This window comes from Glutamicibacter sp. AOP12-B1-11, assembly GCF_052379245.1.
Classification (GTDB): domain Bacteria; phylum Actinomycetota; class Actinomycetes; order Actinomycetales; family Micrococcaceae; genus Glutamicibacter.
On record NZ_JBQSYL010000033.1, the window covers coordinates 1 to 43,195 of the forward strand.

Sequence of the window (43,195 nt, forward strand, 5' to 3'; positions counted from 1 at the left end):
CCCGGGCGTCCCCCGGCCCCCCGCCCGTTTAATTGCCGGCCTTGGCTCGGCGGCTACTTCTGCGCGAGCAGCCGCTCGACGCGCGGCTTGACCTCGGTGGCCAGCAACGTGATTGATTCCAGGAAGTGTTCCTGGGGCAGCCCGCCGATGTCGCTTTGCAGGAAGTGGCGCATGTGGCCCAGGTATCCGTGCAGGTGGACGATGCGTTCGGCGATCTCGTCGGGGGAGCCGACGTAGTAGGCGCCGGGGGCGGCCGCCTGGGCGTCGAAGGCTCGTTTGTCCGGTTTCGGCCAGCCGCGCAGGCGTCCCATTTCGATGTTCAGGTTGTACCAGCCCGGGTAGAAGCGTTCCACCGCTTCCTTCGTGGAGGGCGCGACAAGCCCCAGCGCCGCTACCGAAACCTTCAGGGTCTGCAGTGCGTGTCCGGCGGCCGCCCCGGATTTGCGGTAGAGCTCTGCCAGCGGCGCAAAACGGTGCGGGGCACCGCCGATGATCCCATAGGAGACCGGCAATCCGAGCCGGCCGGCACGCGCCGACGAGGCTGCGTTTCCTCCGGTGGCGAGCCAAATCGGCAGTTTGTTCTGCGCCGGGCGGGGCACTACCGCCAGATGCGCCAGGGCCGGGCGCGTGGTTCCGGACCAAGTGATGTTTTCGGAGGCGGAGTCGTTGATGCTCATGAGCAGATCCAGTTTCTGCTCATACAGCTCGTCATAGTCCTGGAGGTCAAAGCCGAAAAGGGGGAAGGTTTCGACCGAAGATCCACGGCCGGCGGTGATCTCCACCCGACCGCCGCCGGAGATGATATCTGCCGTGGCAAATTGCTGATAAATCCGCACCGGATCATCGGTGCTGATAATGCTTGCCGCGCTGCCCAACGTGATGTGCTTCGTGGCGGCGGCGGCCGCGCTGATCAACGCGCCGGGGGAGGAGGCCGGCATGGTGGTGGTGTGGTGTTCGCCGATTCCGAAGTAGTCAAGACCGCTGGCATCTGCATGCTTGATGGCTTCGAAGAGGTTGCTGATCGCTTGGGCGGTGGAACCTAGCGAACCGTCGGGGTTTCGCTGGGTGTCGCCGAAGCTATAGGCGCCGATATCCATGGTGGCAAGTTCCTTTGGGTGAGTCGGTTGTCGGGCTAGTTGGAGAGGCGAACCGCATGCAGCAGCCCGTTGAGCTCGGAGGCGTTAAACCTTCCGTTGAAGATCTCGCTTCCCGGTTCGAAGTGCCGCCCGGCGGCCAAGTCGCCGGCATCCACTGCGTCGAATCCGATATGTTCGATAAATCCGCGCAGCACCGTCTTGGCTGCGGAATTATCGCCGGCGATCGCCAGCGCCCTGCGTTCGCCGGTTGCGGCGGGAAGCGCGTCGGGTTCCATCTCGTGATAGCCGATGTGGTTGAAGGATTTCAGCACATGAGAGGCCGAGAGGAAGGCCGCAACGACTTCGCTGGAAGTCAGTGCGGTATTCACGAAGTCGGGGATCTCCCCGTCGGTGGCGGACCAGTAATTCATCGCGTCCACGACGATCTTGCCCGACAGCGCATGGGAGTCGAGGTCCTTGAACTTGTGCAATGGGATGGCCACGATGACCAGGTCGGCGGCGGCCGCTTCGGAGGCGTCGACTGCTTCGGCTCCCGGGGTGACGATCTCGATGATCAGCGAGTTTTCTTCGGCGGGTTTTGAGGTTGCGAGCTTAACTCGATACCCGGCCGCGAGGGCCAAACGGGCAATAGCGGTACCTACGCGGCCGGCTCCAAGAATGCCGATCGTTGCCTGTGGGGCTAAGCGGGCCCCTTCGAGTGTGTTCACCAAAGCCATCCTTCAAAGATTTATGCTGTTTTACAGACTATATTTGCGGCAGAACATCTTGGCAACCCCATTGCTTCGGATATGATGGTGATCATGAGCACCTCACGCAGCACACCCCTCGGCGCCCACCAGCCACTTCCCGGTTTCTTTCCAGGGGACCTCGGGTGGCACCTGGGGATGATTCTGCGCGGACATCAGCTCGCGATGGCGCAGAGCGTCGCGCCAGTGCCGGGGCAGGTGCGCGGATATCAGTTGCTTTCGACCGTGGTGCATCGCGATCCTGCGAACCAGCAGGCGCTCGGCTCCCATCTGGGGATCGACCGCACGGTGCTGACTTACCTGATCGACGAGCTGGTTGAAGCGAATCTGGTGGAGCGCGTTGCCGCGCCCAGCGACCGTCGCGCGCGCAAGATCATTGCCACCGCGCAAGGTGTCAAGCTGCTCGAAGAACTCGAGGTGAAGGTGGCTGCGGCCGAGCAGGAATTGCTCGCCGGCTTGAATGACGCGCAAAGCGCGCAGCTGGCCGGGCTAATCTCAACCCTGTCGGCAACGATTCATAACGCACAGCCCGGTGCGAACCCCTGTGAAGCCATGGATCAGCTGGGCTAGCTGGAACCGCGCGCTGGGTAGTGCGCGACCGATTCCTTGGGCGCCTCCGCAGTGCCGGCATCCTTTGGCCAAGGGGTGGCCCTCGGCAAGTTTGCTCGCGAGCTACGCCCGCCTATTTCCGTTGTCATTGGCTAGCGACAGTTCAATGAGTTTTGCGGTGCGGTAGGGGATGAGCTCCGCCATGGACAGTGCAGAATCCGCCCGATTGACCCCTTCGATACTCAGCAGCAACCCATGGACACGGAAGAGCTCCTCGGCATTCGCCGCGGCGGCGCGCACCAGGATATCTGCCGAGCCGGTCAGCCCGTGCGCTTCGAGTACCTCCGGAATCTCTTCCAGCTTTTTGGCGATATCCTCCAAATGGCGCTGGTCCACATGCAGTTCGATAAAGGAAAGCAGCCCGAATCCCAAGGCGGTTGGCGGGATGCGTCGATCCACGGTGGAGAGAACCTCGGTCTCCAGCCGGTTGAGCCGGGACTGCACGGTATTTCGGCCCAGGCCCAGCGCATTTGCCAGCGCTGAAGCGGTCCGGCGAGCGCTGCTGGACAGCGATAGGAGGATCCGTCGATCGGTGGCGTCTAAAGGCTGCATAATGCGCACATTAGCACTCGCGCAAGGGCCAAGATAGTGCGTTTTGCTTTAATTCTTTTCTTGCCATTGTGCAACATGTGCTATGTGAGTAGCATCACAGGTAGGTGGTAATGCTGAACTAGCCGTCCACCACTGACTACGCGAGAGTAAGGATGCCGATCGTGTCCACCAAGCACATCGACGTAGCCGCAGGTTGCCTACCTACGCACCAGCTGCTCAACGTCTCCGGAGAAAGAACTCCGGACGAAGAACTAGACCATCACCTCACCGGGCTTACCGAACAAGACCTGGCCGACTTCCTGCGCGACATGGTTGTTCTGCGTCGCCTGGACAATGAGGCCACCGCCTTGCAGCGCCAGGGCCAATTGGGCTTGTGGGCACCGTTGCTCGGCCAAGAAGCCGCACAGATCGGCTCGGTGCGCGCCACCCAAGACGACGACTTCATTTTCCCCTCCTACCGCGAGCACGGAGTTGCCTGGGCCAGGGGAGTCAAGGCCGAAGACCTGCTCAGCGTCTGGCGCGGCGCCACCGCCAGCGGGTGGGATCCGCACGAGGTAAATATTGCCTGCCAGCAAATTGTGATTGGCTCCCAAGCGCTGCACGCCGCCGGTTATGGCATGGGCATCAAATTTGACGGCGGAGAGCAAGTGGCCGTGGCCTACTTTGGCGACGGAGCCACCAGCCAGGGAGATGTGAACGAAGCGCTGATCTTCGCCGCAAGTTACCAAGCCCCGGTGCTGTTCTTCTGCCAAAACAACCAATGGGCCATCTCGGAGCCGGTAGCGCTGCAAAGCCGCACGCAGATCGCCGACCGCGCCAGCGGATTCGGCGTGAAGACCTGGCGGGTAGACGGCAACGACGTGCTCGCGGTCTATGCGGCGACCAAGGCCGCCTTGGCGCACGCCCGCCACGGGCTGGGCCCGACCTTTATCGAAGCCGTCACCTACCGCATGGGATCCCACACCACCGCAGATGATCCGACGCGCTATCGCAAGAACGCGCAGCTCGAAGAGTGGAAGGCCAAGGATCCGATCGATCGCTTGGTCAATCACCTGACGGTGCTCGGCGCGGACGTGCAGTCCTATCAGCAGCGTGCGCAGAACGCCGCGGACAAACTCGCCGCCGACCTGCGCGAAGCCATTACCAATATGCCGGATCCCGAACCCAGCGAGCTCTTCGAGAACGTGTACTCCGAGGTCCATGAGCCCAACCGCAGGGAAAAGGAAAACTACCTGCAGTACCTCGCAGACTTCCAGGACGGTGAAGCATGAGCACCTCAATGATGAAGGCGCTAAACCAGTCCTTGCGCGACGCGCTGACCGAAGACGAAAAGGTGGTGCTGCTCGGTGAGGACATCGGCACCCTGGGTGGAGTCTTCCGCATCACCGACGGGCTGAAGGCGGAATTCGGCGAGCATCGGGTGGTTGACACTCCGCTGGCCGAATCCGGAATTGTCGGCAGCGCCATTGGCCTGGCTTACCGCGGCTACCGCCCGGTGGTGGAGATCCAGTTCGACGGGTTCACCTACCCGGCCTTCGACCAGCTGGTCTCCCAGCTGGCGAAGCTGCACTTCCGCTCGCGCGGACGGGTGAAGATGCCGGTCACCGTGCGCATACCCTACGGCGGCGGCATCGGTTCACCCGAGCACCATTCGGAATCACCGGAGGCGTACTTCTCGCATACCGCTGGGCTTCGGGTCTTCGCCCCGTCCAGCGTAGAAGATGCCTACGTGATGCTGCGCCAGGCGATCGACTGCGATGACCCGGTGATCTTCTTTGAACCCAAGCGCCGCTATCACGAAAAGGCGGAAGTCGAGCTGCGCACCCCGGAAAAGACCGGCTCGCCCAAGGCCAAGGTGCTCAATGTTGGCGATGACGTCACGGTGGTCGGCTACGGCCCTACGGTCTACACCCTGAAGGATGCAGTGCTGGCGGCCGAGGATGAGGGCATCGGCTTGGAGGTCATCGACCTGCGCTGCCTGGATCCGCTGGATCTGGACACCGTCGCGGATTCGGTGAAGCACACGGGCAAGCTTGTGGTGGTCCATGAGGCTAGCCGCACCTCGGGAATCGGCGCGGAGATTTGCGCGCAGATCACCGAAACCTGTTTCGACTATCTGGAGCACGCGCCGATCAGGGTGACCGGTTTTGATATTCCCTATCCGCCTTCGAGGCTTGAATCCCATCACCTGCCGGATCTGGACAAGGTGATGCATGCCGTGGATACGGTCATGCGCCGCAACGAGACGCACACTGGAGGTGCCAAGTGATGGCTCCGAATACTTTCAAGCTTCCCGACCTCGGCGAAGGGCTTACCGAGTCGGAGGTCTTGAACTGGAAGATCCAGGTAGGCGAACATGTCACGCTGAACCAGATCATCGCCGAGGTGGAAACCGCGAAGGCAGTGGTCGAGCTGCCCTCGCCGTATGCCGGGATCGTGCAGAAGCTGCATGCCTCCGCCGGTGAAGTGGTACCGGTCGGCGGGCCGTTGGTGACCTTTGGAGACGAAGCCGCGGCGCCGGATGCCGATGCCCCGTCCGGCGATGACGGTGCCTCGGCGGGGCCCGGGCGCACGCCGACACTGGTCGGCTACGGTGCTCCGGCGGCCAGCGCAAACCGTCCGGCCCGGCGTGCTCGCGCAGGTGCAGCCTCCGCTTCGCCTGCCGCCGTTCCTGCGGCGCAGAATTCCGCCAGCCCAGCATCGGAGCAAAGCACCGAAGCGGTCCCTGCCGGCGCTCGCCGGACGGCCACCCGCAGCACCCCGCCGGTGCGCAAGCTCGCGCGGGACCACGGGATCGAGCTTTCCGCCGTGCGCGGCAGCGGTGCGGACGGCGCGGTATTGCGCGCAGATGTCGAAGCGCTGATCGAGGCACCGGCCAAAGCGGCGGAGCCGGCGGCGCCCGCGGTTGGCGCGGCCGCGGCCGATCGCCACGTGAAGATCAGCGCGGTGCGCCGCGCTACCGCGAAGGCGATGGTCGAGTCCGCATTCACCGCTCCGCATGCCACCGAATTCTTGACGGTGGACCTGACCGAATCGATGAAGCTCGTCGAGACGTTGCGCAAGCACCCATTGCTCAGGGACGTGAAGCTGAACATCACGACCCTCACCTCACTGATCGTCACACGGCTGCTGGGCACCTACCGCGCACTCAATTCCCGGTGGGATGCGGCGAATGACGAGATCATCGAGTTCGGCTCGGTGCATCTGGGCATGGCGGTTGCCAGCGAGCGTGGGCTGCTGGTTCCGGTGGTCAAGGATGCCCAGACCAAGTCCTTGCGCGATTTGGCCGAGGAGCTGACGCAGCTCATCGACCTGGGCAGAGCCGGAAAGCTAGCCCCAGCCCAGCTGAGCGGAGGCACCTTCTCAATTACCAATGTCGGTGTCTTCGGTGTCGATGCCGGTACCCCGATCCTCCCCCCGGGGCAGTCCGGAATTCTTGCTCTCGGACAGGTCAAGCGCCGTCCGTGGGAGTTTGAGGATCAGGTGGCCCTGCGCCATACCTCAACCTTGGCGCTGTCCTTCGACCACCGCGTGGTCGATGGAAAGGAAGCTAGCGAGTTCCTCGCCGGTGTGGGCGCGGTACTGGAAGACCCTGGAATGATGAACATTTTTATTTGATTTACCGGGGCTTTCATGAGTGAAAAATTGAGCCGATCGATGGATCAACTCAATTTCAAGCACTACTTTCATAGTTATTCATTGGTTGTTTCGCAATATTTGATGTAATCTCGTTCACTACGTGCTATGGCTCACAACTTGGAGCCCATGGCGTCTGTGAACTGCAGAAGCAGCAACGATCTGTTGAGGAGAAGAAGGATGCGATACTCGCACGCATCGAAGGCACTGGTTTTGTCCGCTGCCTTGGCATTGACCCTAACCGCCTGTGGCGGAGGGACTTCGGAAGAATCCGCCGGAGGCGGATCCGAGGGGGACGCCACCAAGGTCATCACCGCTAACACCACCGAGCCGCAAAACGGCCTGTTGCCAGCCAACACCAACGAAGTTGGCGGCGGCCGTGTCATGGACCTGATCTTTACCGGTTTGGTCAGCTACGACTCCAAGGGCAAGCCCGTCAACGAAATCGCTGAGTCGATCGAGACCGAGGATTCCCAGAACTACACCATCAAGCTCGCTCCGGGGCACACCTTCTCCGATGGTTCCCCAGTGACCGCTGCTTCGTTCGTGGATGCTTGGAACTTCGGTGCCGCAGCCAAGAACGCACAGCTGAACTCGTACTTCTTCGAGTCCATCAAGGGCTATGACGAAGTCAGCGCCGAGGGTGCCACGAGCGAGGAGATGGAAGGCCTGAAGGTTGTCGATGACAACACCTTCACCGTCGAGCTCAGCCAGCCGGAATCCGACTTCCCGCTGCGCCTTGGCTACACCGCCTTCATGCCGCTTCCCGAAGCAGCGTTTGAAGACCCGCAGGCCTACGGCCAGATGCCGGTCAGCAACGGACCATACAAGCTGACCGAATGGAACCACGACGTCAACCTGAAGCTTGAGGTCAACGAGTCCTACGAGGGCCCACGCAAGGCAGCGAACGGTGGTGTTGACTTCAAGGTCTACCAGTCGACCGAGTCCGCTTACCAGGATATTCTCGCGGGCAACCTGGACGTGCTGGACCAGATTCCGCCATCGGCGCTGGCCAATTACCAGGACGAGCTGGGCGACCGTTCGATCAACGCTCCCTACGCCGGCAACGCGACCATCACCATCTCGGGCTACCTGGATCACTTCAAGCAGGGCGAAGAGGGCAACCTGCGCCGTGCAGCGATCTCGCGCTCCATTGATCGCGAGCAGATCATCGAGAAGGTGTACTTCGGCGGCAAGGTCAAGGCCGAAGAATTCACCGCTCCGGTGCTCGATGGCTACACCGCCGAGATTCCAGGCTCCGAGGTTCTCGACTTCGATGCCGATGAGGCCACGAAGCTGTGGGACGAAGCCAACGCCATCGAAGCGTGGGATGACTCCGAGGAGTTCTCCATCGGCTACAACGTTGACGGTGCCGGTAACAAGGAGTTTGTTGAAGCCGTAGCCAACCAGGTGAAGAACACCTTGGGCATCAACGCAGTGGCCAAGCCATACACCTCCTTCAAGGCTTTGCGTGAAGACGTGGGCAAGAAGACGATGACCGGTGCCCACCGTTCGGGCTGGCAGGCCGACTATCCATCGATGTACAACTTCCTCGGTGCGCTGTACGGCACCGGTGCAGGTTCCAACGACGGAGACTACTCGAACAAGGAATTCGACGACAAGCTCAAGGACGGACTTGCCGCAACGGATCCGGCCGAAGGCGCCAAGATCTTCAACGAATCCCAGGAGATCCTCTTCAAGGATCTGCCAGCTATCCCATTGTGGTACCAGGCTGTGCAGGGTGGTTGGAGCGAGAATGTCGACAACGTGGAGTTCGGCTGGAACGGTGTTCCAATCTACAACGCCATCACCGGCAAATAGGTTCACTAGCTAAGCTGCCTGCTCAGGTGGGCTTCAGCTGAAAAACGTCTCAGGGAGACCCTGCACCATTTGGGTCTCCCTTTGGCGTGTCAGTCCTGCCTCTCCAAATGAACGTCTGGCGATCGCCGACGGAAAGAGGAAATAAAATGGCCCAGCGCCTTGCGACGTCTCGAGGTGAGACGCGCTCATGTTAAGTTTTACGTTTAAACGATTTCTGCAGCTGATTCCCGTATTCTTCGGTGCCACCTTGCTCGTTTACTTCCTGGTTTTCGCTACCCCAGGCGACCCGATTACCGCGCTCTCCGGCGGCAAGCCAATGACCCCGGCAGTGGAAGCCTCGCTGCGGGCCCAGTACAACCTTGACCAGCCATTCTGGATTCAGTACGGCTTATACTTGAAGAATCTAGTTACCTTGGACCTGGGCATGTCCTTCTCCGGACAGGAGGTGCGTGACCTGTTGGTTCGCGCATTCCCGGTGACCGCGCGACTGGCAGTCATGGCGCTGGCCATCGAAGCCGTCTTTGGCATTCTTTTCGGTGTCATCGCCGGTATGCGCAAGGGCAAGTGGTTTGATTCAACAGTACTCATCGCGTCGCTGATTGTGATCGCCGTTCCCACCTTCGTGCTCGGCTTCGTGCTGCAGTACGTGGTCGGCGTTGAGCTTGGCTGGGCCAAGCCAACGGTTTCCGGCGGTGCTACGTGGGGCGAATTGATTCTTCCCGCCATAGTGCTTGGCCTAGTGTCGTTGGCATATGTTTTGCGTCTGACCCGTACCTCGGTCATCGAGAATAAGCAGGCCGATTACGTCCGTACGGCAACCGCCAAGGGCTTGAGCCGTGGACGAGTGATTAACGTGCACATCCTGCGCAACTCGCTGATCCCGGTGGTTACCTTCCTGGGTGCCGACCTTGGCTCGCTCATGGGTGGCGCGATCGTCACCGAGGGCATTTTCAACGTCCCGGGCGTCGGTAGCCTGTTGTTCAGGGCTATCAACAAGGGTGAGATCCCGACTGTTGTTGCCGTCGTCGGTGTGCTCGTGATCGTTTTCGTGCTCGCCAACCTCATTGTTGACATGCTTTACGCCCTGCTTGACCCAAGGATCCGATATGCCTGAGAATCAGAATTCTAGTCCTGAGGCCGGATTGCCCATCAGCAAAAACCGTGCCGGTAAGATCTCCAAATACCATATTCCGCACTTCGTTGCACCGCTGGATGAAACCCCATTGCAGGGAGTCGACGCGGTCAAGGAAACCGGTAAGCCGCTGTCCATGTGGGGCGAGGCTTGGCGTTCGCTGCGTAAGCGTCCGCTGTTCATTGTTTCGGTTATTCTGATCGTATCGGTGCTCGTCGTAGCGGATTTCCCGATCTTGTTCAGCAGCACCGATCCGACCTATTGCGCGTTGGAGAACTCCAACGAAGGATCCCGTGCGGGGCATCCGATGGGCTTTAACTTCCAAGGCTGTGATGTGTACTCCCGAGTGATCCATGGCACGCGTGCTTCGCTGATGGTTGGTTTGTTCACTACCCTCTTCGTGGTGATTCTCGGCGGTGCCATTGGCGCGCTGGCCGGCTTCTACGGCGGTTGGCTGGATATCATCTTGGCTCGCCTGGGTGATATTTTCTTCGCACTGCCGCTGATTCTCGGTGCGATCATCGTGATGCAGCTTCCCGCCTTCCGGGAAAACCGCAGCGTGTGGACGGTTATCATCACGCTCTCCATCTTCGGCTGGCCGCAGGTCGCCCGCATCACCCGCGGTGCGGTCCTCGAAGTTCGAAATGCCGACTTCGTCAGGGCCTCCCGAGCCTTGGGGCTCTCAAGATTCAACTCATTGGTACGGCACGTCATCCCGAACGCCATGGCGCCGGTGATCGTCGTGGCAACCGTGAACCTCGGTATCTACATCGTTGCCGAGTCAACGCTGTCCTTCCTTGGGCTGGGGCTTCCGCCAGAAGTGATGAGCTGGGGCAACGATATTGCCGCGGCGAAAGACCAGCTGCGAAATAATCCGATGATGCTGATGTGGCCTGCATTGTTCTTGTCCCTCACGGTATTGAGCTTCATCATGCTCGGCGATGCAGTGCGTGATGCACTGGATCCAAAGACCCGAAAGGGGAACTAGCTATGGTGCAGAACGCAGATCCAAAGCCCCTGCTGGAAATCAAAGACCTGGCCATTACCTTCAGCACCCCTGATGGCCCGGTCAACGCGGTGCGCAACGCAAACCTGACGGTGATGCCGGGGGAGACCGTGGCCATCGTGGGCGAGTCCGGATCGGGCAAGTCCACGACCGCCTTGGCCGCCATCGGCTTGCTGCCGGGAAATGGCGAAGTCTCCGCCGGTCAGATTCTCTTTGACGGTGAAGATATCTCCAAGGCCAGCGAAAAGCGTTTCGTCGAGCTGCGTGGTAACCACATCGGCATGGTCCCGCAGGACCCGATGAGCAACCTGAATCCGGTCTGGAAGATCGGTTTCCAGGTGAAAGAAACCCTGAAGGCCAACGGACTGGCGGGGAACAACCCGAAGCAGCGTGTTGCCCAGGTATTGTCGGACGCCGGTCTTCCGGATGCGGCAACCCGGGCGAATCAGTACCCGCACGAGTTCTCCGGTGGCATGCGCCAGCGTGCGCTGATCGCCATCGGCTTGGCCTGCCGTCCGCGGCTGCTTATTGCCGATGAACCAACCAGCGCGCTGGACGTCACCGTTCAGCAGCAGATCCTGGATCACCTGGATACCATGACCAGCGAACTGGGCACGGCGGTCCTGCTGATCACCCACGATCTGGGTTTGGCCGCCGAGCGTGCCGAGAAGGTCATCGTGATGTACAAGGGGCAGGTCGTCGAATCTGGCCCGGCCCTGGAATTGCTGCGCAATCCGCAGCACCCGTACACCAAGCGGCTGATCAATTCGGCGCCGTCTCTGGCCGCCCAGCGTGGCGACAAGCACGAGCTGGCGGTAGACCAAGTCGCGGCGCAGAAGGCCGAGCCGCTGCTGAAGATTTCGAACCTGACCAAGGTGTTCGACATCCGCAGGGGCTTCGGGCGCAAGGACAAGTTCACCGCGGTGGACAAGGTCTCCTTTGAGATCCCGAAGGGCACGACCACCGCGGTGGTGGGCGAGTCCGGTTCGGGCAAGTCAACGATCGCGCAGATGGTGCTCAACCTGCTGGATGCAACCTCCGGTGACATCGTCTTTGACGGGCAGGCCATCGGCAAACTCAGCGAGCGCGATCTGTTCAAGTACCGCCGCCGTGTGCAACCGATCTTCCAGGACCCCTATGGTTCCTTGGACCCGATGTATTCCATTTTCCGCACCATCGAGGAGCCGTTGCGCATCCACGGTATTGGAAATCAGGCCTCCCGGGAGAAGAAGGTCAAGGAGCTGCTGGACCAGGTTTCCATGCCGGCTTCGACGATGCACCGTTTCCCGAATGAACTTTCCGGCGGTCAGCGCCAGCGTATTGCGATCGCACGTGCGCTGGCCTTGAAGCCGGAAATGATCGTCTGCGACGAGGCTGTGTCGGCGCTGGACGTGCTGGTGCAGGCTCAGGTGCTGGAGCTTCTGGACGAACTGCAGCGCGAGCTGGGACTCACCTACCTGTTCATCACCCACGACCTGGCGGTCGTGCGCGAGATCGCAGATAACGTGTGCGTGATGGAGCACGGACAGATGGTTGAGCAGGGGACGGTGGATGAAATCTTCGAGAACGCGAAGAGCGACTACACCCGCAATCTGCTGGCGGCGATCCCGGGTGCAAGCCTGATCTAGGCGCTGTCAACGGCCTATTTCCCGTCCATTTCAGGGCAGTGACTTCATATAGAAGTCACTGCCCTGAGTTCGTTAAAAATGACTTATTCAAGAAATGTTTCAGTTTTTGAGGATGTGAAATAAATGTTGCAAAAACGTTATAAATGAGTTTGCCCACCGTCGCGCGGAAGTGCGTCTTCTGATTGAAAAAACCCAATGTGAAAGAAATCCTTGAAATCTCGCGGATGTGAGCCGGATCTCTAAACTGATCGGTAACAAGGCGATTGTAACCAGATTGTTTCCCGGGGCCACTTGGTAGATGTGAAACGCATCTTTCTATATCCAAGATGGCAAAATCCGGTTAGTCTATTGCTCAATGGTTCCATCATGTGATGTGTTCCACACTGAGCTTCATGGTTCAGAACTCGTATCGTTCAATTTCTCAAGGAGGCGGAATGCGATTCCAACGTGTTTCGAAGGCAGTAGCAGTAGGCGCAGCGATGGCTCTGGCGCTGTCCGCATGTGCACCGGGCGGCGGTGGCGACCCAGCGGCATCCGAGTCGGGTGCAGCTGGCGGCAACGGGTCGGCAGAAGTTACCAACAGCGGCCTCGCGGATCTGGGGGATATCACCACCAAGGACGGCGCCATCAACGTGTCGATCGGTGCGCCGGAGTTCCTCAGCTACAACGGCTTCACCCCGAACACCTACTCGACCTATAACTCCGGGATCGTGGACCGCATGTTCGCAGGCTTCTCGTACTTCGGTACCGATGGAACCCTGTACCCGAATGAAGATCTCGGCTCCTACGAGAAGGTCAGCGATGATCCGCTGACGATCAAGTACACCATCAATGAGAACGCCGTTTGGTCCGACGGAACGCCAATCACCGTCGCCGACTCGGTGCTCGCCTGGGGCGTGCAGAACCTGAACCTGAACGAAGGCGGCGACAAAGAGAAGCCATTGTTCAACTCGGTCTCCGTCGACTTGGGCGACACCGTGCCAAAGGGCCCGCAGGGCGATGTTGCAGGCAAGGAATTCACCGTCGAATTCGCCGCTCCAGATCCGGACTGGGCCTTGCAGTCCTGGATGCTCCACCCAGCACACGTGGTGGCCAAGGAAGCCGGCATGAGCACCGAAGAGCTGGCCAACGCCATTCTCGCCGGCGAATCCGACAAGCTGAAGGAGGCCGCCGAGTTCTGGAACGAAGGTTGGGTGACTAATCCGGGCACCCTGCCGGACGAAGCGATCAGTCCCGTTTCCGGACCGTACAAGCTCGGTTCCTGGAAGGCCGGCGAATCGGTCACCCTGGTCGCCAACGAGGAGTACTACGGAACTCCAGCGGCAACCAAGGAACTGACCTTCCGCTTCGTTGAAGATGCTGCCATGGTGCAGGCCCTGCAGAATAAGGACCTCGACGTCATCAACCCGCAGCCAACGGTTGATACACTTTCCCAGCTTGAGGCCTTGGGCGATCAGATCAACATCCAGAAGGGTGACACGCTGACCTGGGAGCACTTGGACTTCAACTTCACCGAGGGCAACGCGTTCACCAACTTGGAATTGCGCAAGGCCTTCGCCATGTGCGTCCCTCGCCAGAACATCGTTGACAACCTGATCAAGCCGCTGAACCCAGAGGCTATTGTCATGAACGCCCGCGAGGTCTTCCCGTTCCAGGACAACTATGAAGACGTCGTCTCGGCTTCCTATGACGGACGCTACGATGAGGTCGATATCGAAGGCGCGAAGAAGATCCTGGAAGAGCAGGACGCAGTGGGCACCAAGGTGCGCATCGGCTACTCCGCTCCGAACGAGCGCCGTACCAACCAGGTCGCAGCCATCAAATCCTCCTGTGATGAGGCTGGATTCGAGATCGAGGATGACGGCGATGCGAAGTTCTTCGCACCGGGCGGCGCCCAGGATCGCGGCGACTACGAGGTAGCACTGTTCGCTTGGGCGGGTTCCGGCCAGATTTCTTCGGGTCAGAACATCTACGCAACCGGCAAGCCGCAGAACTTCGGCAAGTACTCCAACGAACAGGTAGACGCCGAGTGGGAGACCCTGGCCACTTCGCTGGATCCGGCCGTGCACCAGGAGCAGGTCAAGAAGATCGAGAAGCTCTTGTGGGATGACCTCTACGGCATTCCAGTCTTTGCCCACCCAGGCCTGAGTGCCTCGGGCTCAGATATCCAAAATGTCCGCCACACCGCGACCCAGGACCAGATCGTCTGGAACGCAAATCAGTGGGTACGTGCAGAGTAACTGCCGGTAGGCACAGAACTCAGACACCGTGAGTGAACGACTGCGGGGCCCGATAGATCGTCGGGCCCCGCAGTGTGTCCACCACATCCCCACAACGGTTCAGAATCGCCACCACCCTGGGCGCCGCGAATCGTTCGGTGACAACGAAAGTAGGACATAGACGCCGTGTTGAAATTCATCGCCAAGCGACTTGGATCGGCCCTCGCAGTGCTGTTTGCAGCCTCGCTGCTGCTGTATATCCTCGTCATTAACTCCGGTGATCCGCTCAAGGATCTGCGCGAAAGCAACGCCGATAATCGCGAGTATCTGATGGCCCAACGCATCGAGTACATGGAGCTGGACCAGCCCTGGTACCTGCGCTACTGGGACTGGCTGACCGGCGTTTCAAAGTGCTTTGTCGGCCAGTGCGACCTAGGACGGAATATCAACGGCGTGGAGGTCTCCGGATTGCTGGCAAATGCCGCATCCTCGACCCTGCGACTGGTGCTGATCGCCACCCTGATCGCAGCGATCTTGGGTATCGCCATCGGTGTGCTCACCGCGGTGCGCCAATACTCGGGTCTGGACTACACCGTCACCTTCCTGACCTTCCTCTTCTTCTCCCTTCCGGTGTTCTGGGCAGCGGTGCTGCTCAAGGAATACCTCGCTATCGGATTCAACGACTGGATCGCGGCACCGGATATCTCCTTGGGAACCTCAATACTTGTCGGTATGATCCTAGGGCTGATCCTGCAGACGTTCCTCGCCGGATCGCTCAAGCGCCGCATGCTGACCTTCGCGGTGGTCACCGTCTTCGTGCCGCTGGCCATGCAGTATTCGCTGTGGCTTAACTTCTACCGCTACCCGCAAATGGGACCGGCATTCATCGTGGTGCTCACCGCGCTCGTCGCCCTCTCGGCCACCGCGATGAGCACGGGACTGAAGGAAAAGCGAGTGCTGTATCCGGCGCTGATCACCGTGGCGCTCGTGCTGATCGCCTACTACGCGACCTTCTACCTGATGGCCGAACCGAACACCTGGATCCTGCTGGGCGGCTTAATCCTCGCGGTGCTGTTGCCCGCGCTGGTCGGACGTTTCATGGGCGGGCGGCTGCGCAAGGTCGCCGCCAGCGTCGCGATGGCCACCGGCTTTGTCGGAGCCGCACTGACCGTGGTCGATCACCTGTTCCGTGCTTGGCCAGGCTTCCTGGACAACAAGGGACGCCCGATCTCCACCATCGGCTCCTCCACGGCGAACTTCGAGGGCGGCTACTGGGACCACTTCCTGGACAATGGCACCCAGCTGCTGCTGCCCACCATTTTGCTGGCAATCATCTCGCTGGCAAGCTACTCGCGCTACACCCGTTCGTCGATGCTCGAAGTTCAGCAGCAAGACTACATTCGCACCGCCCGCTCCAAGGGCCTGAGCGAACGCACGGTGATTTTCCGCCACGCATTCCGCAACGCCATGATCCCCATCGCTACCATCGCAGCCTTCGACTTCGCCGGGCTGATCGGTGGCGCGGTGATTACCGAGCGGGTGTTCGGTTGGAAAGGCATGGGCGAAATGTTCGCCACCGGTCTGGACCGGGTGGATGCCAACCCGGTGATGGCCTTCTTCCTGGTCACCGGCACCGCAGCAATTCTCTTCAACCTGATGGCAGACATTGTTTACGCCCTGCTCGACCCGCGCATTCGCGTCTAGGCGGCCATGACAATTCACACCAATCGTGTCTGGGACATTAAGGACAAGCGATGAGTAACACCAACGACAAACTGCCAGAGAACGTCACCTCCCTTGCAGAACTGGAGGATGCGAAGCTTGCCCGCCAGGCCGAAGATTCAAAAAGCCAGGGGCGCATCGTTATTGGGCGCTTCCTCAAGCACAAGCTCGCCATGACCTCCAGCATCATTCTGGTCTTCATTACCGTGATGGCCTTCAGCTCGGTGGGCTGGGGAGTATTTCCGGGCTGGTGGGATAAGTCCTACCTCAACGCCGGTAGCGTGATCGATGGCGGCAAGCCAACCTTGAGCTTGGTCCCCACGTGGCTCGGCGGCGAAGGAATCCGCTGGGGGGAGAACCCCTTCGGGCAGGACTCCATCGGTAAGGACTACTTCGCGCTGGTGATGACCGGAACCCAAAAATCGATCATCATCGGAGTGGTCGTCGGCGTGGTATCCACCTTCCTCGGAGCGGTCATCGGCGCGATCGCCGGATACTTCCGCGGCTGGGTCGATGAGGTTTTGATGCGCATTACCGACCTGTTCATCGTGATCCCGCTGCTGGTGCTGGCCGCAGTGCTTGGCCAGCTTGCCGGCGCGACCTCCGGCTCGATCATCACGTTGGCCCTCGTCTTGGGCTTGGTGACCTGGACCGGTCTAGCCCGACTGGTCCGCGGTGAGATCCTCAGCTTGCGCGAACGCGAATACGTGGCGGCGGCCCAGGCCATGGGCTCAAAAACCTCACGGGTCATTTTCAAGCACCTGCTGCCTAACACCATCGGGGTGATCGTGGTCAACGCGACCTTCGCCATTGCCGGCGCGATCCTGCTCGAATCCGCCCTGTCGTATCTGGGCTTCGGCGTACAACCGCCGGAATCCTCGCTGGGCCTGCTGATCAGCCAGTACCAGAATGCGTTTACCTCACGTCCGTGGTTGTTCTGGTGGCCGGGCATGATCATCGTCGCCATCGCGCTGAGCGTCAACTTCCTCGGCGATGGTCTGCGAGATGCCTTCGATCCACGCCACACCGGCAAGCGCCGCCGCCGGGCAGGGCTCTTTGCCCTGCCAACCCGTAAGGAGAAGCCATGAGCACCGAAGCAACAGAAGACTATGCACTGAGCTTCAATGACCTGAAGGTCACCTTCGAAACCGCCGGACCCGACGTCCACGCCGTCAAGGGGCTATCCCTGGCGGTACGCCCGGGCGAAGTCGTGGCGCTGGTCGGTGAATCGGGGTCCGGGAAGTCCGTGACCTCCACCGCGGCCATGGGCCTGCTGCCGGAGAACGCCCAGGTCACCGGCGTCGCCAAGATAGGCAATGTCAACGTGGTAGGACTGGAGGCAGGCAAGATGCGTAAAATGCGTGCCACCGACATTGCCATGGTCTTCCAAGAACCCATGACGGCGCTGAACCCGGTGCTGACCATCGAACGCCAGCTGACCGAAGCGCTCGAACTGCACGACGTGGCCTATGGCAAGGAAGCCACCGACCGCGCCATCGAGCTGCTGACCATGGTGGGCATCCCAGATCCCGCCAAACGCATTAGGCAGTATCCACACCAATTTTCCGGTGGCCAACGCCAGCGCATCGTGATCGCCATGGCGATCTCCTGCGAACCGAAGGTGATCATTGCCGATGAGCCGACCACCGCACTGGACGTGACCGTGCAGGCCGAAATCCTGGACCTGCTCCGGGAACTCAAAGACCGGCTGAATACGGGAATTCTGCTCATCACCCACAATATGGGTGTCGTGGCAGATATGGCCGATCAGGTCGCGGTGATGTTCCAAGGAAACCTGGTGGAGACCGGGGATGTAAAGCAGGTGCTGCTGCACCCGCAACACGAATACACCCAACGCCTATTGTCTTCCGTGCCGCGGCTTTCGCGAGTGAGCGTAGAAGAGCCCGCGCCGCGCAGCGAACCGATCGCGCAGGCCGACCGCGAGCTGGTCTTGGAAGCCAAGGACCTGATACTGGAATACGACATGCGCGGCACCGTCTTCCGGGCGGTGGAAAACGTCAGCTTCGACGTCGCAAAGGGCGAGGTGCTCGGCATCGTGGGCGAATCCGGTTCGGGCAAATCGACCATCGCCAAGGCGGTGCTCGGCCTGCTGCCGGTGGCCTCCGGAACGCTGTCGGTCAAGGGCCATAATCTGCCCAAGCTCTCACCACGCCAGGCGCGCCAGGTGCGCAAGCAGATCGGGGTGATCTTCCAGGACCCGGCCGCTTCGCTTAATCCGCGATTCCCCATTGGCGATTGCATTACCGAGCCCATGGTGGTGCATAAGGTCGGCAGCAAGACCGAGCGGATCAAGCGTGCGCAGGAACTGCTGGATGCGGTGAAGCTGCCGCGAAATGTCATCAACCGCTACCCGCACGAGCTTTCCGGCGGCCAGCGCCAGCGTATCTGCATTGCCCGTGCCCTTACCTTGAATCCGGAGTTGTTGATCGCCGACGAGCCGACCAGCGCGCTGGACGTCTCGGTGCAGGCGCTGGTGTTGGAGATGCTCCAGGAGTTGCAGCGCGATTTCAACTTCGCCTGCCTATTCGTCAGCCATGATTTGGCGGTTGTCGATATGCTCGCCGATTCGGTTGTGGTGATGCAAAACGGCAAGTCGGTGGAGCAGGGGCGCGTAGATACCGTGCTGCATGCACCGACCCACGACTACACGCGCAGGTTGCTGGCCGCCGCTCCGGTGCCGGATCCGATCGAGCAGGCGGTGCGTCGTGAGGCGTGGCGGACCTTGAATTCCACGAAGTAGTCCGCGGGAACCGGGCCGGGCAAGGAAGCGGGGCGCAAGCCATGGATCTGGTATCGATCCTGATTATGTCCGCCGTCATCGCCCTCTGCGCGCTGCCGTTCATCGTTGGGGCCTATCGCAGCCTGGATCGCAAGGCTACTGACTTTGACCATAGCGATGAGCAGACGGCCAAGGCGTTGCGGGATGCAAGAAAAGATATTGATCGAGGCAAGGGCTATTACGGGCCTTGAAACCCCGATAGATCAGCATTAAACAGCTAACCGCAGTTCACACGTCGTCGGGTGAACTGCGGTTAGCTGTATTTAAGCGACTGTTAGTCGTCGAGCTGGAGAACGATCTCGGTGACAACCGCGGCACGGGCGTTCGAGAAGATCTGCTCGGTGCCTACCTGCTTGAAGCCGCGACGTTCTAGGACCTTGAGCGAACCTAGATTGTCCTGCACCACGTGTGCGGTCAGCGGACGCTTAGTGAACTCGGCCAGGAACGCGTCCACAGCGCTGGTGGTGATTCCCTTGCCCCAGAACTTGGTGGAGGTCCAGAAATTGATCTCGGGCTTCGAACCGTCAAAGACCAAAATGGAGCCGGCAACGTCGCCTTCGTGCTCGATAGTGCGAACCAGTACCGACTCATCGTTGAGGATTGAGCTCCAGTGATGATCGAATACGGCCCGGTCCGAAGGGTTGCGGGCCTGATAGGCCGCCATCAGGTTCGCCTCGGGTTCCTGCTGGTGAGCAAAGAAGGCGTCCAAGTCGGAAGGGCGGACTTCACGTAGTTGCACGGTAAAGGCCTTTCTTTCGTGAGGTGGTACGCGCCCGATTGAACGCGCCCAGAATAAGTGGGACTTAGTTTCTAGACTACCGGGGATGTGAGAGCCGCGAGTGCCATATTGGAGAGCAACGGCTTTAACCCGGATTTCTTGGTGCGTGGTGAGTGCGCCGAGTGTGCGGTGGAGTTCAACAGGCCAAAGACCGCGTGTGCCCTAAAGCGATGCGACTGCGGGCTTCCGGTGGGATGCATTTGGGCCAGCTGCTCGGTCCACAACGCAATGTAATTATTCTGAAGTTTTCGGACTAAGGCGAGTTCGGCCTTCGGGAGCGACTTCAAGTCGCGGTCCTGAACCTGAAGGATGTCTGGTCGAGAGAGGGAGAAATCGGTATGGAAATCAACCAGTCGGGACAACACCTCCAACGGCTTGCCGCCACTCTCTGCGGCCTTCAGACCGCCGGCGTAGATGTCCTTAGACATATCTACCAGCAAAGCGATGAGGAGCGCCTGTTTGCCGGCAAAATGCCGGTACACGGCAGGCCCCGAGATGCCGCAGGCGGCTCCCAGATCTTCTAAGGAAACACCGGCGTAACCGTGCAACGCAAAGAGCCGTGTCGCTTCGCGCAATAGCGCATCACGGCGTTCGGCCTTGGCACGCTCGCGTTCGGTTGGCTCAGTGAGCGATTGATATCTGCTCAATGCATTTACTCCTTCGAAAACCCCGTCCAACTATGGACAACTATGAAGTACGCCACTAGTGTCAAAATGTAGCTGGACATACACAGTTAATAGAAATTAACCATACGCGCCGGACGGTCAGCTTCCAAGATATGGCCTCCGCGTCCAACATGGCCCGCCATCGATCATTGCGTCAAAAACGCAAGGACGGTGTGGACAACCTCGAAAGAAGAGAGTGCCCGTGATTGATCTCGAACTCGACGAACTGTACCAAGACCTGGTCGACGTCGTCCGTGAATTTGCCCAGCAAGTCGTCGCGCCGGTCAGCGCTAAACACGATGCGGAGCACAGCTTCCCCTATGAAGTTGTTGCGCAAATGGGGGAGTTGGGCCTGTTTGGATTGCCGATCTCCGAGGAATACGGCGGATCTGGCGGCGATTACTTCGCTCTGGCCCTCGCGCTGGAAGAACTTGGTCGAGTCGACCAGTCGGTAGCCATTACCTTGGAGGCAGGTGTCTCACTCGGGGCGATGCCGATCTTCCGTTTCGGAAATGAGGAACAAAAACAGCGTTGGCTGCCAGATCTCGCCGCCGGCAAGAACCTCGCAGGATTCGGACTGACCGAGCCCGGTGCCGGATCTGACGCATCGGCCACGAGAACCAAAGCAAAGCTCGAAAATGGCCAGTGGGTTGTCGACGGTTCCAAAGAATTCATCACGAACTCGGGAACAGACATCACTTCGCTTGTCACGGTCACCGCGGTGACCGGAGTCAACGAGGCCACCGGCAAAAAAGAAATCTCCACGATTATCGTTCCATCGGGTACCGAAGGATTCACCGCGGAACCGGCTTACAACAAGGTCGGCTGGCATGCCAGCGATACCCACCCACTGAGCTTCAACGGTGCCCGAGTCCCCGAAGAGAATCTCCTCGGCGAACGCGGACGCGGATATGCCTATTTCTTGGAGATCCTTGACGAGGGTCGTATCGCCATCGCGGCTCTTGCGACCGGCGCCGCCCAAGGCTGTCTGGATGAGGCGGTAACCTATGCGAAGAACCGACAGAGCTTTGGCTCTTCAATCGGCAAGAACCAGGGAATCTCATTCATGATTGCGCGCATGGCTTCGCGCGTCCACACCGCGCGCCTTGCCTATTACGCGGCCGCGGCCAAAATGCTTGCCGGGAAAGACTTCAAGATCGAAGCAGCCCACGCCAAGCTCGTCGCTAGTGAGGCGGCCATGGACAACGCCCGGGACGCCACTCAGATTTTTGGTGGCTACGGATTTATCAACGAATCATTGGTGGCTCGCCACTATCGGGATTCAAAGATCCTGGAAATCGGTGAAGGCACTACGCAGGTTCAGCTGATGCTGATCGCCCGCAGCCTCGGGCTGTAAAGGCTCAATCCCTAATGAGCCGGGCCGGCGCGCTGCTGAGCTTCAGACTTGCTCGCCGGCACGGCTTGGCTTGAGCGCGCCGGTTGATCTGCACTTTGGGAGCTCACAGATATAACGGCCATAATGGGGTGGGTGAGCATCCAATCTTCTTTTAAAACTGCGGACCATCCGCGCCGTGTCACGCTGATCGGTTCTACCGGATCCATTGGCACCCAAGGCCTGGATGTCATCAAGAATGCCCCGGAGCAATTTAGCGTCGCGGCACTGAGCGGTGGCTACAATCTCAAGCTCCTCGCCGAACAGGCAGTCGCCTTCCGCCCGGACCTCGTGGGCGCGGCGGTAGAGAGCAAAGATGAACTCGCATCCGCGATTGCGCAGGTGGCGCAGGACAAAGGCGTAGGCGACTACTCCCCGGAACTCCTCGCAGGGCCGCAGGCCGCCGCGCAGATCGCTGGCTATATGGAATCTGATGTGGTGCTCAACGGCATTACCGGCGCCATCGGATTGGAACCGACCATCGCGGCGTTGAAGGCCGGACACCTGCTCGCGCTGGCGAATAAGGAATCGCTGATTATCGGCGGCCAGGTCGTGAAGCAGATTGCCGCTCCCGGGCAGATCTCTCCGGTGGATTCCGAGCACTCAGCTCTTGCCCAAGCCCTGCGCTCGGGCACCCCGGAGGAAGTCTCCAAGCTGATTGTCACCGCCTCCGGTGGACCATTCTTCGGATATAGCTATGAGCAGCTACGCGAAGTGACCCCGGCGCAGGCGCTAGCCCACCCAACCTGGGATATGGGGCGGATGGTCACCACCAACTCTGCGACCATGGTCAACAAGGCGCTAGAAGTCATCGAAGCCCACCTGCTCTTTGATGTGCCGCTGGAGCGTATCGAACCGCTGGTGCACCGCCAGTCGATAGTGCATTCGATGGTTGAGTTCATTGACGGTTCGGTGATCGCCCAGGCCTCGCCACCGGATATGCGGTTAGCGATTGCCTTGGGCATCAACTGGCCGCATCGCGTGGCCGGAGCCGCGAAACCCTGTGATTTTTCCACCGCCGCATCGTGGACCTTCGAACCCTTGGACGAATCGGTCTTTACCGCGGTGAAATTGGCGAAGCAGGCCGCTGCCGCCTCCGGCACCCATATGACCGTGTACAACGCGGTGAACGAAATTGCGGTTGACGCCTTCCATGAAGGCAAGATCCGCTTTACCGACATTGTTGAAACCATCGACCGGGTGTTGGAAGACTATACCCCGGTGAACGCCGAGCTTTCGGCGGAGCTAGTGCTAGAGACCGATCGGTGGGCGCGCGCCCACGCAATCTCGTTGCTGAAGGAAAAAGCATGAGCGTATTAATGTTCCTTGGCGGTGTCCTGTTCATGGTCGTCGCCATCGGGATGTCCATTGCCTTGCACGAGGTAGGGCACCTGCTTCCGGCCAAGAAATTCGGACTGCGCGTTCCGCAATACATGATCGGTTTTGGCAAGACGATCTTTTCGGTCAAGCGTGGCGAGACCGAATACGGGCTGAAGACACTTCCGCTGGGCGGATACATCTCAATGGTGGGCATGTACCCGCCGCGCGCGGCCAGCAAAGCCGGCGCGGCGCAGAAGAAGCCGAGTTTCTTCGACAAAGTCTTCGGGCAAATGGTTGACGACGCCCGTTCGCAGGCCAATGAGAACGTGGAAGCCAGCGACGAAGGCCGGCTGTTCTATCAGCTGCCCATCTATAAGCGCATCATCATCATGCTCGGCGGACCCTTCGTCAACCTGCTGCTCGGGTTCCTGCTGATCGGCGTGGTGATCACCGGTTTTGGCGTGCCCACGGCGACCACCACCGTCTCCGAGGTGTACCAGTGCATCGCGAGCGCCGAAAATTCTGAGGCGACCGAATGCACCGCCAACGACAAGGAAGCTCCGGCCTACGCCGCCGGGTTGCTCCCGGGAGACACCATCACCGCCGTCAACGGCGCCCCGGTGGCGCACGATGCCTGGTATGAACTCACCGGTGTGATCCGTGACCACCCGGGGGAAAGCATCGCCCTGGAATATGAACGCGGTGGCATCATGCATGACACCACGCTGACGCCCTATCTGACCGAACGGCCGGTGCTGGATGCAGATGGCTATCCGGTGACCGACGAGAACGGCGCCATGAAAACCGCGCAGGTTGGGTTCGTCGGGATGGGCTCGCAGGAGAAAAACATTTCCCAGCCGGTCACCGAAATTCCCGGCGTGGTGGGGGACCAGCTGCTGAACATCGGCAACGTCATACTGCACCTGCCCCAGCGCATGGTCGACGTAGCACAGGCCGCCTTCGGTACCGAGGAGCGCGACCCGAACGGTCCGGTCTCCATCGTTGGTGTGGGACGTATCGCCGGTGAAATCAATGCTCATGAGGGCATCGAAATCAATGACAAGATCGCCTCGTTGCTCTCGCTGGCCGGTGGACTGAATCTGGCGCTATTTGCCTTCAACTTGATTCCCTTGCTGCCGCTGGACGGCGGGCATGTGATCGGTGCCCTCTACGAGGGACTGAAGCGTACCGTAGCCCGGATCTTCGGAAAAAAGAACATCGCTCCGGTGGATACCATCAAGCTGTTGCCCCTCACCTACGTAGTCGTTGCTGCGATGCTGGTCATGGGCGGGCTCTTAATATACGCAGACATCTTCAAACCAATCACGATCTTCTAGGCCTGGCGAAATAAGCTGTAGCCATGACTGTTTTTGCTGTTGAATACACCTATGCTCAGGACTCGACCGAACTGCGCAACGAACACCGTCCGGCGCACCGCGCATACCTCGGTGAGTTCCTTGGAGAAGGCTCGGTTCGTCTTCTCGCCTCGGGTCCCACCCCGGCTGCCGACGGTGCTCTGCTCATTTTTGTAGCTGAGGATAAGTCCGCCCTGAATGAGGTGCTGGCCAATGATCCATTCAGCAAGGTCGGCGCGCTAGAGCAGACCGACATCACCGAATGGAACCCGGTCATGGGCCTGCTTTCGCAGTTCGCCTCCTAAAAAGTCAATGCTTATCGACCCCGACCGCAGGCCTTGGCTTTGTGGCCGGGGGTTTCATTGATTCGTTGAGCGACAAGAGCGCAATGAATTTTGGCCTCTCGCGTCCGCCGCTAATCGAATTGCAGCTGCAATTTATGCGTAAGTATCCATCGTTTATTAGCGCTGCCTCTTTGCCGCACAATCTTTGGCCAGGTGAGAAAGCGAGGGGTGAGCGTCCCTTGAGGTGCCGAAGAGCGAATGGGCATTGGTATGCAGGCCATCTTCAGAGGGCGGCGGGAGCATGACCTATCGGCGCGAAAAGAAGAGCAAGAAGCGATATTGCCGCTTTTGACTGAATTGGACTAATCGGGACTGAGCAGCCGCGGCTTTACCGCTGACTGGTTGGTGCACGCGCAGTTATGACCCAGGAGTTCTCACGAGTGTGCCCTAAGTCATATCTAGTGGCGGAATTGAATCTTCTGATCACTCGTTGGAGTAGATGAAGCGTCAGCTTTGTCTACTTATTGATTCACTAAATATAGGAGAAGCACAATATGGCAACAAAGGTCATTACTCTGGTCGGTTCCCTGCGCGCTGGTTCAACCAACCAGCAGTTGGCAGAAGCTACCGCGCTGAACTCCCCAGAAGGCGTTGATGTGAGCGTGTACTCGGGCCTTGACAGCCTGCCGTTCTACAACGAAGACCACGATGTTGAAGGCGGTGTGCCTGCGGCGGCACAGGCATTGCGCGATGCTGTTGGCGCGGCGGATGCGCTGCTGCTGATCTCCCCTGAGTACAACGGCACCATGCCAGCCGTTCTCAAAAACGCCATCGACTGGCTCTCGCGCCCGTTCGGTGCTGGCGCCGTGAAAGACATGCCATCGGTTGTCATCGGCACCGCTTTCGGCCAGTACGGTGGCGTATGGGCTCAAGACGAAGCCCGCAAGGCGCTGAACATTGCAGGGGCAAACGTCCTTGAGAACGTCAAGCTCTCCATCCCCAACTCGGTGGTTCGCTTCGCCGAAACTCACCCGAAGGATGACGCTGAAGTTGCCGAACAGGTTGCCGAAGTGCTGGGCAACATCCGCACCGTTGCAGAAGCCAACTAAGTAACTTTTCTTGAATCTGTGATGAAAAGCCACGGCGCTCGTCGTGGCTTTTCTCGCATCCTTACCAATAGCACGCCAGACGGTGCGATACTTGATATAGAAATACCTACAATCACTTCGGAGGCATCCATTGACTTCGGTCAAACTCGGCATGCCGGCGGCACCACCGCCGGTAATCACTCCACGTCGTAAGACCCGTCAGTTTAATGTTGGCAATGTGGGCATCGGTTCGAACTCGCTTATCAGCGTGCAAACGATGACCACCACCAAGACGCATGACATTAACGCAACCTTGCAGCAGATCGCCGAGGTGACGGCCGCCGGTTGCGATATTGTGCGCGTCGCTTGCCCGACCGATAAAGATGCCGAAGCCTTGCCGATCATCGCGATGAAATCGCAGATCCCGGTCATCGCCGACATCCACTTCCAGCCGAAGTACGTATTCGCTGCGATTGAGGCTGGCTGCGGTGCCGTCCGGGTGAATCCAGGCAACATCCGCAAATTTGATGATCAGGTTAAGCAAATCGCTCAGGCTGCCAAGGATCATGGCACCTCGATTCGTATCGGCGTCAACGGTGGTTCGCTGCACCCGAAGCTACTGAAGAAGTACGGCAAGGCAACCCCGGAGGCACTCGTAGAGTCGGCCATCTGGGAAGCTTCGCTATTCGAAGAACATGGCTTTCACGACTTTAAGATTTCGGTCAAGCACAGCGACCCAGTCATCATGGTCCGCGCCTACCAACTCTTGGCTGAGTCCGGCGACTGGCCATTGCACCTCGGTGTTACCGAAGCCGGCCCGACCTTCCAGGGCACCATCAAGTCCTCCGTTGCCTTCGGCTCATTGCTCTCACAGGGCATTGGCGACACCATCCGCGTCTCCCTTTCGGCTCCACCGGTCGAAGAGGTCAAGGTTGGTAACCAGATCCTCGAATCCTTGAACTTGCGTCCCCGAAAGCTGGACATCGTTTCCTGCCCATCCTGTGGTCGCGCTCAGGTGGACGTCTACACGCTGGCCGAAAAGGTCACCGCCGGACTAGAGGGCATGGAAGCCCCGCTGCGCGTTGCGGTGATGGGCTGTGTTGTTAACGGCCCGGGCGAAGCACGAGACGCCGACCTCGGCGTAGCCTCCGGTAATGGCAAGGGGCAGATCTTCGTCAAGGGTGAAGTTATCAAGACCGTCCCCGAGGACCAGATTGTCGAAACCCTTATTGAAGAAGCTAATCGTTTAGCTGAAGAAATGGATCTTGGCGATGACGAGAATCCTGCCTCGGGTTCTCCCGTGGTCTCCGTCAGCTAGACAGAGCCCGCCCGGGGAAGTGCGGGTCTTGGGACGTAGAGATACTGCGGCCCTACTCGCATTGCTTGATCAAGACCCCGTAGCTAATATCTTTACCCGGTCGCAGCTTGCTCTGCACCGTTCCGCCGTTCCGGATGGTTTTGCCCACCTGCTCGGCATTAACGGTGAAGAGGGGCTGGAATCGGCATGCTGGGTGGGCGCAAATATTGCGCCCACCGCCATGAGCGCTGAACATGCGCGCGCCTATGCTCAGCAAGCGCTGGAGACGCGCCAACGTTTCGCTTCGGTTTTTGGCCCAGCCGAGACCGTGCTGGCGATGCAAGATGTCCTTGCCTCGGGACCCCAGACATTCTTCGACGTCCGTGAAAATCAGCCATTGATGACTATTGCGCACCAGGCGAATATCACGCCGATTGAGTCTCTGCGCGTGGCGACCTTGCAGGACTTCAACCTTGTCTTGCCTGCTAGTGCTGCAATGTTTGAAGAAGAACTTGGATACTCGCCGTTGGACAGTGGCGGTGGATATTACCGAACCCGGGTGCGTCAGTTGATTCGCGAAGGGCACACCGTGATCGACGTTGACGAGTACGGCGAGATTATTTTCAAGGCGGATCTTGGAACCGTCACCACTTCGGTAGTTCAGATCCAAGGTGTTTGGATTAGCCCCCGCTATCGCGGACAGGGACTTGCCGCCGGATATATGGCAGCCACGGTTGACTATGCGCTGCGATTTGCGCCGGTTGTGAGCTTGTATGTGAACAATTACAACGAGCCTGCCATTCGGTCCTATGAACGGGTGGGATTCGAGCAGGCTGGAACGTTCGCGACGATCCTTTTCTAGTACGTCCAGAGATCTGACGCGCGCAGTTGTCGACTGCAGGTTGCTCATGGCCGCAAATCCTCGTGTCGGACCAGAATCGTCTCATCAAGAACTGGTAGAAAACGCGGCGTTTTTGCACGGCATGCCTCGGGCTCAGAGGCCATAATCCGCCGAGAACGGTGCGCAATCTTCTAGACTCGAGCACAGTAACTATCGTGACAGGAAAATCTGTGGCTCTTGCCAATTGCTCTAAAACGTACCTCGCCTCGGCGCTTTGCCTCGCGGCGCTCCTGCTTAGCGGTTGCAGTACCCCGTCTGTTCCCAATGAGGCAACGGCGGGAAGCGCACTGCAGATCAACGCCGATGAACTTGAAAAGCAGCTCAAGGAATTCGTCAAGGATGATTCCAAGGCGAAGGTCATATCGGATTCGCAATTGCGCAAAAGTATCCCCGAAGCACAGGCCTGGATTGAGGGATTGAAAGTTTCGCCAAGTAAATGCGGTGTTACCTTCGCCGCTCCGGTCACCGAACAACTTGCCAAGGCCAAGATGTCGGCGGTGGAGTTTGAAGATCGATATCTGACGGTTGCGGTCTATCAAGACGAAGAAGCATTGCAGGCCCAATGGGAAAGCGAAGCTAAGGCGAGCGCCGACTGCGCACGATATTCGGTGACCATCAACGGGAAAACTCTCGCCTACCATTTGGCGAAACAACCAACTAAAACAATGGCGCCGTTCAATGACGCCTATGTGGTGACCAGTAGCGATGGCTCACAAACGCAACAGCAACTCATGGTGCGAGCGGCACAGGGTAACGTGATGGTCGGTATCCAGCAACAGACGACTGCAGAGCAAACGCAAGAGCGCCTCCAAGACGCTTCGGAACGAATCGACGCGTTGTTCGCCGAACTTGAGTAGCACCTCGGGGCTGCGAATTTCCAGCATTTCTAGCCAGGCTTGGAGCCGTGGCGCATTCTAAGGATTGATCTATGACCAAGCGTTCCCTCTGGCTGCTACCTCTGGCTGCAGCCCTGATTCTCACTGGCTGCTCGGGAAGCGATAATGCTGATCCGGTAACGGCGGAGTCGAGCCCCGCGCCGTCCCAGAAGCAGGATCAAACAAGCGGGGCATCGCTCTCCGCAGATCAGGTCAAGGACGTGGTCACGAAGCTTGTGGGCGAGGACTCTACTGCGCAGATCTTGGACAACGAGGTGATGAAACCCCAGTTGGAGAATGCCAAGGCCATGGAAGGCAGCAACGGGATCAAGCCGGAGAAGTGCGCCAAACAGCAAGAAGAGTACACCGTCACGGACCTGACCGGCACAGTGGCGGCATCTGCAACGGTCCAGGGGGACTCCACGGGCAAAGTGATCCAGATATTCTCGATCACCGATGCACAGACCCGGAAAAATATCTCTGAGGCTCTGAAGCTGTCCGACATCGAAGGATGCGAATCGATCAGCGTGAGCGTCTCGGGTCAGGAAGTAAACACGGACCGACAGATATTGGACCTTGACTCAACCGCAGACCAGGCGCTGACGATGGCCACGCAAATGAAGGTTGGGGCGGACGAGTACCTGAATTCGGTCGCGGTGCAGGCTCTCGAAGGCAATAATTTCGTTCTGGTGACATTTTCCAGTGGAACCGTGGAAGCACCCTTGCTCGCGGGAGAAGCGATGAAGCTGGCCGATCAAGCGTTTGCCGAAATCAAATCGTTGCAATAATTAGGCCTTGGGCTTTTATTTCTAACCATTATTCAAATACAGTGGAAGCAACACCATTCAACGTGAGGACTGAATCATGAAAAAACGTTCACTTTGGTTGCTTCCGCTTGCAGGGGCGCTGGCGCTGACCGGTTGCGCGGACTCGGGCAATGAGGCCCCGGCGGCATCGGATGAGGCGCAAGCCTCGGAGCAAGCCCCGGCAGCGGAGCCTTTGAGTTCCGCAAAGGTAAAGGAAGTCGTAGAAAAGTTAGTAGCCGATGAATCCGGCGCGCAGATCATCGACGGTGCTGCGATCGCAGAGTCTCTGCCACAGGCGAAGGAACTGGTCAAAGGCATGAACATCGAGCCTGCCAAGTGCGCGGAACTGGTCGCGCAGCAAAGCTCATGGGACATCGAAGGCATCAATATGGCCGTTGCCACCGTCGCGGGCGCGGAGGCCGGTGAGTCAACCAGCTACAGCGTTGCATCCTACGAGGACGACGCAAAGCTATCCGAGATCAAGAAGACCGTCGAGGCCAAGGATCTGCAGGGCTGCGACAGCTTCTCCATGGAAATGCAGGGAATGAAGCTCAACGCTTCGGCTGAAATGCTTGAAGCCACCTCGGACGCCGAAGTGACCACGGCAACGAAGACGAGCATCAGCATGGAAGGCACCGAGGTGCCGATGGGAAGCTACACCGTTCAGGGTCTTGTCGGCCCCAATGCGGTGTCCATTTCCTACTCCGGTGCGGTTGAGGATGAGCAGGCTAAAATCGACGAGCTGGTCAAGGAGCTCAACGTCGCAGTTGCAGAGTTGGAGAAGGCTCAGTAACGCGAGATTTTTCACCATTCGCCGCCTGCTTCCATTCTGGATGCAGGCGGCGTTGCTGTATGCCAGCTCAACATATACCTTGTGCACTTGCGAATCCTCGTGTGCGCGCGAGAGCATGGGAGGATGGCCACGATTGCAGACATTCGAGTAATAGCAGCAGCGCTGCCTCAGCTCGAGGAAGGCATTAGTGGATATGGCAGCGGAGCGAAGTGGTCGGTGCCCCGCGGCATGGTCATCTGGCGGCGACCGCTGGGGAAAGCTGACACGAAAAGACTCGTTGATCAGGGGCAATCTGTCCCGCAAGGCGAAATCTACGCGGTGCGCACCGCCTCGGAGATTGCCAAGAAAGAACTGATTGATGCTTTCGGAGAACTATTCTTTGATATTCAGCATTTGACCGGGACCGACATTGTGTTATTCCATTTAGAACACATCAAGATAGATCAGCTTCGTGAAGTGATCATCGAAGGGTGGTTGGCGAGAGTTTCGAGCACGACGGCCAACGCCTGGAGAGAAACCCTCCCAGGGCAGTAGTTTTTCTATTGCGGTAAGAATCACGGTAGTCTCCACAGCCTTAGGAATACTAGGGTTTTGCCTATAGAGGTTAGGATTGTGGAAGGCTATTTTTAGGCCAATTACACATCAGATTTTGCATAGCTGAGTCGACCTCCAGTGGCACACCATGGACCGGCGACTTACGGAAAAGGACGCCCCGCGTGGTTTTGAAGCTTTCCACCCTGTTCCTGCGCACCTTGCGCGAAGATCCGGTTGAAGCAGAAGTAGACAGCCATAAGCTGTTAGTTCGTGCCGGATACATTCGCCGCGCAGCACCGGGCATTTATACCTGGCTGCCACTGGGCTTGAAGGTGCTTGCTCGCGTAGAAGCTATTGTTCGCGAAGAAATGAACGCCATTGGTGCTCAGGAAGTTCATTTCCCGGCACTGCTGCCACGCGAGCCTTACGAACAGACCGGACGATGGACTGAATACGGCGAAGGCCTTTTCCGCCTGCAGGACCGCAAGGGTGCGGACTACCTGCTTGCTCCAACGCACGAGGAAATGTTCACCTTGCTGGTCAAGGACCTGTACTCCTCGTACAAGGATCTTCCTGCCTACCTGTACCAGATCCAGAATAAGTACCGCGACGAAGCACGTCCGCGCGCAGGCCTGCTGCGTGGCCGCGAATTCATCATGAAGGATTCGTACTCCTTCAACATCGATGACGAGGGTCTCGACGAAGCCTATGACGCACACCGCGGAGCGTACCTTCGTATTTTCGAGCGCCTGGGCCTAGAAGTCGTGCCAGTGTTCGCGCAGGCAGGTGCCATGGGTGGCTCGAAGTCCGAGGAATTCTTGCACCCAACTGCCATCGGCGAAGACACCTTCGTGCGTTCGCCAGGCGGCTACGCGGCCAACGTTGAGGCGGTCACAACCGTCGTTCCCGAAGCAATCGATTTCAGCGATGCTCCGGCATTCGAAGTCCTCGATACCCCGGAAACCCCAACCATCGAGACGCTGGTTGCCGCCGCCAACGAGCTGCGCCCGCGCGCAGAAGGCGAATGGGCTGCCGCCGACACGCTCAAGAACGTTGTCGTCGCGGTCATCGACCCCGAAGGCAACCGCCACGTCGTGGTCATAGGAGTGCCCGGGGACCGTCAGGTCGACTTGAGGCGCGCGCAAGCAACCATCGGCATGGCCCTGGATATCAGCGGTGAAGTGCTGGTCGAGGCGGCAAGCGCCGAAGACCTCGCCAAGCACCCCGAGCTGATCGCCGGCTACATTGGCCCAGGCAACGGACTGGACCAGCAGGTGCTGGGCTCCGAAGCCTCCAGCGGGATCACCTACCTGGTTGATCCGCGTGTGGTCTCCGGCTCCAGCTGGATCACCGGCGCCAACGAAAAGGGCAAGCATGTCTTCGGTCTGGTGGCCGAGCGTGACTTCTCCTTCGACGGCACCATCGAGTCGGTTAATGTGCGCGCAGGCGACCCAGCTCCGGACGGCTCCGGTCCGCTGCGTGCCGAACGCGGTATCGAAATGGGACACATCTTCCAGCTCGGCCGTAAATACGCGGCAGCCTTGGACCTCAAGGTGCTGGACAAGAACGGCAAGCTCTCTGTGGTCACCATGGGTTCCTACGGTATTGGCGTTACCCGTGCGGTAGCAGCCCTCGCCGAGGCCTACCACGACGAAAAGGGCCTTGCCTGGCCAAAGCAGGTCGCCCCGGTCGACATCCACATTGTCGTGACCGGCAAGGGCGAAGAGCTGCTGGCAGCGGGCGAAAAGCTAGCCAAGGAGTTCGAAGCCAAGGGCATGGAGGTTATCTTCGATGACCGTGCAAAGGTTTCGGCCGGCGTGAAGTTCTCCGACGCAGAGCTGATCGGCGTGCCGACCATTGTTGTGGTGGGCCGCGGGCTAAGCGACGGAGTCGTTGAGGTCAAGGACCGTGCCACCGGCGAGCGTCGTGACGTTGCCGTTGCCGACGTGGTGGAAGAGCTGACCGCGTAAACTGCCGGCAGCTTTTCACAAGCAATAAATGAATAGAGGTGCAGCGCGGTGCCGGAGATTTTCTCCTTCTTGTCACTTGATGGTGTTGAGTTCAGCTGGACGTCGCTGATCCTGCTATTACTGGCAGGGTTTGCGGCTGGTTGGATCGATGCAGTTGTCGGTGGCGGTGGATTGATCCAGTTGCCCGCGCTGCTTCTCTTTCCCGGAATGAGCCCGGTGCAGGCCCTGGCCACGAATAAGCTGGGTTCCATTTTTGGCACCGCCACCAGCGCGATTACCTACTACAGGCGGACTAGTCCGGACCTGAAAACGGCAATTCCCATGGCCCTGATGGCCATGGTTGGTGCCTTTGGTGGTGCGGCCATTGCCACGATTCTTCCCGAAGAAGCCATCCAGCCAATCATTATCGCCGCGTTGGTGGCGGTGCTGGCCTTCACTATTTTCAAACCCAAGGCCGGAGAGCTGAGCAAGCTACGCTACCGGGGCAGCGGGCACTACCTGCGGGCGGTATTGATCGGGCTGATCATCGGCGGCTATGACGGAATGATTGGTCCGGGCACCGGATCATTTTTGATCATCGCCATGGTCACGGTGCTGGGGTACAACTTCCTGCAGTCCTCGGCCAAAGCGAAGATCGTCAACCTCGCCACCAACTTTGGCGCTCTGGTGTTGTTCATTCCGGCTGGACACGTGGTTTTCGGGTTGGGGTTGGCCATGGGATTGATGAATATGGCTGGCGGCTACCTCGGTGCCCGCATGGCGATTTCCAAAGGCAGCAAATTCATCAGAATCATTTTCGTGATCGTGGTGTGCGCACTGATCATCAAACTCGGTTCAGACATGATCTTTGCCTAGGGGTGCAACTGTTCCCGGGAATCGGCCCAGCGGAAGGCAGCCAGCCTGCCTGGCTAAAATCTTCGCCTTTCCGAAACCGGTCAGCGGGTTGCCTCGGTGGTTGGCGGCGGCTAACTGCTCAACCTGGAACCCGCGGAGAGATATATGCCGTTTAACCACGAATTGCCGGTTCGCTTAGATTGCGAGCCGACAATTCTTGGAGGCAATGTCCCCATACTGCCTTACCTAGAATCAACATCAATCAGCCTTGACCCATCCCCATAGGCCGGGCGCGTTGAGGAAGCTGAGCTTTTGGAATTGCCCCAAAAGCTTCCCCCAAACGCAGGTCCCCAAAAAGACTGACCGTCATCTAGGACGTCATGCGGTGGCAACAACAGCTCCCACGAGGCCACACCCCCGTACCGGTGAGGGATTGCTGTGGCGTTGTTTCTAGGTTCTCAAATTGAGGTTCTGCCGTCGTCATACCTGCACGGTATCTTTCTCTGGAAACTTTCAGTTTCGTCCCGGGATCTTGTCGTCCGCCCGGCTGAAGCCCGAGCGGTAGGCCAAGGCCACAGCCGAGGCGCGGTCCCGCGAGCCGGTCTTGAAGAGGATTCGGGCCACGTGAGTTTTGACGGTCGCCTCGCTGAGCACCAGCAGGTCTCGGATCTCCTGATTGGACAGGCCCGCGGCCACTAGTCGCAGGACTTCCTGTTCGCGAGGAGTCAGCAGCTCGGTGATGTCCGGCAAGGCGGAGGAGCTCATGTGCAGGCGCTGTACGAGCCGGGTGGCAGCCGTCGCATCCAGCCAAGTCTCACCGGCCGCTACCCGCCGTATCGCGGCCGCGATCTCGTTGGGCAAGGCGTGTTTCAGCAGATATCCACTTGCACCGTTTTGGAGCGCCTTGACCACGACCTCCTCATCATCAAAAGTTGTCATAATCAGCACCCGGACCAACCGGTCCTGGTTCTCCCGAGTTTCACGAACCAGTTGCTTGGTGGCCTCGACCCCGTCGATCCCAGGCATGCGCACATCCATGAGCACCACGTCGGGGAGGTGCTTGCCAGCAAATTCCAATGCTTGGGGCCCTGAGCTCGCCTCGCCGATCACCGCGAGGTCAGGCTCGGCGGAAAGCAACATGGAAATGCCAGCGCGGACCATCGGCTGATCATCCACTATGAGGATGCGAATTCTGGAACCCGAATTCGGGCCGTGGTCGGTGGGTTCTTGGTCTGAGATCATCGTGTTGACGCTCCACTCACAAATCATCCGACGAGCTGTTATGGCCCGAGCCTAGTTCAGTTCGCACGGGCAGAACCGCTTTGACGAGAAAACCGCTATCGGTAGGACCGCTGACTAGTGTTCCTCCGCAGATAGTGACGCGTTCGCGCAAGCCCAGCAGCCCGAACCCGCCCGAGAGGCCCGACTTTTCGATGATTCCGGATAGCGAACGGATGGATACTGTCAGCTCTTCGGACTCCCAATGGGTTTCGACGTAGGCTTTGGCGCCTTGACCGGCGTGGCGCATCACATTTGACAGGCCCTCTTGGACTACACGATAGGCAGCGTGTCCGACGCTTGGATCGAGCGGACGCTCGGGGCCGGAAATAGACTCGTGGATTTCGACCCCCGAAGTTCGCGCCGCCTGGATGAGCTCGGCAAAGTCGGAGATTCCGCGCGGCGGAGAATCTGGGGCGTCTCCCTCGCCGCGCAAGAGTCCCAGCAGGCGGTGTAGTTCGCGGATGCTCTGCTCCGCGGTCTGCTGCATATCCGCGAGTGCCGCATCCAGGTCAATTTCGCGCGACTTGGTGCGTTGCACCGCCCTCAGGCCAGCGGTCTGCAATACGATCGCCGTGAGCGAGTGCGCCACAGAATCATGCAGGTCGCGGCTGATACGCAGCCGCTCCGTCGTGGTGGCTTCTTCGCGGGCACGAATTGCCCAAGCACGTTCCGTGCGCAACGTGCGCTCATAGCTGGCCAATGCCACGCCCGAGCCCCACACCGCGAGAACCAGCAGCGTGAAGACGGCCGCGCTGGGGAGAACCGTCGTGAGGTTACCGATGACTTGCAACTTCGTGGAAACCAACGAGGCGGTCAGTATCGGGATGGCTGCGCCGATCAGGGCCAGATATGCCCTGCGTCGCGGCAAGCGCCGGGCCAGGTAGAAAACGGCAATGAGGAACCCGACCATCATGGTCGGTGCCATGGGGTCGATGAGGCAGCCGGTGCTCAGCAAGATCATCGTGTAGTAGCCAAGGATCGGCGAGCGGGTCATCACGAAGGTGGTGTAACCCAGAGCAGCAACCGTGATGATGATCCAGGATGGAATTGTCCCTGCATAGCCCCCGGGGTTCCTTGCGGACCAGACGATCATCTCGAAGATAAACCCGGCGATAGCAACGAACAGGCGTTGGACCAGATCTTTGCCTGGCACCAGCGTGGCTACCCGGACGCCGCTTGCGGTGCCGCGCGGGGAATGCGCCTGTCCTGAGGGCGTGGAGAAACTCACCGTGGAATCCTTTGGCGGGATGCAGCGTAGTCTGAGCCGGTAAAACCGAGGCCGCAAGGGACGTCCATTAGCCGACTACCTGAGGCTTCGCAGTAATTGCGAGGGTTCCTCGCGACCGAGTGCCGGTCCACCAGAGGATGATGCCAGGCGTCAAAAGGACTGCGAGCGCCTGGCTGCCGAAAATTCCACCGGGGGAATCAAACACTGGGAACTCCTCAGAATCTGTGCGGTTGAATGTATCTTGTCACACACGGCGATGCGGGCACATCATTCTGAGCAGGTACGTTTTCGGCCGCTGAATCGTTCAGACCCAGGCGTGCAGGTAATACTTGGCGAGTATTACTCGCTGGCGTTCAGCAGTTCTGGATCTAGTCCACGTTGGCGCTGCTCAATCAGAACCTGCCAGGTCGTTTCGGCCAACGTGCCTTGCGCGCTGTCCTTCGCGGCACCCGATGCAAGAGCTAGCGCTTGAACAAAATCGTCCTCGGCTTCTGTGGCCAGCGAACCGAGCTCATTGAATCCGTCCTCGGGCAGAACATAGGCCGACTGGCGTAGGTCCGCACAGTCGCCTGGCAGCACCGAGCGCACCTTGCGCAGTTCGGCATTCAACATCGTGCGGCGCTCTTCGATCTGCGCCGCATCCGCGTTGGCTCCGCGCGCAGCCTGCAATTGCAGGATGTAGTCCAATGCATAGCCGCGGTCCAGCGCCCGGGCCACCCGTACGTCATCATGCAACGCCGGATCGGAAATCGGGGTTTCCGCGTCTAGGAGCTTCAGATCCCTGAGGCAACCCACAGGTTCCCCCTCGGCTTCGCCCTGCCCGGAGAGCAGCGGGGCGGGCAGCTGATCCACCGACTCCTGCTTGGCTACGGTGCGTAGCGCGCTGCGCGCTTCGAGATTTGTTTGGAAGGCCAGCTGCGTCAGCGCGGGTGCCAGCGGTGCCTGCTCTTCGGGGATGGCCGGCATATGGGTGCTCAGCTCGGCAACCTGTTCGGCCAGTTTGGAAACCGCCTCGGGGCTGAAGCTTTGCGCCAACGGCTCCGCTGGCTGATCCTCGAAACTCAACTGGCCAACCAGCCGCGAGCCATGAGCCAAGGTGGCGCTCAATTCGCTCAGGGCGCCGGCGCTGTCCGAGCCTGCCAGCGCGGCCAACGCGTCGGCCTGGGAGGCGAGTTGCGCCAGGGTTGAGCCGTACTGCCACAGCTGGAGCTGCGCTTCGGAACTTCCGCGGATTTCCTCCGGCAGGCCACGATCTTCCAACGACCCTCGAAAGATGCTCATGCCCACACCCCAGGTGAGGCCAGCGCATAGAACTCCGGCTAGCAGCGGTGCGATCCAGCCCGGTGCGCGCCTGGCTTTTGGGGTGCGTCGGGTGGGTTGCGGTGTCGAGTTCTCAGTCATGGCGATTCGATCATGCCATGAAGTTGCGCGCTAAGCCCGGTTCAAACGCGCTGAATGCGCGAATTGCGCGTGAGTTCTTTCACCTGTGCCCATTAAGCAGTTCTCATCTTGCGTGCGTGCATATACCCTTAAAGGACAACATCGAATAACGTGGGAGGATATCCATGACCGCTAAGCCGGCTGATACCGAACAAGAGGCACAACGGTTGACGACCGTGCTGGAGAAGGAAGTGGAATCCCACGGGCTGGTGCTGGAAGAAGTCTCTGTCCGCCCTTCGGGAAAGCAGATGACCGTGCAGGTCATCGTCGACAAGGCTGACGGCACCCAATCGGTGATTTTGGACGAACTTGGTGAAGTAACTACCACCATTTCTAATGCCTTGGATCAGGACGCCAAATACGCGTCAGTAGATCCATATGAACTCGAAGTAAGCTCCCCAGGTCTTTCGCGCCCACTGACGCTGAATCGTCACTGGATCCGTGCGAAGAACCGGATGGTGAAGTTTAATCTCTCCGACGGCAGCAAGCTGCGTGGCCGGCTGACCGAGGTCACCGACACCGAGGTAGTCATTTCCGTGCACCACGAGCCTGCCAAAAAGGGCATGAAGGTCAAGGTCGACGAACCGAAGACCTTCGCCCTGGAAGATATCCGCAAGGCAGTCGTTGACCCGGAAATCAATTTCGACGACGCGCTATTTGAAAACATTGATAACGAAGATTTGGAGGGCTAGGCATGGATATTGATCTCGATGCGCTACGCATCCTGGAAAAAGAGCGGGACATCCCGATGGATGTGCTGATCCCTACCATCGAGTCGGCACTGCTGCTGGCCTACAACAAGACCGACGGCGCAATGCCCGGTGCTCGCGCTCATATCGAGCAAAGCAATGGACATGTGGCAATCCTCGTCGAGGACCGCGATTCCACCGGCGTGCTGCTGGGCGAATTTGATGACACCCCGCACGGTTTCGGCCGCATTGCCGCGTCCACCGCACGTCAGGTGATCATGCAGCGTCTGCGCGAAGCCGAAGACGCAGTGGTCGTGGGGGAGTACTCCTCCCGCGTGGGCACGCTGATCTCCGGGGTCATCCAGCAGGGCCACTCCTCGCATATGGTCCAGGTGAATATCGGTGAGGTCGAGGCACTGCTTCCACCGCCCGAGCAGGTTCCAGGCGAGCGTTACACCCATGGCAGCCGCTTGCGTTCCTATGTGGTCTCCGCCGAACGCGGTACCAAGGGCCCGGCAATCACCTTGTCGCGTTCGCACCCGAATCTGGTTCGCCTGCTGTTCGAAATGGAAGTTCCAGAGATCGCAGACGGCACCGTCGTGGTTGAGGCCTTGGCCCGCGAAGCAGGGCACCGCACCAAGCTTGCGGTGCACGCCACCCAAGCCGGAGTGAACGCCAAGGGCGCTTGCATCGGTGAAATGGGTACCCGCGTGCGTGCGGTGATGAACGAGTTGAACGACGAGAAGATCGACATCGTTGACTACAACGAGGATCCGGCCAAGTTCATCGCTGCCGCTTTGTCCCCATCGAAGGTCGTCTCGGTCGAAATCCTCGACGAGGACGAGCGTCGCGCTCGTGTAGTCGTGCCGGACAGCCAGCTGTCTCTGGCCATCGGCAAGGAAGGCCAGAACGCGCGTCTGGCCGCCAAGCTGACCGGCTGGCGCATCGACATCATTGCCGCATCCGGTGGCAAGGAACCACAGTTCTAATTTTGAGCAATTCCTGATCCCGGTCAACGGGAGACGGAAAATAGATTTGCCTAGCACGTTTTTTGGCCTCGGCGTACCTGTGATCTGGACCTCACGCGTGCGCCGAGGTCTAAACGCGCTAGACTAGTAGTTGGCTCGTTGACAAGTTGTGGAAGGTGAGGATGGCGCTCGCATGAAACTGCATCAGCAACGTACGTGCATTGGCTGTCGAACCATCACATCTCAAGATGAGCTACTCCGTTGGGTTTTGAATCAGGACTCACCGCTGCGCGGTGTGCATCTGGATCTTTCGGGCTCCGCCGCAGGGCGGGGTGCCTGGACCCATGGAACCGAAAAGTGTGTGCGGCATGCTGTGCGACGCAAGGCATTTTCCCGAGCTTTTAGAAGTTCGGTTGATGACTCCTGCGTGGCACAGCAGTTCGCCGCATACGAAGATCAGTCGGCAACGGGCCGGCTATCTGGCAATCATGATGAAAGCGGGTCAGAAATCTGATGGCAACCCGATGAGTCCGCTAAGTTGAGCGCACAACGATGAACAATCGGTTTTGCGTGATCCACCGTGCGGCGGAAGAATTTCACGAATTACAACGCTGATCAGCCAGAACACCCAAGTCTTATTGAACCCGGGGTTCTAGCCGATCGCATCGACACAGGAGAGATGTGGCTAAACCCCGCGTTCACGAGCTCGCTAAAGAGCTCGGAATTACTTCAAAAGAAGCCCTAACTAAGTTGCAGGATATGGGCGAATTCGTTCGCTCTGCTTCCTCAACCGTTGAACCTCCGGTAGCGCGCAAACTGCGCGATGCCTTCCCAGGTTCGGCAGCCCCAGCCAAGCCAGCAGGCTCGACCCCAGCACCACGTGCTGGCGGTCCAAAGCCAGGCGCTAAGCCTGCGGCCAAGCCAGCTGCCACCCCGGCTACCCCAGCAGCTAAGGCTCCGGAAGCTCCGGCGGCCCCAGCTGCTAAGTCGCCAGCTGCTCCGGCGGCTCCAGCCGCTCCGGCGGCAGCAGCACCAGCGGCCAAGGCTCCCGAGGCGGACGCCCCGGCAGCCAAGGCTCCGGCAGCCCCGGCCCCGGGCGGTCCACGCCCAGGTCCAAAGCCGGCACCCAAGCCAGCTGGCGCCCCACGCCCCGGCAACAGCCCGTTCTCCTCGCAGCAGGGAATGCGCGGCGGGGATGAACGTCGTGGTTCCCGCGACGGCGGCCAGAACCGTGCACCACGCCCACAGGGCGCCGGCGCAGGAGCTCCACGTCCAGGCGGTCCACGTCCGGGCAACTCGCCATTCTCCGCACAGCAGGGAATGCGCGGCGAAGGCGGCCAGGGCGGTCCACGTCCAGCAGGCCGAGGCCCACGCCCCCAGGGTGCTGGCGGTCAAGGTACCGGCGGTCCGCGTCCACCACGTGATGGTGCACCAGCTCGCGGTCCACGCCCACAGGGTGCCGGCGGACAGCGTCCGGCCGGCCAGGGCCAGGGCGGTCCACGCCCAGCAGGTGCCGGAACCGGCGCACCACGTCCGGCAGGTGCCGGCGCTGGTGGCGCAGGCGCCGCAGGTGGCGCAACTCCACGTATGATGCCTAACCGCACCGATCGTCCGGCTCCAGCAGCCGGCGGTCGTCCGGGTGCCGGCGGTCGCGGTCGTCCAGGTGGCGGCGGCGGTCCAGGTGGCGCTCCGGGTGCCGGTGCAGGCGGCGGCGGATTCCGTCCGGGCGCTCCACGCGGCCGTGGCGGCGTTGGCGGTGCCTTCGGTAAGGGCGGCGCCGGACGCGGCAAGCAGCGCAAGTCCAAGCGCGCCAAGCGCCAGGAATTGGAGCAGATGAGTGCTCCGAGCCTGGGCGGCGTCAACGTTCCACGCGGCAACGGATCCTCCGAGATCCGCCTGCGCCGTGGTGCGTCGATCACCGACTTCGCCGATAAGATCGGCGCAAACCCGGCAGCACTGGTCACCGTGCTCTTCCACCTGGGAGAAATGGCTACCGCCACCCAGTCGCTGGACGAGGCGACCTTCGAGGTCCTCGGTGCAGAGCTGGGCTACAAGGTCCTGGTCGTCTCCCCGGAGGACGAGGACAAGGAACTGCTCGAAGGCTTCGGCCTGGACCTGGATGCCGAACTTGAGGCTGAAGGCGAAGCCGAGCTCGAAGAGCGTGCCCCGGTCATCACGATCATGGGCCACGTCGACCACGGTAAGACCCGACTGCTGGATGCAATCCGCAAGTCGAACGTCACCGAGGGCGAGCACGGCGGCATCACCCAGCACATCGGTGCCTACCAGATCAACCACGAGCACGAAGGCCGCGACCGTGCGATGACCTTCATCGATACCCCGGGCCACGAGGCGTTCACCGCCATGCGTGCCCGTGGTGCCGAGGTCACCGACGTTGCAGTGCTGGTTGTCGCAGCGGATGACGGCGTCATGCCGCAGACCGTTGAGGCGCTAAACCACGCACAGGCTGCCGGCGTGCCGATCATCGTCGCGGTCAACAAGATCGACAAGGAAGGCGCCAACCCTGACAAGGTCAAGGGCCAGCTGACCGAATACGGTCTGGTTCCCGAAGAATACGGTGGCGACACCATGTTCATCCATGTCTCGGCGCTGCAGCGCGATGGTATCGACGAATTGCTCGATGCCGTGCTGCTGACCAGCGACGTGCTGGAACTGCAGGCGAACCCTGACAAGTCCGCCCGCGGTGTAGCCATCGAAGCGAACCTGGACAAGGGCCGCGGTTCGGTTGTCACCGTGCTGGTGCAGTCCGGTACCTTGGCAGTGGGCGACACCATGGTTGTGGGCACCGCCCACGGCCGTGTGCGTGCCATGTTCAACGAAAACGGCGAGAACCTCGACGTGGCCCTGCCGTCGCGTCCGGTTCAGGTCTTGGGCATGTCCTCGGTGCCACGCGCCGGCGACGGCTTCCTGATCACCGACGACGAGCGCACCGCACGCCAGATCGCCGACAAGCGCGAAACCGCAGAGCGCAACGCCATGCTGGCCAAGCGCCGCAAGCGCATCACCCTGGAAGACTTCGACCAGGCTGTGGCAGATGGCAAGATCGATACGCTGAACCTGATCCTCAAGGGCGATGCCTCCGGTGCTGTCGAAGCACTGGAAGACTCGCTGATGAAGATCGACGTGGGCGACGACGTGCAGCTGCGCGTGATCCACCGCGGCGTCGGCGCGATCACCCAGAATGACGTCAACCTGGCAACCGTTGACAATGCCATCATCATTGGCTTCAACGTGCGTCCGGCAGAACGCGTGGCAGACCTGGCCGATAAGGAAGGCGTTGACATGCGCTTCTACTCGGTCATCTACTCCGCAATCGATGACATCGAAGCTGCCCTGACCGGCATGCTGAAGCCAGAGTACGAGGAAGTTGCCCTGGGCAGCGCCGAGATCCGCATGGTCTTCCGCTCTTCGAAGTTCGGCAACATCGCAGGTTCGATCATCCGCTCCGGCACCATCAAGCGAAACACCAAGGCACGCCTGGTTCGCGATGGCAAGGTAGTGGGAGACAACCTGAACATCGATTCGCTGCGCCGCGAAAAGGACGACGTCACCGAGGTCCGCGAGGGCTTCGAGTGTGGTATCGGCCTTGGCTCGTTCAACGACGTCAAGGAAGGCGACATCATCGAGACCTTCGAGATGCGCGAAAAGCCACGAGCTTAATCCTTAGATGAGCAACGGCGTGGGCGCGCACCGGGAAACAGACCCGT

38 protein-coding genes are annotated in these 43,195 nt (G+C 59.7%); 30 read left to right on the forward strand and 8 right to left on the reverse strand.

Features of this window, described 5'->3' with window-relative positions; genetic code table 11:
- Positions 1-53 precede the first annotated feature (53 nt).
- Both ACT3UQ_RS16760 and ACT3UQ_RS16765 read right to left on the reverse strand, forming a co-directional pair.
- Complete coding sequence (locus ACT3UQ_RS16760; protein WP_105569931.1) at positions 54-1,097, reverse strand: LLM class flavin-dependent oxidoreductase; 1,044 nt, start codon at positions 1,095-1,097, stop codon at positions 54-56.
- A 35-nt stretch (positions 1,098-1,132) separates the two neighbouring features.
- Positions 1,133-1,804 carry an NADPH-dependent F420 reductase gene (locus ACT3UQ_RS16765; RefSeq protein WP_258133962.1) on the reverse strand — a complete coding sequence of 224 codons (672 nt, stop codon included), beginning with the start codon at positions 1,802-1,804 and terminating at the stop codon, positions 1,133-1,135.
- Positions 1,805-1,897: 93 nt separating this feature from the next.
- On the opposite strand from ACT3UQ_RS16765, the gene ACT3UQ_RS16770 reads away from it, so the two are divergent.
- Positions 1,898-2,413, forward strand: coding sequence for a MarR family winged helix-turn-helix transcriptional regulator (locus ACT3UQ_RS16770; RefSeq protein WP_181148496.1), 516 nt, complete (start codon positions 1,898-1,900; stop codon positions 2,411-2,413).
- A gap of 102 nt (positions 2,414-2,515) precedes the next feature.
- Here the strand turns inward: ACT3UQ_RS16770 and ACT3UQ_RS16775 are convergent, their stop codons facing one another.
- Positions 2,516-3,004: an Lrp/AsnC family transcriptional regulator gene (locus tag ACT3UQ_RS16775; RefSeq protein WP_096287769.1), complete on the reverse strand. Its 489-nt coding sequence runs from the start codon at positions 3,002-3,004 to the stop codon at positions 2,516-2,518.
- A 152-nt stretch (positions 3,005-3,156) separates the two neighbouring features.
- On the opposite strand from ACT3UQ_RS16775, the gene pdhA reads away from it, so the two are divergent.
- From pdhA to ACT3UQ_RS16835, 12 genes are all read left to right on the forward strand, one after another.
- Positions 3,157-4,275 carry a pyruvate dehydrogenase (acetyl-transferring) E1 component subunit alpha gene (gene pdhA, locus ACT3UQ_RS16780; RefSeq protein WP_444637563.1) on the forward strand — a complete coding sequence of 373 codons (1,119 nt, stop codon included), beginning with the start codon at positions 3,157-3,159 and terminating at the stop codon, positions 4,273-4,275.
- The gene (locus ACT3UQ_RS16785) at positions 4,272-5,273 is read left to right on the forward strand and encodes an alpha-ketoacid dehydrogenase subunit beta (RefSeq protein ID WP_096287334.1); all 1,002 of its coding nucleotides are present in this window, start codon (positions 4,272-4,274) and stop codon (positions 5,271-5,273) included. The genes pdhA and ACT3UQ_RS16785 overlap by 4 nt, the downstream gene beginning before the upstream one ends.
- Positions 5,273-6,622 (forward strand): dihydrolipoamide acetyltransferase family protein, encoded by a 1,350-nt coding sequence (locus ACT3UQ_RS16790; protein WP_105569935.1) that lies wholly within the window; start codon positions 5,273-5,275, stop codon positions 6,620-6,622. Before ACT3UQ_RS16785 ends, ACT3UQ_RS16790 begins: the two co-directional genes overlap by 1 nt.
- 198 nt (positions 6,623-6,820) lie before the next feature.
- Complete coding sequence (locus ACT3UQ_RS16795; protein WP_444637564.1) at positions 6,821-8,461, forward strand: peptide ABC transporter substrate-binding protein; 1,641 nt, start codon at positions 6,821-6,823, stop codon at positions 8,459-8,461.
- Between the two features lie 187 nt (positions 8,462-8,648).
- Positions 8,649-9,575, forward strand: coding sequence for an ABC transporter permease (locus tag ACT3UQ_RS16800; protein ID WP_444637565.1), 927 nt, complete (start codon positions 8,649-8,651; stop codon positions 9,573-9,575).
- Positions 9,568-10,581, forward strand: a complete 1,014-nt coding sequence (locus ACT3UQ_RS16805; RefSeq protein ID WP_444637566.1) for an ABC transporter permease — start codon at positions 9,568-9,570, stop codon at positions 10,579-10,581. The genes ACT3UQ_RS16800 and ACT3UQ_RS16805 overlap by 8 nt, the downstream gene beginning before the upstream one ends.
- Positions 10,582-10,583: 2 nt before the next feature.
- On the forward strand, positions 10,584-12,227 hold the full coding sequence (locus ACT3UQ_RS16810; RefSeq protein ID WP_444637567.1) for an ABC transporter ATP-binding protein: 1,644 nt from the start codon (positions 10,584-10,586) through the stop codon (positions 12,225-12,227).
- 434 nt (positions 12,228-12,661) lie between these two features.
- The gene (locus ACT3UQ_RS16815) at positions 12,662-14,467 is read left to right on the forward strand and encodes an ABC transporter family substrate-binding protein (RefSeq protein WP_096287330.1); all 1,806 of its coding nucleotides are present in this window, start codon (positions 12,662-12,664) and stop codon (positions 14,465-14,467) included.
- A 165-nt stretch (positions 14,468-14,632) separates the two neighbouring features.
- A complete protein-coding gene (locus ACT3UQ_RS16820; RefSeq protein ID WP_105553713.1) occupies positions 14,633-16,150 on the forward strand; it encodes an ABC transporter permease in 1,518 nt (505 codons plus the stop codon).
- A gap of 50 nt (positions 16,151-16,200) precedes the next feature.
- The gene (locus tag ACT3UQ_RS16825; protein WP_096287326.1) at positions 16,201-17,256 is read left to right on the forward strand and encodes an ABC transporter permease; all 1,056 of its coding nucleotides are present in this window, start codon (positions 16,201-16,203) and stop codon (positions 17,254-17,256) included.
- On the forward strand, positions 17,253-18,929 hold the full coding sequence (locus tag ACT3UQ_RS16830) for an ABC transporter ATP-binding protein (protein WP_105569938.1): 1,677 nt from the start codon (positions 17,253-17,255) through the stop codon (positions 18,927-18,929). Before ACT3UQ_RS16825 ends, ACT3UQ_RS16830 begins: the two co-directional genes overlap by 4 nt.
- Positions 18,930-18,970: 41 nt before the next feature.
- Positions 18,971-19,159: a hypothetical protein gene (locus ACT3UQ_RS16835; RefSeq protein WP_096287322.1), complete on the forward strand. Its 189-nt coding sequence runs from the start codon at positions 18,971-18,973 to the stop codon at positions 19,157-19,159.
- A gap of 83 nt (positions 19,160-19,242) precedes the next feature.
- On the opposite strand, the gene ACT3UQ_RS16840 is transcribed toward ACT3UQ_RS16835, so the two are convergent.
- A complete protein-coding gene (locus ACT3UQ_RS16840) occupies positions 19,243-19,707 on the reverse strand; it encodes a GNAT family N-acetyltransferase (RefSeq protein WP_096287320.1) in 465 nt (154 codons plus the stop codon).
- Between the two features lie 71 nt (positions 19,708-19,778).
- Positions 19,779-20,393, reverse strand: a complete 615-nt coding sequence (locus ACT3UQ_RS16845; RefSeq protein ID WP_096287318.1) for a TetR/AcrR family transcriptional regulator — start codon at positions 20,391-20,393, stop codon at positions 19,779-19,781.
- Between the two features lie 220 nt (positions 20,394-20,613).
- Between ACT3UQ_RS16845 and ACT3UQ_RS16850 the strand changes: the two genes are divergently transcribed.
- From ACT3UQ_RS16850 to ACT3UQ_RS16910, 13 genes are all read left to right on the forward strand, one after another.
- Positions 20,614-21,768, forward strand: coding sequence for an acyl-CoA dehydrogenase family protein (locus tag ACT3UQ_RS16850; protein WP_105553710.1), 1,155 nt, complete (start codon positions 20,614-20,616; stop codon positions 21,766-21,768).
- 123 nt (positions 21,769-21,891) lie between these two features.
- Positions 21,892-23,115 (forward strand): 1-deoxy-D-xylulose-5-phosphate reductoisomerase, encoded by a 1,224-nt coding sequence (gene dxr, locus ACT3UQ_RS16855; RefSeq protein ID WP_096287314.1) that lies wholly within the window; start codon positions 21,892-21,894, stop codon positions 23,113-23,115.
- On the forward strand, positions 23,112-24,461 hold the full coding sequence (locus tag ACT3UQ_RS16860) for a M50 family metallopeptidase (protein WP_444637568.1): 1,350 nt from the start codon (positions 23,112-23,114) through the stop codon (positions 24,459-24,461). Before dxr ends, ACT3UQ_RS16860 begins: the two co-directional genes overlap by 4 nt.
- A gap of 23 nt (positions 24,462-24,484) precedes the next feature.
- Positions 24,485-24,784 (forward strand): YciI family protein, encoded by a 300-nt coding sequence (locus tag ACT3UQ_RS16865; RefSeq protein WP_096287310.1) that lies wholly within the window; start codon positions 24,485-24,487, stop codon positions 24,782-24,784.
- A gap of 533 nt (positions 24,785-25,317) precedes the next feature.
- Positions 25,318-25,872: an NADPH-dependent FMN reductase gene (locus tag ACT3UQ_RS16870; RefSeq protein ID WP_096287308.1), complete on the forward strand. Its 555-nt coding sequence runs from the start codon at positions 25,318-25,320 to the stop codon at positions 25,870-25,872.
- A 130-nt stretch (positions 25,873-26,002) separates the two neighbouring features.
- The gene (ispG, locus tag ACT3UQ_RS16875; RefSeq protein ID WP_096287306.1) at positions 26,003-27,169 is read left to right on the forward strand and encodes a flavodoxin-dependent (E)-4-hydroxy-3-methylbut-2-enyl-diphosphate synthase; all 1,167 of its coding nucleotides are present in this window, start codon (positions 26,003-26,005) and stop codon (positions 27,167-27,169) included.
- 19 nt (positions 27,170-27,188) lie between these two features.
- Positions 27,189-28,010 carry a GNAT family N-acetyltransferase gene (locus ACT3UQ_RS16880; protein ID WP_258137659.1) on the forward strand — a complete coding sequence of 274 codons (822 nt, stop codon included), beginning with the start codon at positions 27,189-27,191 and terminating at the stop codon, positions 28,008-28,010.
- A 194-nt stretch (positions 28,011-28,204) separates the two neighbouring features.
- Positions 28,205-28,906, forward strand: a complete 702-nt coding sequence (locus ACT3UQ_RS16885; RefSeq protein WP_444637569.1) for a hypothetical protein — start codon at positions 28,205-28,207, stop codon at positions 28,904-28,906.
- 71 nt (positions 28,907-28,977) lie between these two features.
- Positions 28,978-29,712 carry a hypothetical protein gene (locus ACT3UQ_RS16890; RefSeq protein WP_105553707.1) on the forward strand — a complete coding sequence of 245 codons (735 nt, stop codon included), beginning with the start codon at positions 28,978-28,980 and terminating at the stop codon, positions 29,710-29,712.
- Positions 29,713-29,788: 76 nt separating this feature from the next.
- A complete protein-coding gene (locus tag ACT3UQ_RS16895) occupies positions 29,789-30,523 on the forward strand; it encodes a hypothetical protein (protein WP_105553706.1) in 735 nt (244 codons plus the stop codon).
- A gap of 123 nt (positions 30,524-30,646) precedes the next feature.
- Positions 30,647-31,057 carry a hypothetical protein gene (locus ACT3UQ_RS16900; protein ID WP_105553705.1) on the forward strand — a complete coding sequence of 137 codons (411 nt, stop codon included), beginning with the start codon at positions 30,647-30,649 and terminating at the stop codon, positions 31,055-31,057.
- Positions 31,058-31,239: 182 nt separating this feature from the next.
- Positions 31,240-33,027 (forward strand): proline--tRNA ligase, encoded by a 1,788-nt coding sequence (locus ACT3UQ_RS16905; protein ID WP_105649305.1) that lies wholly within the window; start codon positions 31,240-31,242, stop codon positions 33,025-33,027.
- Between the two features lie 48 nt (positions 33,028-33,075).
- A complete protein-coding gene (locus ACT3UQ_RS16910; RefSeq protein WP_444637570.1) occupies positions 33,076-33,882 on the forward strand; it encodes a sulfite exporter TauE/SafE family protein in 807 nt (268 codons plus the stop codon).
- A gap of 492 nt (positions 33,883-34,374) precedes the next feature.
- Here the strand turns inward: ACT3UQ_RS16910 and ACT3UQ_RS16915 are convergent, their stop codons facing one another.
- From ACT3UQ_RS16915 to ACT3UQ_RS16925, 3 genes are all read right to left on the reverse strand, one after another.
- A complete protein-coding gene (locus tag ACT3UQ_RS16915) occupies positions 34,375-35,103 on the reverse strand; it encodes a response regulator (RefSeq protein WP_444637571.1) in 729 nt (242 codons plus the stop codon).
- 16 nt (positions 35,104-35,119) lie between these two features.
- Entirely contained in the window at positions 35,120-36,370 is a 1,251-nt protein-coding gene (locus tag ACT3UQ_RS16920) for a sensor histidine kinase (RefSeq protein WP_105649304.1), read from the reverse strand.
- A gap of 339 nt (positions 36,371-36,709) precedes the next feature.
- Complete coding sequence (locus ACT3UQ_RS16925) at positions 36,710-37,771, reverse strand: hypothetical protein (protein WP_141393561.1); 1,062 nt, start codon at positions 37,769-37,771, stop codon at positions 36,710-36,712.
- 164 nt (positions 37,772-37,935) lie between these two features.
- Here ACT3UQ_RS16925 and rimP point away from each other — a divergent pair, with 164 nt between their 5' ends.
- The 4 genes from rimP (at position 37,936) to infB (ending at position 43,148) form a co-directional block, all read left to right on the forward strand.
- Entirely contained in the window at positions 37,936-38,502 is a 567-nt protein-coding gene (gene rimP / locus ACT3UQ_RS16930; protein ID WP_096287286.1) for a ribosome maturation factor RimP, read from the forward strand.
- 2 nt (positions 38,503-38,504) lie between these two features.
- Positions 38,505-39,488, forward strand: coding sequence for a transcription termination factor NusA (gene nusA / locus ACT3UQ_RS16935; protein ID WP_096287284.1), 984 nt, complete (start codon positions 38,505-38,507; stop codon positions 39,486-39,488).
- Positions 39,489-39,660: 172 nt separating this feature from the next.
- Positions 39,661-39,981, forward strand: a complete 321-nt coding sequence (locus ACT3UQ_RS16940) for a YlxR family protein (RefSeq protein WP_096287282.1) — start codon at positions 39,661-39,663, stop codon at positions 39,979-39,981.
- 167 nt (positions 39,982-40,148) lie between these two features.
- On the forward strand, positions 40,149-43,148 hold the full coding sequence (gene infB / locus ACT3UQ_RS16945; RefSeq protein WP_096287280.1) for a translation initiation factor IF-2: 3,000 nt from the start codon (positions 40,149-40,151) through the stop codon (positions 43,146-43,148).
- The last annotated feature ends 47 nt before the right edge of the window (positions 43,149-43,195 follow it).

Coding starts and splice junctions, on each gene's coding strand:
- ACT3UQ_RS16775 (WP_096287769.1), bottom strand. CDS start 3,004: ATGCAGCCTTTAGACGCCACCGATCGACGGATCCTCCTATCGCTGTCC.
- ACT3UQ_RS16805 (WP_444637566.1), top strand. CDS start 9,568: ATGCCTGAGAATCAGAATTCTAGTCCTGAGGCCGGATTGCCCATCAGC.
- ACT3UQ_RS16790 (WP_105569935.1), top strand. CDS start 5,273: ATGGCTCCGAATACTTTCAAGCTTCCCGACCTCGGCGAAGGGCTTACC.
- ACT3UQ_RS16915 (WP_444637571.1), bottom strand. CDS start 35,103: ATGATCTCAGACCAAGAACCCACCGACCACGGCCCGAATTCGGGTTCC.
- ACT3UQ_RS16900 (WP_105553705.1), top strand. CDS start 30,647: ATGGCCACGATTGCAGACATTCGAGTAATAGCAGCAGCGCTGCCTCAG.
- ACT3UQ_RS16770 (WP_181148496.1), top strand. CDS start 1,898: ATGAGCACCTCACGCAGCACACCCCTCGGCGCCCACCAGCCACTTCCC.
- ACT3UQ_RS16925 (WP_141393561.1), bottom strand. CDS start 37,771: ATGACTGAGAACTCGACACCGCAACCCACCCGACGCACCCCAAAAGCC.
- ACT3UQ_RS16810 (WP_444637567.1), top strand. CDS start 10,584: ATGGTGCAGAACGCAGATCCAAAGCCCCTGCTGGAAATCAAAGACCTG.
- ACT3UQ_RS16835 (WP_096287322.1), top strand. CDS start 18,971: ATGGATCTGGTATCGATCCTGATTATGTCCGCCGTCATCGCCCTCTGC.
- ACT3UQ_RS16760 (WP_105569931.1), bottom strand. CDS start 1,097: ATGGATATCGGCGCCTATAGCTTCGGCGACACCCAGCGAAACCCCGAC.
- ACT3UQ_RS16890 (WP_105553707.1), top strand. CDS start 28,978: ATGACCAAGCGTTCCCTCTGGCTGCTACCTCTGGCTGCAGCCCTGATT.
- pdhA (WP_444637563.1), top strand. CDS start 3,157: ATGCCGATCGTGTCCACCAAGCACATCGACGTAGCCGCAGGTTGCCTA.
- ACT3UQ_RS16865 (WP_096287310.1), top strand. CDS start 24,485: ATGACTGTTTTTGCTGTTGAATACACCTATGCTCAGGACTCGACCGAA.
- ACT3UQ_RS16800 (WP_444637565.1), top strand. CDS start 8,649: ATGTTAAGTTTTACGTTTAAACGATTTCTGCAGCTGATTCCCGTATTC.
- ACT3UQ_RS16795 (WP_444637564.1), top strand. CDS start 6,821: ATGCGATACTCGCACGCATCGAAGGCACTGGTTTTGTCCGCTGCCTTG.
- dxr (WP_096287314.1), top strand. CDS start 21,892: ATGGGGTGGGTGAGCATCCAATCTTCTTTTAAAACTGCGGACCATCCG.
- nusA (WP_096287284.1), top strand. CDS start 38,505: ATGGATATTGATCTCGATGCGCTACGCATCCTGGAAAAAGAGCGGGAC.
- rimP (WP_096287286.1), top strand. CDS start 37,936: ATGACCGCTAAGCCGGCTGATACCGAACAAGAGGCACAACGGTTGACG.
- ACT3UQ_RS16825 (WP_096287326.1), top strand. CDS start 16,201: ATGAGTAACACCAACGACAAACTGCCAGAGAACGTCACCTCCCTTGCA.
- ACT3UQ_RS16815 (WP_096287330.1), top strand. CDS start 12,662: ATGCGATTCCAACGTGTTTCGAAGGCAGTAGCAGTAGGCGCAGCGATG.
- ACT3UQ_RS16830 (WP_105569938.1), top strand. CDS start 17,253: ATGAGCACCGAAGCAACAGAAGACTATGCACTGAGCTTCAATGACCTG.
- ACT3UQ_RS16785 (WP_096287334.1), top strand. CDS start 4,272: ATGAGCACCTCAATGATGAAGGCGCTAAACCAGTCCTTGCGCGACGCG.
- ACT3UQ_RS16870 (WP_096287308.1), top strand. CDS start 25,318: ATGGCAACAAAGGTCATTACTCTGGTCGGTTCCCTGCGCGCTGGTTCA.
- ACT3UQ_RS16860 (WP_444637568.1), top strand. CDS start 23,112: ATGAGCGTATTAATGTTCCTTGGCGGTGTCCTGTTCATGGTCGTCGCC.
- ACT3UQ_RS16895 (WP_105553706.1), top strand. CDS start 29,789: ATGAAAAAACGTTCACTTTGGTTGCTTCCGCTTGCAGGGGCGCTGGCG.
- ACT3UQ_RS16940 (WP_096287282.1), top strand. CDS start 39,661: ATGAAACTGCATCAGCAACGTACGTGCATTGGCTGTCGAACCATCACA.